Annotated in this window: 54 protein-coding genes and 2 pseudogenes (1 of these 56 running past the window's edge); 33 read left to right on the top strand and 23 right to left on the bottom strand. The window is 66.3% G+C overall.

Features of this window, described 5'->3' with window-relative positions; all coding sequences use genetic code 11:
• Together EF294_RS12860 and EF294_RS12855 are read right to left on the bottom strand one after the other, a co-directional pair.
• Positions 1-763: the 5' portion of an IclR family transcriptional regulator gene (locus EF294_RS12860; protein WP_123930514.1), read on the bottom strand. The gene continues 38 nt to the left of window position 1, outside the view; only the first 763 of its 801 coding nucleotides appear in the window; the start codon lies at positions 761-763; the stop codon falls past the left edge of the window.
• A gap of 6 nt (positions 764-769) precedes the next feature.
• Positions 770-1,576, bottom strand: coding sequence for a LuxR C-terminal-related transcriptional regulator (locus EF294_RS12855; protein ID WP_123930511.1), 807 nt, complete (start codon positions 1,574-1,576; stop codon positions 770-772).
• A gap of 118 nt (positions 1,577-1,694) precedes the next feature.
• Between EF294_RS12855 and EF294_RS12850 the strand changes: the two genes are divergently transcribed.
• Complete coding sequence (locus EF294_RS12850) at positions 1,695-3,290, top strand: AMP-binding protein (RefSeq protein ID WP_123930508.1); 1,596 nt, start codon at positions 1,695-1,697, stop codon at positions 3,288-3,290.
• Between the two features lie 31 nt (positions 3,291-3,321).
• Here the strand turns inward: EF294_RS12850 and EF294_RS12845 are convergent, their stop codons facing one another.
• Positions 3,322-3,963 carry a pyridoxamine 5'-phosphate oxidase family protein gene (locus EF294_RS12845; protein WP_123930505.1) on the bottom strand — a complete coding sequence of 214 codons (642 nt, stop codon included), beginning with the start codon at positions 3,961-3,963 and terminating at the stop codon, positions 3,322-3,324.
• 128 nt (positions 3,964-4,091) lie between these two features.
• On the opposite strand from EF294_RS12845, the gene EF294_RS12840 reads away from it, so the two are divergent.
• From EF294_RS12840 to EF294_RS22550, 3 genes are all read left to right on the top strand, one after another.
• On the top strand, positions 4,092-4,646 hold the full coding sequence (locus EF294_RS12840; protein ID WP_123930502.1) for a mycothiol transferase: 555 nt from the start codon (positions 4,092-4,094) through the stop codon (positions 4,644-4,646).
• A 220-nt stretch (positions 4,647-4,866) separates the two neighbouring features.
• Positions 4,867-6,489, top strand: coding sequence for a DUF6777 domain-containing protein (locus EF294_RS12835; protein WP_123930500.1), 1,623 nt, complete (start codon positions 4,867-4,869; stop codon positions 6,487-6,489).
• 73 nt (positions 6,490-6,562) lie between these two features.
• Entirely contained in the window at positions 6,563-6,835 is a 273-nt protein-coding gene (locus EF294_RS22550) for a UTRA domain-containing protein (RefSeq protein WP_342774343.1), read from the top strand.
• Positions 6,836-7,043: 208 nt separating this feature from the next.
• Here the strand turns inward: EF294_RS22550 and EF294_RS12825 are convergent, their stop codons facing one another.
• Positions 7,044-8,558 (bottom strand): flavin-containing monooxygenase, encoded by a 1,515-nt coding sequence (locus tag EF294_RS12825; RefSeq protein ID WP_123930497.1) that lies wholly within the window; start codon positions 8,556-8,558, stop codon positions 7,044-7,046.
• 148 nt (positions 8,559-8,706) lie between these two features.
• Between EF294_RS12825 and EF294_RS12820 the strand changes: the two genes are divergently transcribed.
• Complete coding sequence (locus EF294_RS12820) at positions 8,707-9,927, top strand: PucR family transcriptional regulator (protein WP_123930494.1); 1,221 nt, start codon at positions 8,707-8,709, stop codon at positions 9,925-9,927.
• Positions 9,928-10,064: 137 nt separating this feature from the next.
• Complete coding sequence (locus EF294_RS12815; RefSeq protein WP_123930491.1) at positions 10,065-10,832, top strand: M15 family metallopeptidase; 768 nt, start codon at positions 10,065-10,067, stop codon at positions 10,830-10,832.
• A 21-nt stretch (positions 10,833-10,853) separates the two neighbouring features.
• Here the strand turns inward: EF294_RS12815 and EF294_RS12810 are convergent, their stop codons facing one another.
• Positions 10,854-12,452 carry a serine/threonine-protein kinase gene (locus tag EF294_RS12810; protein WP_123930488.1) on the bottom strand — a complete coding sequence of 533 codons (1,599 nt, stop codon included), beginning with the start codon at positions 12,450-12,452 and terminating at the stop codon, positions 10,854-10,856.
• Positions 12,453-12,843: 391 nt separating this feature from the next.
• On the opposite strand from EF294_RS12810, the gene EF294_RS12805 reads away from it, so the two are divergent.
• From EF294_RS12805 to EF294_RS12780, 6 genes are all read left to right on the top strand, one after another.
• Positions 12,844-13,341, top strand: a complete 498-nt coding sequence (locus EF294_RS12805; protein ID WP_006369046.1) for an HNH endonuclease — start codon at positions 12,844-12,846, stop codon at positions 13,339-13,341.
• Positions 13,342-13,371: 30 nt separating this feature from the next.
• On the top strand, positions 13,372-13,641 hold the full coding sequence (locus tag EF294_RS12800; protein WP_123930485.1) for a WhiB family transcriptional regulator: 270 nt from the start codon (positions 13,372-13,374) through the stop codon (positions 13,639-13,641).
• Positions 13,642-14,226: 585 nt separating this feature from the next.
• Complete coding sequence (locus tag EF294_RS12795) at positions 14,227-15,741, top strand: flavin-containing monooxygenase (protein WP_123930482.1); 1,515 nt, start codon at positions 14,227-14,229, stop codon at positions 15,739-15,741.
• Positions 15,742-15,879: 138 nt separating this feature from the next.
• Positions 15,880-17,289 carry a cytochrome P450 gene (locus EF294_RS12790; RefSeq protein ID WP_185091063.1) on the top strand — a complete coding sequence of 470 codons (1,410 nt, stop codon included), beginning with the start codon at positions 15,880-15,882 and terminating at the stop codon, positions 17,287-17,289.
• 154 nt (positions 17,290-17,443) lie between these two features.
• A complete protein-coding gene (locus tag EF294_RS12785) occupies positions 17,444-19,015 on the top strand; it encodes a class I adenylate-forming enzyme family protein (protein WP_123930476.1) in 1,572 nt (523 codons plus the stop codon).
• Between the two features lie 155 nt (positions 19,016-19,170).
• Positions 19,171-19,887 (top strand): PE-PPE domain-containing protein, encoded by a 717-nt coding sequence (locus EF294_RS12780; RefSeq protein WP_123930473.1) that lies wholly within the window; start codon positions 19,171-19,173, stop codon positions 19,885-19,887.
• Between the two features lie 16 nt (positions 19,888-19,903).
• On the opposite strand, the gene EF294_RS12775 is transcribed toward EF294_RS12780, so the two are convergent.
• Positions 19,904-20,617, bottom strand: coding sequence for an NUDIX hydrolase (locus EF294_RS12775; protein WP_123930469.1), 714 nt, complete (start codon positions 20,615-20,617; stop codon positions 19,904-19,906).
• A 96-nt stretch (positions 20,618-20,713) separates the two neighbouring features.
• Between EF294_RS12775 and EF294_RS12770 the strand changes: the two genes are divergently transcribed.
• Both EF294_RS12770 and EF294_RS12765 read left to right on the top strand, forming a co-directional pair.
• The gene (locus EF294_RS12770) at positions 20,714-21,982 is read left to right on the top strand and encodes a vWA domain-containing protein (RefSeq protein ID WP_123930465.1); all 1,269 of its coding nucleotides are present in this window, start codon (positions 20,714-20,716) and stop codon (positions 21,980-21,982) included.
• A gap of 44 nt (positions 21,983-22,026) precedes the next feature.
• Positions 22,027-23,013 carry an ADP-ribosylglycohydrolase family protein gene (locus EF294_RS12765; RefSeq protein WP_123930462.1) on the top strand — a complete coding sequence of 329 codons (987 nt, stop codon included), beginning with the start codon at positions 22,027-22,029 and terminating at the stop codon, positions 23,011-23,013.
• A gap of 16 nt (positions 23,014-23,029) precedes the next feature.
• On the opposite strand, the gene EF294_RS12760 is transcribed toward EF294_RS12765, so the two are convergent.
• Complete coding sequence (locus tag EF294_RS12760) at positions 23,030-23,926, bottom strand: LysR substrate-binding domain-containing protein (RefSeq protein ID WP_123930459.1); 897 nt, start codon at positions 23,924-23,926, stop codon at positions 23,030-23,032.
• Between the two features lie 140 nt (positions 23,927-24,066).
• On the opposite strand from EF294_RS12760, the gene EF294_RS12755 reads away from it, so the two are divergent.
• From EF294_RS12755 to EF294_RS22110, 5 genes are all read left to right on the top strand, one after another.
• Positions 24,067-25,260: a cytochrome P450 gene (locus EF294_RS12755; protein ID WP_123930456.1), complete on the top strand. Its 1,194-nt coding sequence runs from the start codon at positions 24,067-24,069 to the stop codon at positions 25,258-25,260.
• Positions 25,261-25,296: 36 nt separating this feature from the next.
• The gene (locus EF294_RS12750) at positions 25,297-25,614 is read left to right on the top strand and encodes a 2Fe-2S iron-sulfur cluster-binding protein (RefSeq protein ID WP_014358334.1); all 318 of its coding nucleotides are present in this window, start codon (positions 25,297-25,299) and stop codon (positions 25,612-25,614) included.
• A 2-nt stretch (positions 25,615-25,616) separates the two neighbouring features.
• Positions 25,617-26,873, top strand: a complete 1,257-nt coding sequence (locus EF294_RS12745) for an NAD(P)/FAD-dependent oxidoreductase (protein WP_123930452.1) — start codon at positions 25,617-25,619, stop codon at positions 26,871-26,873.
• 103 nt (positions 26,874-26,976) lie between these two features.
• Positions 26,977-27,402 (top strand): AraC-like ligand-binding domain-containing protein, encoded by a 426-nt coding sequence (locus EF294_RS22115; RefSeq protein ID WP_246007831.1) that lies wholly within the window; start codon positions 26,977-26,979, stop codon positions 27,400-27,402.
• Positions 27,384-27,956 carry a helix-turn-helix transcriptional regulator gene (locus EF294_RS22110; RefSeq protein ID WP_246007851.1) on the top strand — a complete coding sequence of 191 codons (573 nt, stop codon included), beginning with the start codon at positions 27,384-27,386 and terminating at the stop codon, positions 27,954-27,956. The genes EF294_RS22115 and EF294_RS22110 overlap by 19 nt, the downstream gene beginning before the upstream one ends.
• A 44-nt stretch (positions 27,957-28,000) precedes the next feature.
• On the opposite strand, the gene EF294_RS12735 is transcribed toward EF294_RS22110, so the two are convergent.
• Positions 28,001-28,303 carry an EthD family reductase gene (locus EF294_RS12735; RefSeq protein WP_123930448.1) on the bottom strand — a complete coding sequence of 101 codons (303 nt, stop codon included), beginning with the start codon at positions 28,301-28,303 and terminating at the stop codon, positions 28,001-28,003.
• Positions 28,303-29,238 (bottom strand): styrene monooxygenase/indole monooxygenase family protein, encoded by a 936-nt coding sequence (locus EF294_RS12730; RefSeq protein WP_246007830.1) that lies wholly within the window; start codon positions 29,236-29,238, stop codon positions 28,303-28,305. The genes EF294_RS12735 and EF294_RS12730 overlap by 1 nt, the downstream gene beginning before the upstream one ends.
• Positions 29,239-29,258: 20 nt before the next feature.
• On the opposite strand from EF294_RS12730, the pseudogene EF294_RS12725 reads away from it, so the two are divergent.
• Positions 29,259-29,687: pseudogene (locus tag EF294_RS12725) on the top strand (DUF3556 domain-containing protein); the annotation flags it as partial.
• Positions 29,688-29,832: 145 nt separating this feature from the next.
• On the top strand, positions 29,833-30,336 hold the full coding sequence (locus EF294_RS12720) for a hypothetical protein (RefSeq protein ID WP_123930445.1): 504 nt from the start codon (positions 29,833-29,835) through the stop codon (positions 30,334-30,336).
• Between the two features lie 12 nt (positions 30,337-30,348).
• On the opposite strand, the gene EF294_RS12715 is transcribed toward EF294_RS12720, so the two are convergent.
• Entirely contained in the window at positions 30,349-30,828 is a 480-nt protein-coding gene (locus tag EF294_RS12715) for a hypothetical protein (protein ID WP_246007829.1), read from the bottom strand.
• A gap of 111 nt (positions 30,829-30,939) precedes the next feature.
• Between EF294_RS12715 and EF294_RS12710 the strand changes: the two genes are divergently transcribed.
• Positions 30,940-31,380 carry a DUF5994 family protein gene (locus EF294_RS12710; RefSeq protein ID WP_123930441.1) on the top strand — a complete coding sequence of 147 codons (441 nt, stop codon included), beginning with the start codon at positions 30,940-30,942 and terminating at the stop codon, positions 31,378-31,380.
• A gap of 13 nt (positions 31,381-31,393) precedes the next feature.
• Here EF294_RS12710 and EF294_RS12705 read toward each other — a convergent pair whose 3' ends face one another.
• Positions 31,394-31,699 (bottom strand): GlsB/YeaQ/YmgE family stress response membrane protein, encoded by a 306-nt coding sequence (locus tag EF294_RS12705; protein ID WP_123930438.1) that lies wholly within the window; start codon positions 31,697-31,699, stop codon positions 31,394-31,396.
• A gap of 247 nt (positions 31,700-31,946) precedes the next feature.
• Between EF294_RS12705 and EF294_RS12700 the strand changes: the two genes are divergently transcribed.
• Positions 31,947-32,678 carry an alpha/beta fold hydrolase gene (locus EF294_RS12700; RefSeq protein WP_246007828.1) on the top strand — a complete coding sequence of 244 codons (732 nt, stop codon included), beginning with the start codon at positions 31,947-31,949 and terminating at the stop codon, positions 32,676-32,678.
• 14 nt (positions 32,679-32,692) lie between these two features.
• Here the strand turns inward: EF294_RS12700 and EF294_RS12695 are convergent, their stop codons facing one another.
• Genes EF294_RS12695 through EF294_RS12675 form a run of 5 tightly spaced genes read right to left on the bottom strand, consistent with a single transcriptional unit; the run spans position 32,693 to position 40,046 of the window.
• Entirely contained in the window at positions 32,693-33,886 is a 1,194-nt protein-coding gene (locus tag EF294_RS12695; RefSeq protein ID WP_123930432.1) for a VWA domain-containing protein, read from the bottom strand.
• Positions 33,883-36,147, bottom strand: a complete 2,265-nt coding sequence (locus tag EF294_RS12690; RefSeq protein WP_123930429.1) for a DUF5682 family protein — start codon at positions 36,145-36,147, stop codon at positions 33,883-33,885. The genes EF294_RS12695 and EF294_RS12690 overlap by 4 nt, the downstream gene beginning before the upstream one ends.
• A gap of 4 nt (positions 36,148-36,151) precedes the next feature.
• Entirely contained in the window at positions 36,152-37,243 is a 1,092-nt protein-coding gene (locus EF294_RS12685) for an ATP-binding protein (protein ID WP_123930426.1), read from the bottom strand.
• Positions 37,240-38,718 (bottom strand): DUF5691 domain-containing protein, encoded by a 1,479-nt coding sequence (locus EF294_RS12680; RefSeq protein WP_123930423.1) that lies wholly within the window; start codon positions 38,716-38,718, stop codon positions 37,240-37,242. The genes EF294_RS12685 and EF294_RS12680 overlap by 4 nt, the downstream gene beginning before the upstream one ends.
• Positions 38,715-40,046, bottom strand: a complete 1,332-nt coding sequence (locus EF294_RS12675; RefSeq protein ID WP_123930420.1) for an SWIM zinc finger family protein — start codon at positions 40,044-40,046, stop codon at positions 38,715-38,717. Before EF294_RS12675 ends, EF294_RS12680 begins: the two co-directional genes overlap by 4 nt.
• A 188-nt stretch (positions 40,047-40,234) precedes the next feature.
• Here EF294_RS12675 and EF294_RS12670 point away from each other — a divergent pair, with 188 nt between their 5' ends.
• The 4 genes from EF294_RS12670 (at position 40,235) to EF294_RS12655 (ending at position 42,525) form a co-directional block, all read left to right on the top strand.
• Complete coding sequence (locus tag EF294_RS12670) at positions 40,235-40,510, top strand: type II toxin-antitoxin system Phd/YefM family antitoxin (RefSeq protein WP_123930417.1); 276 nt, start codon at positions 40,235-40,237, stop codon at positions 40,508-40,510.
• Positions 40,507-40,797, top strand: a complete 291-nt coding sequence (locus tag EF294_RS12665; protein WP_123930412.1) for a type II toxin-antitoxin system RelE family toxin — start codon at positions 40,507-40,509, stop codon at positions 40,795-40,797. Before EF294_RS12670 ends, EF294_RS12665 begins: the two co-directional genes overlap by 4 nt.
• Before the next feature lie 89 nt (positions 40,798-40,886).
• Entirely contained in the window at positions 40,887-41,348 is a 462-nt protein-coding gene (locus EF294_RS12660) for an SRPBCC family protein (protein WP_123930409.1), read from the top strand.
• 25 nt (positions 41,349-41,373) lie between these two features.
• A complete protein-coding gene (locus EF294_RS12655) occupies positions 41,374-42,525 on the top strand; it encodes a DNA-3-methyladenine glycosylase family protein (RefSeq protein WP_246007827.1) in 1,152 nt (383 codons plus the stop codon).
• Between the two features lie 941 nt (positions 42,526-43,466).
• Here EF294_RS12655 and EF294_RS21665 read toward each other — a convergent pair.
• A complete protein-coding gene (locus EF294_RS21665; protein WP_221182453.1) occupies positions 43,467-43,781 on the bottom strand; it encodes a hypothetical protein in 315 nt (104 codons plus the stop codon).
• On the opposite strand from EF294_RS21665, the gene EF294_RS22105 reads away from it, so the two are divergent.
• Positions 43,780-43,959 (top strand): hypothetical protein, encoded by a 180-nt coding sequence (locus EF294_RS22105; protein ID WP_246007826.1) that lies wholly within the window; start codon positions 43,780-43,782, stop codon positions 43,957-43,959. The genes EF294_RS21665 and EF294_RS22105 overlap by 2 nt on opposite strands.
• Positions 43,960-44,242: 283 nt before the next feature.
• Here the strand turns inward: EF294_RS22105 and EF294_RS12635 are convergent.
• Positions 44,243-45,547: pseudogene (locus tag EF294_RS12635) on the bottom strand (lipase family protein).
• A gap of 379 nt (positions 45,548-45,926) precedes the next feature.
• Between EF294_RS12635 and EF294_RS21450 the strand changes: the two are divergent.
• Positions 45,927-46,244, top strand: coding sequence for a hypothetical protein (locus EF294_RS21450; RefSeq protein WP_185091062.1), 318 nt, complete (start codon positions 45,927-45,929; stop codon positions 46,242-46,244).
• A gap of 11 nt (positions 46,245-46,255) precedes the next feature.
• Here the strand turns inward: EF294_RS21450 and EF294_RS12620 are convergent, their stop codons facing one another.
• Positions 46,256-49,606, bottom strand: a complete 3,351-nt coding sequence (locus tag EF294_RS12620; RefSeq protein ID WP_123930402.1) for a DEAD/DEAH box helicase — start codon at positions 49,604-49,606, stop codon at positions 46,256-46,258.
• Between the two features lie 160 nt (positions 49,607-49,766).
• On the opposite strand from EF294_RS12620, the gene EF294_RS12615 reads away from it, so the two are divergent.
• The gene (locus EF294_RS12615) at positions 49,767-51,386 is read left to right on the top strand and encodes a long-chain fatty acid--CoA ligase (protein WP_123930400.1); all 1,620 of its coding nucleotides are present in this window, start codon (positions 49,767-49,769) and stop codon (positions 51,384-51,386) included.
• Between the two features lie 569 nt (positions 51,387-51,955).
• Here EF294_RS12615 and EF294_RS21445 read toward each other — a convergent pair.
• Positions 51,956-52,171 carry a hypothetical protein gene (locus EF294_RS21445; RefSeq protein ID WP_185091061.1) on the bottom strand — a complete coding sequence of 72 codons (216 nt, stop codon included), beginning with the start codon at positions 52,169-52,171 and terminating at the stop codon, positions 51,956-51,958.
• Between the two features lie 240 nt (positions 52,172-52,411).
• On the opposite strand from EF294_RS21445, the gene EF294_RS22100 reads away from it, so the two are divergent.
• Positions 52,412-52,651 (top strand): hypothetical protein, encoded by a 240-nt coding sequence (locus tag EF294_RS22100; protein WP_246007825.1) that lies wholly within the window; start codon positions 52,412-52,414, stop codon positions 52,649-52,651.
• 18 nt (positions 52,652-52,669) lie between these two features.
• Here the strand turns inward: EF294_RS22100 and EF294_RS12600 are convergent, their stop codons facing one another.
• The gene (locus EF294_RS12600; protein ID WP_123930394.1) at positions 52,670-53,650 is read right to left on the bottom strand and encodes a hypothetical protein; all 981 of its coding nucleotides are present in this window, start codon (positions 53,648-53,650) and stop codon (positions 52,670-52,672) included.
• 422 nt (positions 53,651-54,072) lie between these two features.
• Between EF294_RS12600 and EF294_RS22700 the strand changes: the two genes are divergently transcribed.
• The gene (locus EF294_RS22700; RefSeq protein WP_185091060.1) at positions 54,073-54,531 is read left to right on the top strand and encodes a hypothetical protein; all 459 of its coding nucleotides are present in this window, start codon (positions 54,073-54,075) and stop codon (positions 54,529-54,531) included.
• Between the two features lie 84 nt (positions 54,532-54,615).
• The gene (locus EF294_RS12585; protein ID WP_123930391.1) at positions 54,616-55,077 is read left to right on the top strand and encodes a DinB family protein; all 462 of its coding nucleotides are present in this window, start codon (positions 54,616-54,618) and stop codon (positions 55,075-55,077) included.
• Between the two features lie 25 nt (positions 55,078-55,102).
• Here the strand turns inward: EF294_RS12585 and EF294_RS12580 are convergent, their stop codons facing one another.
• Positions 55,103-55,996 (bottom strand): NAD(P)-dependent oxidoreductase, encoded by an 894-nt coding sequence (locus EF294_RS12580; protein WP_123930388.1) that lies wholly within the window; start codon positions 55,994-55,996, stop codon positions 55,103-55,105.
• A gap of 44 nt (positions 55,997-56,040) precedes the next feature.
• Complete coding sequence (locus tag EF294_RS12575) at positions 56,041-56,853, bottom strand: hydroxypyruvate isomerase family protein (protein ID WP_123930385.1); 813 nt, start codon at positions 56,851-56,853, stop codon at positions 56,041-56,043.
• Positions 56,854-57,116: the final 263 nt, after the last annotated feature.

Here is a 57,116-nt window from a genome sequence, read left to right as displayed (position 1 = left end):
CGCCTACCCGGGTGGGCGCCCCGAGTGAGCGCCCGATCCCTTGTGCGGCAACCTGTAACGCGGCAACGATCCGGGGCAGTCGGCCGCTGATCGACGGCACCACCATGCCGAGGGCAGCGACCACGCCGTCGGGACCGCGCACGGGGACGGCCACCGAGCAGGCGCCAAGCGTCATCTCCTCGACGGTTGTCGCGTAGCCCTCGTCATGAACGCGGCGCAGCTGCTCGTCGAGAAGCTTCGGATTCACGATGGTGTGCGGGGTGATCCGCGTGAGCGAGGCCATCACTTCCTCGCGAATATCGTTGGGGGCGTGCGCGAGCAACACCTTCCCGACGCCGGTGGCGGTCAACGGGAGTCGCCCGCCAACCCGGCTGACGACCGGCACCGATTCCTTTCCGGAGATGCGGTCGAGATACAGAGCGACGGTGCCCTCCCGAATGGCCAGGTGCACGGTCGCCGTGGTCGCGGCGTAGAGGTCGTGAAGAAAGGGCTTGGCAACCTCCCGAATCCCGGACTGGATGGGTGCGAGAAGTCCGAGATCCCACAGACGACTGCCGATCACGTACCGGCCGTCGGGTCGGCGCACCAGCGCACCCCACCGTTCGAGCTCACCGGCGAGACGATGCGCCGTCGGCAACGGAAGGCCTGCACGAGCGGCCATGTCGGACAACGAGAGCACTCGATGAGTGGAGTCGAACGTACCCAGCAACGCGAGCGTGCGCGCCGCCACCGACGCACCCGGCGTCGAGGTGTTACCGGCCATCGGTACTCACGGCAGCAGACCGGAGCGCCGCGCGATCACCACTGCCTCCAATCGGCTTGTGGCACCGAGCTTTCGCATAGCGTCCTTCACATAGCCCTTGGCGGTCTGGACGCCGATGCCCAGTGAGTCGGCGATTCGTGCGTTGGGATAGCCGAGCGCGGCCAGCGCCAGCACGTCCTGCTCGCGACGGGTCAACGCCGCCGACTCGTGGTCAGGTGTGGCGTCGAGGAGCCCGTCGGTGATGCGGCCGATCGCGGCGGCGACCTCGGCATCGTCGACCGAGCGCGCGAGGTCACGCAGTTGCGCATATGCCTCGGTCAACCGAACGCGCAGCGCGTCGGCCTCGGGTTGGACCGCCGCGGTCTCGACGGATGTCCGGGCGGCGACGATCTGCTGTTCGAGCGTGCGAGCCTCCACGGCGAGGGCGTCGAGCGCCCGGCCGCCGAGCGGATCGTCGGTGCGCAACGCGCCGTAGATCACCGCCACCGGTGACCGGTCGACGATCACAGGTGCCGCGGCCATGGCCCGCAGGCCCTCCGTCGCAATGACCGCGTTGTAGCGGTGAGTGATCCGCGGCGTCTTCAGGTAGTCGTCGACGACCATCGGCCGGTTTGTGGCCACCACCTTGCCGCCGAGTCCGTGCCCGATGTCGACGGCAACGCCGTTGAGAGCGCCGACCGTGTGGCCGACGAAGTGGCTCAGACGCAGTCCGTGTCCGCTCTGCACGACGCCACCGAAGGCAAGTGAGACACCACTGGCCCGACGCAATCGGCGCAGGGCGTCGGTGACCGGCGCCGCCAGAGATTCGGGCATCGCGGTCACCTCCTCCGGCCGTGTGCGACCCCTCTTCGGGGGGTGGCATGCATCGTCGGTCGCGGCCGACAATGCATGCGACTGTGATTCAGCTTACTCATGAGGCCCAGGTGAGACCATGACCCAGACCGCTCCCGCGCATCCCTCCGTCGAGGCCGAGGTGGCCGCGTTGCTGACCGAGTTCGGCGCGGACGACGCGAATGCCGCAACCCTGCTCGTCGACCGGCACGACCCGGATGCTGTCGCCTTCGTGACGGTCGACACCAGCGGCCACGACCTCGTCACCACCCCCATCACCTACGGCGACCTGGCCGCGCAGTCGCGAAAGTTCGCGACCGCCCTGGCCGGGCTCGGCGTCGAGCGCGGTTCACGGGTCGGTGTATTGATGGGCAAGCGCGTCGAGCTGGTGGTCACGTTGCTGGCACTCGCCCGCCTCGGCGCCGTCTACATCCCGCTGTTCACCGCGTTTGCGACACCGGCGATCGAGATGCGGCTACGTGGAGGCGACGCCGACGTCTTGGTGACCGAGGCAGGTCAGGTCGACAAACTCAACGGAATCGAGGGGCTGACCACGGTGGTCGCCGGTGCCGGAAGTCCGGCCGAGAACGGGTCGGACACCCACGATTTCGACACCCTGCTCACGGCGAGTGCGCCGTGGGAGGATTCGGTGGCCGTCGGAGGTGACGGGCACCTGATCCTGCTATTCACCAGCGGAACCACCGGGGCACCCAAGGGGGTTCCGGTTCCGGTGCGCGCACTGGCGGCGTTCGTCACGTACATGCGTTTCGGCCTCGACGTGACCGACGACGACGTGTTCTGGAATGCCGCCGACCCGGGCTGGGCCTACGGTCTGTATTACGGCGTCCTCGGTCCACTGGCCACCGGACGCCCGAACATCTTGCTGCAGGCCGGTTTCACGCCGGAGCTGACCGCTCACATTCTCGGCGAGCTTGGCGTCACCAACTTCGCCGCCGCCCCGACGGTGTATCGCGCGCTGAGCAAAAGCGGTGCGATCGAGGGCTTTTCGCTTCGGCATGCGTCGTCGGCGGGCGAGCCGTTGACGCCGGACGTGATCGATTGGGCAACAGTCGCATTGGGCACCGAGGTGCGCGATCACTACGGCCAGACCGAACACGGCATGTTCATCAACAACCATTGGGCCCCGGAAGTGCGCAGACCGCTGATCCCCGGATCGATGGGCCACCAGATGCCCGGTTTCGCCACCGGGATTGTCGACGGACAGATCGCGATCGACGTATCGGCCAGTCCGGCACTGTGGTTCACCGGCTATCTCGACGACGCAGAGAAGACCGCGGCCAGATTCACCGAGGACGGGCGCTGGTATCTGACCGGCGACACGGGCCGGGTAGACGAGAACGGCAGCTACTTCTTCAGCGCTCGGGATGATGACGTGATCATCATGGCTGGGTACCGGATCGGACCATTCGACGTCGAGAGCGTGCTGATCACCCATCCGTCGGTGATCGACGTCGCCGTCGTCGGGCGGCCGGACGAGCTGCGTGGTGAAGTCCTCGAGGCCTTCGTCGTGCTCGCCGACGGTGTGGTTGGCGACGGTGCGCTGGAGGCCGAGCTGCAGCAGCTGGTCAAGACGGGTTTCGCCGCGCATGCCTATCCGCGCAGTGTGCATTTCGTCGACGCGCTGCCCAAGACACCGAGCGGCAAGATCCAGCGGTTCGTCCTGCGGCAGAGGTAGTACCGGCCGCCGGGATCACAGGTCGCTGTCGTCACCGGCCGCCGCGCACCAGGCGCCGCACTGACTCGGGGATCTTCGTGCCCGTCGTGGGAATCGGGTCGTCGTAGACGGTGCGGACCGGCACGACTCCGGTCCAGTTGTCGGTATCGACACCGGGACCTCCGCTGCGGGCCTTGGCAATCCACTGACCGTCGACGATCGGCATCCGCAGGGCGATCGTCGCGGCACGCTCCTTGCCGGTGATCGGCGGCGTCTCGCCGACGCGGCCCGGTATCAGCTTGTCCGACAAGGCTTCCAATGCTGCCAGGTCGTCGTCGGCGCGTTCGGGGATTCCGCGCACCACCGCGGACCGATAGTTCGCGGAATGGTCGAAGAGACTGTCGGCCACCACGATGGCGTCGAGGACGAACACGGTGAACGTCGACGGCGCACCCTCGGCCACATGACGCAATGCGCCTGCGGCGATCGATCCGTGCATGAGGATGTCGTCGCCGTCGCGGGCGAAGAGCAACGGCACCGACCACGGCCACCCGCCGACGACGGTCGAGAGGGTTCCGACGAGGACCGAGTCGAGGACGTCGTCGAGCAACACGCGGTCGCCACCGCGAGTCGGCTTGCGGAGCAGAGTCGACAGTTCGGCGGGTTCATCGAAGTACGAGGAGGGCTCGGGCATGAGGGCATGGTGCGCGTCGCGTGGCTTCCCGGCAACAGATTTCCCTTCCCGAGTGAATGCGGACTGGATCTGTCCGCATTGGTTCGTAGTTTCGGTGGTGACCGCGAACCACTCCGAAAGGCACCATCATGGCCGGCACCTACACCTCGGTCACCCTCACCGTCGACGTCACCGGCGAAAAAGCCGACGTCTTGACCCTGTTGGAGGATCAGCGCGCAATGTTCCTGGTAACCTTGCGCGACCTCGACGACGAGCAGGCCCGCCGTCGAAGCACCGTGAGCGAGCTGACCCTCGGCGGTCTCCTCAAGCACCTGACGATGGTGCAGCGCGAGCACACCCAGACCATCCTCGACCGCGACCCGAACGCCGAGATCCACATGGAGAACCTTGAGCACGGGTACGAACTCACCGAAGGCGAGACGCTCGAGGAGTGGCTCGCCGCCTACCGGGATGCCGCACTCGCCTACGACGCGGTGATCGCCGAGGTCGGTTCGCTCGACGAATTGATCCCCCAGGCGACCGCGCCGTGGCAACCCGAGCGGGAGTGGTGGACGGTACGCAAGATGGCTCTCCACATGTTGCGCGAGACCGCCCATCACAGTGGTCACGCCGACATCATCCGCGAGGCTCTCGACGGCCGGACGACGATGGCCGCGCTTTTCGATTTCGGCGACCACGCCTGAGGGCGAGTCGGAAGCAGTCCGTGTTCATCGCGGCGAATCGGATGTCTGTTACGTCGGTGTAGTCCGATCGGGTGGATTTCCCGATCACCCGACCTAATCCGCCCGTACGCGGTTGCCCCTGCTCAGAACCGCTCACGATACTTGTGGCTCGGGGAACACACCACCACCGATCCGTGCGGCGAACCTCGCCGGACACGGGCGTTCGTAGGAGACCGAGCAGATGTCGTACTACCCACCGGGGCCACCCACGTATCCGTCGATACCGTTCGGTGCCGTGCCACCCGAACCGCAACCGCGTAATCGCCGCAATCTCACGTTGATCCTCGCAGCGATAGTCGCGGTGCTCGCGCTCGTGTTCGCCTCGGTCGTGGTGATCGTGCTGAAGAACAAGAAGGGCGAGTTCCACATCCCCTTCCTGTCGCTGACCTCCGCGGACGCACCGGGTGATGCACCGTTCATGGCGCAGCCGAACCTGACCAACAAGCCACTCGACAACGGCCTGCGCCTGAGCGCGCAGACCGGCGCGCCGAATCAGGGCACGCGTCTGGTCAGCGGCACCACGCCGGGCCTCTACATCGGCGGATCCACCGGCTGCGATCCGGCCGGCCTGGGGAACTTCCTCGCGCAGCATCCCTCCCAGGCAGCAGCGTGGGCGAGCGTCTACGGGATCAGCACGCAGGCCATCCCCTACTACCTCGACACCCTGACGCCGGTGGTCCTCTCGGCCGACACCTGGGTGACCAACTACAGTTACACCGGCGGATCGGCGGTGCCATTCCAGGATGTGCTGCAGGCCGGCACCTCGGTTCTCGTCGACAGCGCCGGCGTTCCCCGGGTCCGCTGCCAGTGCGGTAATCCGCTCGGGCCGGCCGCCTCGGCCCCTATCGGCGGATACCGGATCCGCGGTACCCGTTGGCAGGGTTATCAAGTCAACTACATCACCCGCGTCGCCTACAACACGCAGAACGTCACCGTCGTCAACAACACGACGACCGTGATCAATCAGGCTCCGGCCCAGGCAAATACACCGGCCGGCGGTGCTGCCGCGCTGTTGACGCTGCTCAACCCCGATACCCGTGCGCTCTTCGATCGCACGGTCGGCGGATTGCTGGATCTGTCGGGTCAGCCGCCGCTGACCGAAGCATTGCCGACGCCGGCATCACTGAACGTGCCGCTGGCCGCGCGCAGCGACGAGGCCGCGACACAGAACGGGCTCGCCCGGGCAGGCGAGACGGCTGCCGCGCCGGAGGTCACGCAGATGGCCGAATCCAACGGCAACACACCGCCGACCGAGGGCCAGACCACCGAAGCGGCGTCGGGAACCGACGCCTCGGCGGCAGGCCAGACCTCGAGCGAGGAAACATCGACGGCCCCCAGCACCACGACGTCGTCCGACACCAGTTCGAGCGCGAGCAGTTCATCGTCATCGGCGGCACCCTCGCCCACCGTCTTCAGCGGTAGCGGTGATTCCATCGGCAGCTTCAGCTTCACCGAGAACAATCAGTCGGTGACGTGTCAGGCACCGTCGCAGGAGACCACCGGCTCGGTTTCGCTCACCTGTAGCGACGGATTGTCGCGGACGGTGGACCAGAGTTCGCTGTCGCAATCGTCGGTCACCTCGGCCACCGACTCGGCCGGAATCTGGCGATTGTCCTTGGGTAGCACTTCGGTGCCGATCACCTCCGCCACGTGGCAGACGCTGATCGCAACCACCACCGAAACGACGACCACCCAGACCCCGACGGCCACGGAGACCACCGAGGTTCCGACGACGACCGAGGAAACCACCACAGAGACAACGGAAGAAACCACCGAGACACCGACGACAACCCCGGCGGGCTGACCCCCCCTGCGCCTCGACCATCGCGATGCGGGACTCCACCCGATGATGGTCGAGGTGCACGGCGGCCCCCACTTTGGTCTCTCGGGACGACGCGCGTCGGCGATCACTCCGGGCCACCGGCCAATGCTGCGCCAGTACGACGCTGACCTCGCCGCGCGTCCGCAGGTCGGCGACGGACACCCCGGTCGATCGGCTCACTCGTTTGCGCATCGTCGACGATGAACCACTGGCGCTCGAAACCGCGCACCTCCCTGGCGAATTCGATGATTTCGCCCACGACGTCGCCCCGAACAGCTCGCTCTGTGCGACACTGCGGACTCGCCGGAACGTCATCTGCGACAGATGAGAACTGCGTTTACACGCACTCGCCAGTCCCCGGTCAGGTGGCTCACACACGGGTCGCCACCGGCGACCTCATCGCTCCAGATCGAGAGACCTTCACGCCACGCGGGCGAGACCTGCGTCGTCGAGGACCCGCTCCTACTGCCGAGGCGACCGCGTGCGGTTTACTCGCACGCGGTCGCCTCGGACGGTGATACGGGTGATGAACGCGATCAGGCGCTTGCCGACTCCAATTGCGCATCGGCGCCGGACTGCGCCGGCAACGCCCGCGTGAATTCGAGGTTCGGGTCGGCGACGTCGGAATCGAAGGACTTGCGGTCCCGGTAGTAGCTCATCGACATCGTCCACGGTTCTGCCAGGCCCTGTTTCGGCAGATTGTCGAGCGACCGCTGCACGTAACCGGCGCCGAAGTCGAGCAGCGGGCGGGTCTGGATGCCGGGATCGGCGATCGGGCGCACCGCGGGATACCCACGGGCATCCATGTAAGCGAGCAGCCGGCAGAAGTGCTCGCACAGCAGGCCCACCTTGAGGGTCCACGACGAGTTGGTGTAGCCGATGGCGAGCGCGAAATTCGGTACCCCACTGAGCATGAAGCCGCGGTAGGCGACGGTGTCGGGCATCGAGACAGGCTCGCCGTCGATGCTCAGCGCGATGCCGCCGAACAGCTGCAGATTCAATCCGGTGGCGGTCACGATGATGTCGGCCTCGAGTTCTTCACCGCTCTCGAGCACGATGCCGTTCTCGGTGAAGGTTGCGATACGGTCGGTGACCACCGACGCCTTGCCCTGCCGAATGGTGCGGAAAAGGTCGCCGTCGGGCACCGCGCACAACCGCTGATCCCATGGGTTGTACGGCGGATTGAAGTGCTTGTCGACGTCGAAGCCCTCGGGCAGCAGCTTCTTGTTGATCGCACGGATCACCTTGCGCGATGCCTTGGGGAAACGCTGGCAGGCTTCGTAGAGAACACGTTGTTGCGCAATGTTCTTCGCGCGTGCGAGCGCGTAGCCACGCTTGTCACCGAGGATGACGCGGCCGATGTTGGCGATCGGATCATGCTTGGGCAGCGGGACGATGTAGGTCGGCGTGCGCTGCAGCATCGTGATGTGACCTGCGGTCTTGGCCATCGCGGGCAGCAAAGTCACCGCGGTGGCGCCGGAGCCGATCACCACGACCTTCTTGCCCGAGTAGTCGAGGTCGGCGGGCCAGTGCTGCGGGTGGATGATCTGCCCACGGAAGCGCTCGCGCCCCTCGAACCGCGGGGTGAAGCCCTCGTCGTAGTTGTAGTAGCCGGCACCGGAGAACAGCCAGTTGGCCTTCATCTGGAAGCGCTCTCCGGTGTCGGTGCGCTCGATGTCGACCGTCCACACGCATTCCTGCGACGACCACTGCGCCGCATGCACCTTGTGTTGGTAGCGGATCTTGTCGCCGAGGTTGTCTTCGTCGATGGCGTCGTAGAGGTAGTCGAGGATGCGCCCGGCGTCGGCGATGGACTGCTTGTCGGTCCACGGCTTGAACTCGAAACCGAAGGTGTGTAGATCGGAGTCCGAGCGTATGCCCGGGTACTTGAACAGACTCCACGTGCCGCCGGCGACATCGCGACCCTCGAGGATCGCGAAGGACTTCTGGGGCACCATCGTCGTCAGATAGTGGGCGGTACCGATGCCGGAGATCCCGGCACCGACGATGAGCACGTCGACGGTCTCGACGGGGGTGGTGGTCTGGGGCACGGTCTCTCCTTTGGGCTGGGCCTCGCCGGTGTCGGGGCGTGGCGGTGACGCTCACTCCAATATGACACTCAGCATTGTCACAATCCAGACTGCCTGCGTTCGGCCGATCAAGCCAGTAGCATTATGCCCATGATAAGCCCATACCGCGGTGCATGATGTGCAAATGGACGTTGAGTGGCCGCAGGTGTCGGCACGGACGAAGGAACTGATCCGTACCGGTGCGCAGCTCATCCTCGATCCGCCTGAGCCGTGGTTAGAACAACTCCACGAGGCATCGCTGTCCGGGGCCCGGATGCGTGCGGTCGCCGAGGACCCGGTACTGGCGGCGGGCACCCGCCGCACGAACTGGGCCAACACCTCACGCTGGGCGCTGCACAACATCGACTCACCCGGGGAGCGGGTACCCGCGCAACTGACACCCGAAATCATGCTCGCCACCCACGACCTGGTGCGCCGCGGGCTCGACGAAGCCTCGCTCGACGCGTTCCGGACCGCGCAGAGCGTCGCGTGGCGCCTGTGGATGGAGATCTGCTTCGATCTCACCACCGACCCAACCGAACTCCGTGAACTCCTCGACGTGACCTCCTTGTCGATCTCGACATTCATCGACGACACGGTCACCGCGATGAGCGAGCAGATGCGCGCCGAACGCGAAGAACTCACGCGAGGCACACATGCTCGTCGCCGTGAGGCCGTGACCCTGGTCCTCGAAGGCGCGCCGATCCCGTCGGCGCGCGCCGAGGCGCAACTGGGCTATCGTCTCGCCGGGCCACACATCTCCGTCGTGCTGTGGAGCGCGAAGCCCGACGCCGCACCGGACCTCGAGGCCGCAGCCGACATCCTCGCCCGATCCGCGGAGGCGACCACGCGGCTGACGGTCACCGCCAGCGCCACCTCCTGGTGGCTGTGGCTCCCGGCCGATGGGCTCGGCGCACCCGACCTCTCGCCGCTGCCCGACGTCCGCGTCTCCATCGGCCGACCCGGCACCGACGTCGACGGATTCCGATCCAGCCACTTCCAGGCGATGACCACCCAACGGCGCCATGCGCGGCTGGGCGCGACACGGCAGGTTGTTCACTATGACGACATCCGCCTGGTGTCGCTGTTGACCTCCGACACCTCTGCGGGCGACGACTTCGTCACCGATACCCTCGGCGACCTCGCCGACGCCGACGCCGATCTCAAAGATACGCTCCGTACCTGGATCAGACTGCAGTGCAACACCTCTCGCACCGCCGAAGTGCTCTATACCCACCGCAACACCGTGATCCGCCGTCTCGACCGCGCCGATGACCTGCTCCCCAGGCCGCTTGCCGACACCGTCGTCGATGTGGCCGCAGCCCTCGAGGTCCTGCGCTGGCGGGAGTGAGGGCGTCGGTGCGTTTCGGCGTCGGCGTGCGGTGGTCTCGAGACCCCTTTCCCCGCAGCTGGTTTCGGCTCATCACTCCGAACCACCACACACCACAACCACCCGCCAACAACCACACCCGTGCTACAAACAGACCCATGACCCGTCTCCGGTGGGCGTCCACCGCCGCGCTCGCGGTGAGCGCCACCCTGCTCACCGCATGCACCGGACCCTCCACCCCGCAGCCGACCTCGCCGTCGTCGACCTCCCACGAGTCATCGGCAGCAATCCGCCCGGTGTCCTCCTCGGCGCCGATTCCGCCGGCGTCGGCAGCTGCCCGACAGGTGGGATTCGTCGATGTGCGGTCGGTGGTGCCGTCGGCGATCGTCGATCTGCGTTACGCGACGTCGCACAACTTCGTCGGAGTGCAGCTCTACCCGACGGGCGCAAGGTGTCTCGTCCACGAGTCCCTGGCCGACGGACTGCGCACCTCGGCGGCGGCGCTGCGCACATCGGGTGACACCCTGGTGCTCTGGGATTGTTACCGGCCGCACTCGGTGCAGCAGACCATGTTCGAGAAGGTACCCGACCCGGCGTGGGTGGCCGCGCCGGGGCCGTACTCGCGCAGTCACGAGTCGGGTCGGTCGGTGGACGTGACACTGGCGACACACCAACCCGGGTGCCCGGTCGATCGGCGTCTCGCCGACCTGTGCCTTCTCGACATGGGTACCGACTTCGACTCGTTCACCCCGCAGGCCACGGCCTTCGCGACGGCGGGCGTTTCGGTTGCCGCGCAACGCAACCGCGCGCGTCTACGTGAGGCGATGTCGGCGGGCGGGCTGTCGGTCTATTCCGGTGAGTGGTGGCACTTCGACGGTGCCGGTGCCGGCGTCGCGCGGCCGATCATCGACGTCCCGGTGACGTGAGGCACCGGCCCAGAACACCATTCAGCTCCGGCGCAACACCGAGGTGATGACCAGGGTCCGCCCCTGGGATTGGGAGTAGTAGCTCGACCGGTAGGCCACCGTTCCATCGGCAGAGGGCGTCACCTCGATCTGCGAGGTGACGCAGGTGCCCTGGGTGATCTGCTCGGTCAGGGTGACCGTCGATCCCTGCCGCGAGTTCTCCGCCCACGTACCCGCGCACCCGAGTTGCGGGTATTGGACGGTCGCGGTGAGCGGTGCGGTATCGGATATCTGCGCGACAACGTCGAATCCGGTCTGATCCCCGGTCACACTGCCACGCCAGTTCCCGGCGAGCGAGGCTGCCACGGGCAGGGTCGTTTGTCCGGTGGTCGGCGATCCGGTGGTCGGTGCAGCGGTGGGCGCCGACGCCGCGGCCGGTGACGACCCTGTCGAGGTCTCGGTGCCCCGCGTCGCGACCAGCACGACCACGACGGTGGCGCCCATGAGCACCAGTGCGAGTCCGGCTAGGAGCCATGGCAGCACGCCATGACGCCTGCGGACGGGAGAAGCCGGAACAGGCGAGATCGGCATCGGCACAGACGGCACGCCCGTCGGCGGCGGCGTGGTCGATCCACCCATCGGCCGCGGACCGCGTGGTGGTGGCGGGGGTGGTGGACGCATGGCGTCACCGTGGCCAGGTGGCTGGTGCGGGCCGAGGATCGTGGCCGGAACCGGTGGGCGCTGATCACCGACGATCGTCGTCGGGCCCCCCGTGGCCACCGCGTGCGCCACTGCCGCCGCGAAGGCGCCTGCGCTGCCGTGACGCTCGTCAGGGCGCTTGGCCAGCGCTTGTGCGATCACGTCGTCGATCGCCTCGGGAAGATCAGGGCGCAGCGCCGTGCATCGCGGTACGGGCGCGTGGGTGTGTGCGCTGATCAATCCGGCCGCGTCGGTCCGGTCGAACACGGCCCTGCCGGTGAGGAGTTCGTAGAGCGTGCAGCCCAGCGCGTACTCGTCGACTGCGGGGGTGAGCGCGGTGTCGGTGAACATCTCCGGAGCGGCATAGGCGAGCGTGGCGATCACATTGCCGGTCGCGGTGAGCCCGGTGGACTCCGACATCAGCCGGGCGATCCCGAAATCGGCGATCAATGCGCGTCGCGCCACGGCGGGTCGGTTCCAGGCGGGGGTGACGAGGATGTTGGCCGGTTTGACGTCGCGATGCAGCGTGCCCTGCGCGTGCGCGTGGTCGAGACCTGCGGCCACCTGGGTGATGAGGTCGACGATCGGGGCGGCGCGCAGCGGTTCGGTCGCCTCGCGCAGGATCGCCGCCGCGTCGGTGCCCTCGACGTACTGCATCGCCATCCACATGGTGTCACCGTCGATCCCGGCGTCCTGTACGGCAACGATGTTCGGGTGATCGAGGCGGGCCGCGAGATCAACCTCACGGCGAAAGCGTTCGCGGAACTCCGGATTGGCTCCCAGGCTCGACGACAATACCTTGAGGGCTTGCCGGCGCGGCAGTCGCGGATGCGCGACGAGATAGACGGTGCCCATCCCGCCGGAGCCCAGGTGGCCGATGATCGTGTACCCGCCGACCACATCGTTCTCACGCAGCGGCGCGCCGGCATCGTCCACGATCATCTCCTCATTGCTGGGTGCCCGTTCACCATGACAACCACACCCGGCCCATTCCAGCAGACTCCGGACAATTCGGCCACGAGACGGACACCCGCGGCAATCAGATGTTCATCTCGCAACTCTCGTTAAATCCTGGACGACTCCCCGAAGGGGCGGTACCCTGGGCGCGCTGTCACACACGAGACGACGAAGGGAGGTGGCACAGATGATCTCGCAGATCGCATGGCGAGACGACAACGAATTCGGTTGTCGGCGTGGACTGTCGGACGACGGTCGCACGACAACCCCGATATATCGATTCCACACCTGCGCCACCGACCCCGGAAACCTCTGCGGCTGATCCGGAAACGGTGACGCTCCCAGCAGAGTTCGTCATCGTCTTTCAGGAGTAGCCATGACCATTTTCGTAACCAACGCCGGTTTGCAGATACTCGCGCGCGTCACCTGGCGCCGGGCCGCGGTGTTGTTGACCACCGGCGTCGCGCGCAACGTCGAGGGCACCCCCCTGGTGCGCACCGTGCATTCGCCGAGCATCAGCCTGCCGATTCATCAGGTGGTCGCGATCAAGCGTGATGCCTACCGTCCGTACGCCGGAAAGACGATGGACTCCTACGCCTCTGGCGCCTCGATCCTGCGTCGCGATCAGTGGATCTGCGCGTACTGCGAGGGACCGGCCGACACCGTTGACCACATCATGCCTCAATCACGCGGTGGCGCATCGACGTTCGGAAATCAGGTCGCGGCATGCAAGTCATGCAACGGGTTCAAGGCCGATCGCACACCGCGAGAAGCCGGAATCGCCCTGCGCCATGCTCCGTTCGTCTACGACCCGTGGGCGCAGGACCAGAAGGAAGTCTGGGAGTTGTTCACTCTCGGAAGACAACTCGAGTAGCCGCCGGTAGGCGGGGAGAGGAGACCGCCGATGACCACCCCGGAGTTGCGTCCCCTCTCCATGCCACTGTCGATGCTGTTGCTGCCCACTCTCGACGCCGACTGGGCGGTAGCCGCATGCGCGGCCGTCGGCGAGAATCCTGAGGACTGGTTCCCCTTTCCCGCCGACGACTACTCCCACGCCGCGTCGGTGTGCGCCGCCTGCCCGATCCGTACCGGCTGCGAACAGTGGGGCCGACGCAACCGGATGAGCGGTGTATGGGGAGGCGTCCGGTTGGAGAACGGCCGGCCGCGGCCATGAGAGCCCGGTCCGTCTCGCCCACTGAGGCGCACCCGGGGTTCTTGGCCGGATCACCAACCTCGCGCTACTGATGCCTGGCATCGCGAGTTGAAACGTTTCATTCGTGCCGAGCGCCATCGAACTGGTGGTGACAGCCGCGCAGATCTCGCAGGATCACCGGGCCACACACCGTGTTCCAGCCCGAACTCGTCACCCGCGAAAGCACCGTCGGCAACGAATGGGCCTCGACGCCGGCACCATCAGCCCCGCACCTGCACCGACAAGCGCTCATCGATACAGGCCGGGCACTCCGCACCCGCACGCCCGGCGGCTACTACGCGGGGACGGTGACCAGCTTCCCGCCGGGTAGCACCGTCTGGTCTGGCAAGTCGGTCACCGGACCGCCGGTCATCAGCAACACCGCGATCGGCTGGTGTGGCCCGGGCCGGGCCTATCCGGGGCGTTCGATCAACTGCCACACGAGCTGCCGACCTTCCACCTCTCACGCGGCTGAACCCACCGGGCCCGACTTCCTCGGCCGATTCGCTGCGCTCGCGCCCATGCTCGTCACACGATGGGAGCACCAGAATCACGAGGAGGTCACCGATGACACATGCCGCCGAGCCCAGCGCCGGGGCCGCCGAGCCGATCACCGTCGACACCGACGTCGTCATCATCGGAGCGGGATTGTCGGGGATCGACATTGCCTATCGTCTGCGCGAACGCAATCCCGACGTGGGCTACGTCATCCTGGAGCGCCGCCCCCGGATCGGCGGCACCTGGGATCTGTTCCGGTATCCGGGTGTGCGCTCCGACAGCGACATCTTCTCGCTGAGCTATCCGTTCGAGCCGTGGCAGAGACCGGAAGCACTCGCGGGCGGCGAGCACATCCGCGACTACCTGGTACATACCGCCCACACTTACGGCATCGATACCCACATGCGGTTCGATCGCCGGGTCGAGGGCGCCGACTGGGATTCGAGCACCGACACCTGGGCGGTCTCCGTCGAGCCGGGCGAGACCCACCCTGCCGAGCGCTACCGCTGCCGCTTCGTCGCGCTGGCGACCGGGTACTACGACTACGACCACCCCTACACACCTCCGTTTCCCGGCCTCGACGACTTCACCGGTCCGGTCGTCCACCCGCAGCTCTGGCCGGAGGATCTCGACCACTCGGGCAAGCGCATCGTCGTCATCGGCAGCGGTGCGACGGCGGTCAGCCTCATCCCGGCGCTGGCCCGTACCGCCGCACACGTGACGATGCTGCAACGCTCGCCGTCCTACATCTACTCCTCGCCGCAGAGGCAGATCTTCGCACCGCTGGTGCGGAAAGTGTTGCCGCGCAACCTGGCCCATCGTGTCATCCGCTCGCGATACGCGCTGCAGACCGCTGCGTTGGTGCACGCGACCCATCGCTTTCCCACGCTGGGACGCAACCTCATCCGCTCGGGCGTCGTGAAGAACCTGCCCGCGGGCTATCCCGTTGACGTCCACTTCAACCCCACCTACGATCCGTGGGATCAGCGGATGTGCATGGTCCCCGACGCCGATCTGTTCCGGGCGATCGCGTCAGGGTCGGTAGAAATGGTCACCGCCCACATCGACCGCCTCGATGCCACCGGTGTCATCCTGACCTCCGGTCGTCATCTCGACGCCGACATCGTCGTCACCGCCACCGGCCTGCAATTGCAAGCTTTCGGCGGGATCACCCTACGCATCGACGGCACCGAGGTGAAGCCCCACGACCGGTTCCTGTTCAAGAGTCGCTTCCTCGAGGACGTGCCGAATCTCGCATGGTCGCTGGGCTACACGAATGCATCGTGGACGCTGCGTGCCGACATGACCGCTCAGTCGATCGCCGAACTTGTCGCCTACCTGCGCGAGCACGGCTACACCCACGCCTACCCGCATCTGGGCAAGCGGCCGATGCCGTCGAAGTCAATCTGGGATCTGCAGGCCGGTTACGTGCTGCGTTCACCGGAGGCCTACCCCAAGTCGGGGACGCGCGGGGCGTGGGAGGTTCGGCACAACTACTACCGTGACCTCCTCGATCACCGTCTCGACAAGGTCGACGACGGGCTGGTGTTCGGTCGCGCGCCGATAGCCGCAGACCACGCGTGACGCCGGAACACCCGCCGACCGAGGGGGGTGACGGAGGCCACATCGGCCTTGTACACTGGCACTCGTTGACACAAAACTCCGAGTTTGTGTCTAGATGGTTCGGTGGGGCGCTCCGCCGACGACATGGGAGGTCAGACGATGCCGACGGTGACGAAGCGATTCCAAAAGGCGCTGGCGACGGCCACGTCTGTGTACCCACGACCCACAAAGGTGCTGGCCGAGCCGCCGGCCGGCTCCGGCCTGAAGCCGGTGTTGGGCGACCCGGGTCTGCCGTTCTTCGGCAACACCTTCGAGGCGCTCGCCGACCCCCTTGGTAGCGCTATGGAGCGGTTCGAGAAGTTCGGGCCGGTGTCGTGGTCGGGGTCGCTCAACATGAACATGGTCACCCTCATCGGCCCCGAGGCGATCGAGTGTGCGTGGATGAACCGCGAGAAAGCATTCTCCAGCGAGGAGGGTTGGGAGCCGCTCATCGGGCCATTCTTCCGGCGCGGGGTCATGCTGCTGGACTTCGGTGAGCACATGCACCACCGCCGGATCATGCAGCAGGCGTTCGCCAAGCCACGACTGACCCGCTACCTCGATCTCATGACCCCCCACATCGAGAAGACCCTCGCGAATTGGGATGTGGGAAGCGGGTTTCCGATGTACACCCAGACCAAGGAACTGTTGCTGTCACTGGCGTCGGAGGTGTTCGTCGGCTCAACGCTGGCCGCCGAGGACAATCACCGCCTCGAGCAGGCCTTCGAGGCCGCCGTCCGCGGTGGGCAGGCGATCATCCGGTCCGACGTCGGCAACTTCACCTGGGCGCGCGGTCTGCGCGGGCGTGAGTTGCTGCAGGAGTACTTCCGCTCCGAGATTCCCGCCCGGCGCGCGGGCAACGGCGACGACCTCTTCTCGGTGCTGAGCCACAGCGAGGATGACGAGGGCAACACATTCTCCGACGAGGACGTCGTGAACCACATGATCTTCGTGATGATGGCCGCCCACGACACCTCCACCATCGCGCTGTCGATGATGACGCACTACCTGGGCCGAAATCCGGAATGGCAGCAACGCCTTCGGGATGAATCGCTGGCCCTGGGCAAGGACACTCTCGACTACGACGACCAGGATGCTCTGCCCAGTATGGACCTCGCGTTCAAGGAGACCTTGCGGATCAACGCCCCGGTCGGCATGTTGTTCCGAAAAGCCATCGCCGACACCGACATCCTCGGCCACTTCGTTCCGGCTGGGACCATCATCGCGATCCACCCGTGGGCGACGATGCTGCGCGAGGAATGGTGGCCCGAGCCGACCAAGTGGGATCCCGGGCGCTTTTCCCCGGAGCGCCGCGAGGACAAGGTGCACCGCTTCGCCTGGGCCCCGTTCGGGGGCGGCGCACACAAGTGTATCGGCCTGTATTTCGGTGGGATGGAAGTGAAGTCGATCCTGCACCAGATGCTGCTGCGCTTTGAGTGGACCGTTCCCGCCGACTACCGGCTCGACCTCGAATACGGCACCGGCCCCACCCCGGCCGACGGCCTGCCCATCGACATCCGCAGGCGGTAAACCCGGCGCGCCGATCCGTACGACATGACACCCGGAATCCGGCGGAGTTGTCGTACCGATCCCGCATCCCCACTACGGCGACTCCGCCATCGGCTTCCAGCATCATCGGCGTAGGCCCGTTCGCCGACGCGCCATCACCGACCACGGAGTCTCCATGACCGACCCGATCAGTACCGCACCCACGATCCCGGCACTCATGGACGACGCCGTCGCCCGCACCCCCGACGCACCGTTCCTCGTCACGCCCGAAGGCACATGGTCATTTGCGCAGGTCCGCGACACCGCCGACCAGTTGGCCCGCGCACTGCGCACCATCGGCGTCGGCCCTGGCGATAGGGTGGCGCTCGCGGCACCCAACTGCGCGGAGTGGATCATCACGCTGATCGGCGCCACCCGGGTCCGCGCGACCGTGCTGGCGCTCAACGTCCTCTATCGTGAGGCCGAACTCGACTACATGCTCAACGAGTCCGGGGCGACGGTGCTCATCTGCGCGGCCGAACACCATAGCTTCGATTTCGTCTCCTTCCTCGACGACTTCCGCAAACGACTGCCCGGGGTGAATCACTACGTCTTCCTGCACGGTGCCGGCTTTTCGACCAGCCGCACCTGGCAGCACCTCATCGATGCCGCACCTGACCTCGACACCGCATGGGAACCGGTCGGAATCCGCACGCCCGCGGTGCTGCTCTACACCTCGGGTACCACCGGAGCACCCAAGGGCGCCATGCTCACCCACGCGAGCCTGCTCGCCTCGGCGCGTGCGCAGGCCGCTCACCTCAGGCAACGTCCCGACGACGCAGTGATCGCACACATGCCGTTCAATCACGTCGGCGGCCTGACGTGCACCGTCCTCGCGGCAATGACGGTCGGCGCACGACTCATCCTGGTGCCCGGCTTCCATCCGCAGCAGTCGCTGGCCGCGATCGTCGCGCACGGCGCCACCATGTGTGTGGGTGTGCCGACGATGTTCGCGTTGATGATGGCCGAACCCACCTTCGCCGACGCCGACCTCTCGCGGGTCCGGACCTGTGTGATCGGCGGGTCGAATGTCGATCCCGACTTGGGGCGGCGCGTCATCGATGCCTTTCCTGGCGCACGCCTGGCCAATCTGTACGGACTGTCGGAAACCTCTGGTGGCTGCATCATCTCCGCCGAGGGCGACGATCTCGACACACTCGTCGAGACCCTCGGCGTTCCCATCGGCGACTTCCGGGCGCGTGTCGTCGACGCCGACGACAACGAGGTCGACGCCGGGATCGACGGGGAACTCCAGATCGCCGGCGACTGCGTGGCAGCCGGGTACTGGCAGCGTCCGGATGCCACGACCGACACCTTCGGTACCGACGGCTGGCTGCGCACCGGCGACATGGCGACCACACGACCCGACGGGCACATCGTGCTGCGGGGACGCCGCAAGGAGATGTATGTGCGCGGCGGCTACAACGTCTATCCCACGGAGGTCGAGCACGTGCTGACGTCGCATCCACATGTGGAGCTGGCCGCCGTCATCGGGGTACCCGACGAGACCTACGGCGAGGTGGGCGTGGCGTTCGTGGTGATCGATGACGCCGTCGACGTGGCCGAACTCCGAGCGCTGTGCGCCGAGCAACTCGCGCGCTACAAACAGCCCGAGAAGATCCTCGTCGTCGATTCCCTGCCGCTGACGCCGTCGGGCAAGATCAAGAAAGCCGACATCAAGAAGAGGCATTTGTCGTCAGCCGGGTGACATTCACCGCCCGTCGTCAACAATGTCAGGACGATGTAATCTTTCGCGATTTTCTTGACACCAGATCGCGACATTTACTGCGATGACAGGAATGCGCTCCACCACGTAATGTCCTGTGAGTTCACAAGTACACGGGGGTTACGAATGGATCTTCAGTGCAACATCTGCGTACCCACATCGTCCTGCTCACCTCTACCATTGCCGTCCTCGCCGGGCTGATTACCACAGCTCCCGCTCACGCGGCCCCTGCCAGATCACCGGCCACCGCCCAGGCCACGACCGTATTGACCTGCCAGCCATTGGATTTCAATCTCGGCGATCTGTTCAACCTGATGAACACCACGTTGAGCGGGTTCGCGCCATCGCACGGCACGCCGGTGACCGTGACCTCGAACTCCGATCTGACCATGGCCGGACTGATTGCCGGGCGCGATGCATTGAACACCGCAATCATGAATACTCCCGGCAAGAAGATTATTTTCGGCTACTCGCGCGGCGCGCAGATCGCCTCGGAATGGCTTCGCTACTACGCGAAAAGTCCGGATGCACCCGCCGCCGGGGAACTTTCCTTCGTGCTGATCGGAAATCCGCAACGACGTCTCGGTGGCGCCCCCGGAATGACACTCGACGGCGTACAGTTGCTGGCCACCCCGGACAACACGAAGTACACCGTCACCGACCTCAGCCGCCGCTGGGACGGCTGGGCCAACACCGACAATTGGCCCGACGGCGCCAGCGTCAGTGCCTCGAACTACCTGAACACCGTCGGCCGGTGGATCATCCACTCCAACTACACCCAGCAGTCGATCAACAGTCCCGCCAACATGACCCGCGCCGTCGTCGGCCACACCACCTATGTGGTGACTCCCTGACGGCACGGTCAGGCACTCACGAGTCCGGGTCCTTGCTCGGAAGCTTCCATCCGAATGTCACCGTCGGCGGCGCGTTCCGCACGTACAGGCGGGCCGGCCGACCCCCGGCCACCCTCGTCACCGGCTCGCCCGCACTGTCGAGCTGCGGCGCGAGAAGTGGCTGTACCCGCCGGTTGAACGAGTCCCGCATCAGCCGCCGGCCGAGGATCGCCTCGTGTAGTTCCCGCAGCTCGGTCAGGGTGTAGGGCGTCGGCAGCAGGTTGTCGGGATCCGGCCGATCCTCATAGCGTTCGCGAAGACTGTCGGTGGCGGCTGCAATGATCTGGTCATGGTCGTAGAGCAAGGGCTCGGCTGACTCCAATGCACCGGAGGAAGTGACCGGTACCAGCTCACCGACCACGCTCGTCAGCTGCGCGGCAGGCAGCGCGACGGCGTGTGCGATCGAGATCGTCCACCCGCGAGGATCGCGATCAGGATCGTCGAACACCCGCAGCAGATGCGGGTGCACGCGGTCGGGCGAGAGCCCCAACTTGAGTTCGAGCACCTCGCGCACGGTGTCGGCGACGCTGCGCCGCTCGCGGATGAATCGTCCGGGCAGCATCGCGGTACTGGCGTCATCGCGCTGGATCACCACGTTCAGGTGTGCGTCGACCACGCTGAGAACGGCGATGTCGACGGCGACACTGGGTCGCGGATAGTCGGTCAGACGACTGCTTCTCGCGGTGGCCACCACCAGAGACTATGCGAGTGTCTGCGCAAAGTGGTAATCTCATAATCACGCAAAGTCCCCTCGGTCCCGTGCCGGGGTGGAGAGAGGAAAGACACCATGCAGTTCTCCGCCGCCCTCGACGTCGACGTCGTGGCCCTCGATGCCGCCGACGAGGTAACCGTCATGCTCGATCTCCGCGCCCCCGCCACTGCTCCGGCAGACTCCGCGCGGCCACCGACCGCATTGCAGATCGTCCTCGATCGCAGCGGCTCGATGAGCGGCCCGCCCTTGGCCGGCACCCAGCAGGCGCTCGCCGGCGTTGTCGCCCAACTCGATCCGAAAGATGTCTTCGGCGTCGTCGCGTTCGACGACGCCGCGATGGTGGTGGTCCCGGCCGCACCGCTGACCGACAAGCAGCGCACCATCGACGCCATCGGTGCGGTGACCCCGGGCGGGTGCACCGACCTGTCGTCGGGGTATCTGCGGGGCTTGCAGGAGTTGCGCCGTGCCACCGCGAGTGCGGGCGTCCGCGGCGGCACGGTGCTGGTGATCAGTGACGGCCACATCAACACTGGCATCCGCGACCACGACGAATTCGCCGGCATCGCCGCCAAGGCCGCGGCCGACCGTATTACCACCTCCACCCTCGGTTACGGCCGCGGCTACGACGAGTCTCTGCTGGAGGTGATCACCCGTGCAGGCAACGGCAACCACGGCTTCGCCGACAACCCGGATGCCGCCGGCGCGGTGATCGGCACCGAAGTCGACGGACTGCTCGCGAAGTCCGCGCAAGCGGTCACACTGACAGTGCGCTACCTTGAGCAGGTCGGTGAGCTCGCACTGTACAACGATCTTCCGGCACATCAGATCGGCAACGGCGAGGTGATGATCGAACTCGGCGACCTCTATGCCGACGAACAGCGGAAGCTGTTGCTAGGCATGAAGATCAACGGCCTCGCCGCCGTCGGACTCACCCAACTGGCAACCGTCGAAGTGCGCTACGTGGAGACCGCCACCCTCACCGAACACGCGGTGAGACTGCCGATCTCGGTGAACGTGGTGCCCGGCGACGAACTTGGTGACCGCGTTCCCGATCCGGTCGTCCAGTCGGAGAAGCTCTACCAGGAGGGCCAACAGGCCAAGCTCGAGGCCTCCCGCGCCTACGAGGCCGGTGATCTCGCCGCCGGCTCGGCCCACCTCGCGCGCTCCCGCTCGAGTTACGAGAGCGCGATGATGGCCGCTCCGCCGGCAGCGGCCGCCGCCATGGCCGCAGAAATCGAGTTCGTCGACCAGTTGGAGAACGACGCAATGGTTCTCGGTGCCGGCTACGCCTCCAAACGCTCCCGTGACTCCTTCCATGAGGGCAACCGCAAGCGCGGTCGGTGATTCACCGACCTCACCCCACTCAGCCCCGAACCGGAGGAGCCACCATGCCCCACCCCGACCGTGCGTACGGCGCCCTGCTCGGGACCGCTGTCGGCGACGCCCTCGGCGTTCCCTACGAGTTCTCCCGACGCCTCACCGCCGACGAGACACCGGAGATGACTGGCGGCGGTCTGGGCGGTTATGAACCCGGTGAGTGGAGCGACGACACCTCCATGGCCGTCGCGATCGCGCTGGCCGTCGCCGACGGCCACGACCTCACCTCCGCGACCGGACTCGACGCCGTGGCACGCGGATTCCTGCGCTGGTTCCGGGATTTCCACGGCAGCCCGCCGGATATCGGCAATCAGACCCGAGCGGTGCTCGGCGCCACCGACCGCCGACTCCGCGCCGACCCCGACGCGAACGTCGGCGCGATCATGCGAGAAGAGTCGCGGGTCTTCGCCGCCGATCACCCCCGCTCGGCGGGCAACGGCGCGTTGATGCGTACGGCGCCGGTGGTTCTCGCGCACCCCGACGACCGCGACACCCTCGCCCGGGCCGCCCGCGCGGTCGCGGGGCTCACCCACTCCGACGCCCTCGCCGGGGACTCGTGCGTTCTGTGGTGCGAGGCGATCCGCGTCGCCCTCACCGAGGAGCGCATCGACGTCGGCGCCGGTCTCGACCTGATCCCTGCGACCCGCCACGACCAGTGGTCGTCGTGGATCGACGAGGCCATCACCAAGGCCCCGGGCCGGTTCGCGCCCAACGGATTCACTGTCACCGCGCTCCAGGCGGCCACCGCCGCCGTCACGCAGACCACCGCCGACGATCCGACGACACACCTCACCGAGGCGTTGTCCGCGGCGATCCGGATCGGCGACGACACCGATACCGTCGCCGCCATCGCCGGCGGACTTCTCGGCGCCCGGTGGGGTGCGAGCGCCATTCCCGAGCACTACCGACGTGCCGTGCACGGATGGCCGTTCGTCGACTCTCGTGCCACCGACGCCGACGACCTGCTACGTCTGTCGACCGAAACCATCACCAGGTAAACCACACCCGCACAGCCTATTCCGGCCCCGCCACCCGTCCGGGCGCCCAGTCCAGGAAAGCCTGCATGGGTCGTGAAAGCGCGCGCCCACGGGGCCAGGCGATCACCACGGCGACCGACTCGGGTGCGGGATCCAGTTCTCGGACGACCAGCTTCCGTCCTTCGTGGCTGGTGTCGGAGGCAGGCCGGTTCACCAGCACGCTGTAGCCGAGCCCTCGGCCGACGAGGGATCGGGCGAGTTCGTAGTTGCCGGTGACGTACTCGACGCGCGGGCTCACTCCGGCGGCGGCCATCAGCGCCGAGGTGTTCTGCCAGGCGGGCGCCACGTCGAACTGGATGAACGGGTCGTCGGCCAACTCGCGCAACGACACCCGCTCGGCGTCGGCGAGGCGGTGATCCGCCGGCAGCAGGACGTGGGCGCGAACCTGATAGAGCGCACGGGTGTGCGGTAGCCCGGTGATGTCCCGGTCGTAGAGAATCGCTGCGTCGACCCGGCCGTCATCGAGTGCGGCGAGCAACTCGTCGCCCGACCCCTCGGTGAAGTCCACCTCGACCCGCGGATGCGCCCGCCCGAAGCCGTCGAGGATCGCCGGGAGCAACGACGCCGACAACGTCGAGTAGATGCCCAGCATGAAGTGCCCGCGGACCTGACCGTCGGTGACCGGCGCGAGATCACGGGCGGCCGCCAGCAGCGACCGGGCCTGCGGCAGGAGTGCCCGGCCCGCAGTGGTCAAGGTGACCCCATGTGCACGCCGACGAATCAGCAACGCCTCACCGAGGTGTTTCTCCAGCTCGGTGACCGCGGTATTCACCGCAGACGGCGACGAATGCAACGCGCCCGCGGCGTGCGCGATGGTGGCGTGGTCGGCGACAGCGACGAAACACTCCAGTTGGCGCAGGGTGAAGTCCGGCATTCATCGATTCTCTCGTGTTTTCAGCACGAAATTCACCGCTTTACGCGTGTTTGATTGCCTGGTGCACTCAGAGGTGAGCGCTAACACAGCACCGACCCTCATCCAGCCAGGATCACCCCATTCTCACCGAGGAGTCCCCGATGACCACCACCTCACCCGCACACCCGGCGGTCACCGCCGACTGGGTCGCCCTCGACGATCTGCACCGCGACCCTTTCACGATCTACGCACGACTGCGCCGCGAGACCCCGGTTGCCTACGTGCCCGCGGCCGGCCGGTTCTTCGTGACCCGTTACCACGACGTGCACACCGTCGACCACGATCCCGACACCTTCACCGCCGACGAGACGAACTCACTGATGAAGCGGGCGATGGGGCATTCGATGCTGCGCAAGGACGACCCCGCGCATGCCGTCCAGCGCGCCTCCTACGGCGGAGTACTCAAACCCCGTGCGATCACCCAGGTCTGGAGTGCTCGCTTCACCGAGAACTTCGAGCGTTTCTTCGCCGAGCTCACCGCCAAGGGCCCGGGAGCCGACCTCGTCACCGATTTCGCCGCCCCCTACGCTGCCGAAAACCTGCGCGTCGTCCTGGGATTCGAGAACGCCACCCACGAGGACATGTTGCGGTGGAGTCAGACCATGATCAACGGCACCGGCAACTACGCCGACGACCCGCAGGTGTGGGAGGCCGCGCGCCGCTCTTACGACGAGGTCGATCAGGCGCTCGACGAGATGCTCACCCGGGTGCGCATCACCCCGGACGACTCGCTGATCTCCCACATCGCGGCCTTCGGAGATGACGAGGTCACCCTCGCCGATACCCGTGCCAATCTCAAGATGTCGATCGGCGGTGGCATCAACGAACCCCGTGACGCGTTGGCCACCACGGTGTGGGCGCTGCTCGACCGACCGGATCAGCTCATCGCGGTCCGCGAAAAGGGCTGTTGGAAAGGCGCTTTTGAGGAGAGCGTCCGGTGGGTGGCGCCGATCGGGATGTATCCCCGGCAGACCACGCGTGCGGTCGAGCTCGGCGGCACGTTGTTACCGGCCGGCGCGAAGCTCGGTGTGGTGGCGTTGAGCGCCAACCGTGACGAGGAGGTCTTCGAGCGCGCCGATGAGTACGACGTGTTCCGCCCGAAGGTACCGCACCTCGGCTTCGGCGGAGGTGCGCATTTCTGTGCAGGCGCATGGGTGGCTCGTTCCCAGGTCGCCGACATCGCCCTCCCCGCCCTCTTCGATCGCCTGCCCGGGCTGCGACTCGACCCGGAGCAACCCGCCCGCATCGAGGGGTGGGTGTTCCGCGGCATGACCGCCCTACCGGTGCGCTGGTAGCCGACAACCACTACCGCACAAGAAAGAAGGATCACGATGCCACAGATCACGTATCGCCATCCCGACGGCACCGTCGACCACGTGGAGGTCGACACCGGCATCTCCGTGATGCGCGCGGCCCTGGAGAACGGTGTCGCCGGCATCGTCGGCGAATGCGGCGGCCAGGCGATGTGTGCGACCTGCCACGTCTACGTCGACGACGCCGCGGCGTTGCCGCCGATCGGCGACGACGAGGAGGAGATGCTCGACTGCACCGCCACCGACCGCACCGACGCCTCGCGGCTCGGCTGCCAACTCCGCAGCGGTGAGCACTTCTCCGCTCTGGCCGTCCGCGTCCCCGAAGCGCAGGTGTGACGATGGATTCGGTGGTGATCGTCGGCGCCGGGCATGCCGGCGTCGAGGCCTCGGATGCGTTGCGCCGCAATGGTTACGACGGTGATGTGATGCTGGTGGACCGTGCCGGCCATCTCCCCTACCAGCGTCCACCACTGTCCAAGGATTACCTCACCTCGGCCGCAAGTCCGTCACCACTGCCGTTGCGACCCTCGACGTTCTACGACGACAACGGTATCGACCTACGCCTCGGCGTCGACGGGATCGATCGTGGTCGGCGCGCGGTGAGGCTCGCCGACGGCGCAGTAGTCCCCTTCGACCATCTCGTCCTCGCCATCGGCGCCCAACCACGCCGATTGAGCTGCCCCGGAGCCGATCTCGACGGCGTCCACCATCTACACACCGTCGACGACGCCGCCCACCTCCACGCCACCCTCACCGAGGCGAGCAGGGTTGTCGTCGTCGGCGCCGGCTTCATCGGCCTGGAATTCGCCTCGGCGGCCGTCGATCGCGGGGTTGCGGTGACCGTCCTCGATGTCGCCGACCGTCCGATGGCCCGCGTGCTCAGCGCATCGAGCTCACAGCTGTTCGCCGACCTCCACGAAAGTCGTTGTGTGCAATTGTGTTTCAGTACTGGAGTGCAGCGCATCGACGGTTCCGGCGGCCATGTGACAGCGGTCGTGGACGACTCGGGAACCCGCCATCCCGCCGATCTCGTGGTCGTCGGCATTGGCGCCGTCCCCGACACCCACCTCGCCCGCGATGCCGGGCTCACCGTCGACAACGGCGTCGTCGACGAGTACCTGCGCACCAGTGACCCGCACATCGTCGCCGTCGGCGATGCGGCGTCGTTCCCCGGTCACCACACCGCCGGACGGGTGCGGCTCGAAGCCGTCCAGAACGCCACCGATCAGGCGCGCTGCGTCGCCGCGACGATCTGCGGTGCGCCACTGCCCTATTCCGCGGTGCCGTGGTTCTGGACGGTGCAATGCGGGCGCAAGTTGCAGATCGCCGGCCTGCCCGGTCCTGCCGAGGAGATGGTGCGACTCGGTGATCCGCCCGCGGGCAAGGGCAGCATCCTCGGCTTCGTCGACAACTCCCTGGCGTGGGTCGAGAGTGTCGGCGCCCCTGCCGATCACCAGGCCGCCCGCACACTGCTCGCCCACCGACCGGCCCCGCTCACACCGGAGCGGACAAGCGAACCAGGCTTCTCCCTCAAGACTCACGCCAAGGCTGTACGCGCTCAGCTCGACGCATCGCAGTCATTGATTGTGTTGTGACAGAACAGTTCTCCGCACCACTCACACCCAACGAGATGTCCGATAACGCTGTTCGAAAAGCACTTCGCCGACTACGCTGGAGGAGTTGATCGAAGGAGTCCCAGTGACGAGCGCACCACCCGCCGGCCGTACCGCAGGCACCTCCCAGCCGCCGGTTGCATTCGCCACCGAGTCGGCGCTGGCGTGGCAGCGGGTGGTGTCGCGGTCGTTCGTGCCGTTGATGGTTGACGACCTCTCCGATGGTCATTTCGCGGGCACCATTCGCGGCCGCGTCATCGACGACGTCTTCTTCTCGCGACTCGCCGTGCCCCCGCACGAGGTCCATCGCACGCCGGCCCTCATCGAGGCGTCGGAGCGGTTGTTCAAAAAGATCACGCTGATGATCGACGGTGCCGGGGACCTGGTGCAAGACGGGCGCACGGCGTTGATGTCGCCGGGCAGCATCAGCGTCTACGACACCGCGCGCCCTATGACCTGCGGTTTTCCGGTGACATCGACGCCGTGGTCATCATGTTCCCGCGGGATCTGATCGACCCGAGTCCCGATCACGTTCGCGCGATCACCGCGATCTCGTTGGGCCCGGAGGAATCTTTGACGCGACTGGTGGCTCCGCTGCTGACCGAGATCTCGACGGATTTCGCCTCGGTCGAGGGTCCGGCCGCGGCGCGGGTGGTGCGCACGACGATCGACCTGATCTCGGCGTTGCTGAGCACCGCGGCACTCGCACGAGCCGTCGAGAGCGGCTCGCCCGGGCACCTGTCCCTGATGCTGCGGATTCGCGAGTACATCGGCGAGAACCTGGGCAACAGGAACCTCAATCCAGACGCGATCGCGCGGGCGGTGTACATCTCGACCCGTCATCTGCACGAGGTGTTCCACGAGCAGGGCACGAAGGTCTCGGCGTGGATTCGTGAGCAGCGTATCGAGGCCATTCGCCGCGACCTGGCCGATCCGATGCATGCCCACCGCGCGATTGCCGACGTCGCCGCGTCGTGGGGCTACCCTGACGCCTCCCACTTCTCGCGCACGTTCCGCAAGCAGGTCGGCATGTCGCCCAGCGTATTTCGCCGGGCTGCGCCGTGAGCGCGACCCGGCGAAAGCCGTGACGATCGGTCCGTGCGGCGCGATCAGTGGGGGGCAATCGGGTAGTCGATCACCACCGCACCGCCACTGGCGTAGTTCGGCACATCGGCTTGTACCGCTTGACCTTCCGGTGACGACATCGCCGCACCGAGCGCGGCGGCATCGGCGAAATCACCCTCGAACACGGCGAAATACGGACTTTGCGGGTCGGCGTTGATCGAGAGGCTGTGCCGCAAGTCGAGCAGCCCCGGTAGCGTCGCGGCGAGCGGGAGGTGGGTGTTCTCGTAATACGCGCGGAAGTGGTCGGGATCGTCTGGAGTCGGGTACAGCACAACGAGTTTGTGCATCAGGCGACCTTCCCGCTCGCCGTTGCCGCCCCGAGTGAGGCGTGCCGGGCGATCGCGGCGTCCACACGCTCCGGGGTGGCCACCATGTCACCGTTGCGGTGGGGGTGGCTGAAGTTCTCGGTGAATTCGTCACAGAGCGTGCGCATCTGGGACATCGCACCCAACAGCTTCTGCAGATGCGGTGGCGTCGGGGTGGCGATCATGGTGTTGACCCAGGCGCTGAGTCCGTCGACGCGTTCGCGTCGGCGCAGGGCGACGTTCTTGGCGAACCGTTCGTCGACGATCTCGTCCTCGATGATCGCGTCGGCAACGACCTGCGCTTCGAAGGACGCCGAGTTCGCGCCCTGGCCGGTGACCGGGTCGACGGTGGAGTGGGCGTCGCCGAGCGCGAGGACGACGGTGCCGTCGTCGAGAAGCCGGTAGTCGTCGCGGATCACCGGCCGCACCGCGCCCTGCAGGATGTCGCCGGGCCGCATGAGCCTGAAGCGGGACTGATCGATGCGCTTGTAGACCGTCGGATGATGCACCTTGAGTTTGTCGAGCAGCAGTTGCCGGTAGGCGTCGGGGTCGTCGGATTCCTTCTGCGTCATCAGGATCTCGAGATCGCCGCCGGGCACGTTCTCGCAGAGCAGCGCGCTGGCCCAGCCGTCGAAGGTGGTGATCGGCAGGTCGAGGAGTTCGCCGTGGCCGGGCGAGATGCTCATGGTCACCGCGCGCGGGTCGGTCTGCTCGACGCCGTCCCAGAATCCAACCGCGAGGTGACGCTGCGGCTTCGCGTATGGCGAGACGTCGGGTCGTTCGCCGAAGTACTCGCCGAACGACCGCTTGCCGGGGGCCACCACGACCAGATCGTGCTCCCGGCCCAGCGCTGCGAAGTCGGACGGCTCGATGTTGCGGATCTCGATGGTGCCGCAGCGATTCTCGTATTCGGCCATCAACCTGGGCAGATAGATGCGGTAGTCGAGGACTCGCCCAGATCCCGCTGTACATGGGATATGCGTTCCGCTCGTTCAACAGTCACGGCAGAGCGCTGTTCGCTCTCGCCCACCGGGCCATGGCACCGCACGACGAGACCGGTTACGTCCTCACCGACGGCGAACGCATCTGCAGCACCGCGATGGGCTGGAACTCCGGCGACGGTCACCTGTCCGACGAGCAGCTCATCGAATCCCTCCAACGCCGTTGCCATTTCGAGCCGGGCGAGGTCCGCATCGTCCTCCTCGATGCCCAACCCATCCAGCATTAGACCCAGCAGTACCGCCTCGTCGACGCCGCCACCGGCGAATTCGAACGTGGCTACGTCAACGTCGCCGACCTCGTCACCCGCCAACCCTGGGACGACGACGTCCCGGTGACCACGACCTGGCGGGCCACCAGCACATGATCCGTTCAGCCCGTGATCCGTTCAGCCCGTAGTTCGTTCGGACGGTTATACCCACTTTCACCCGAATGGCCGACAACGGTCGCCCCGATCCCTGCGTAATGTCCGGGAACGACCCGCTGTCCCTTCCACCACTTCGGGAGTCTTCGTGAATCGATTGAGAACCCTTGGCGCCGCGGCACTCTGCGCCGCCGCACTCGCGGCGACCCTGCCCGCCACGGCGCATGCCGGCGGCACCAAGGATCCGCAGTACAGCCATCCGCCTGCCACGTCGGCACCGAGCACCGGTTGCTCGGACCGCGCGCCGTTCGTGGGCGACTGGGTCGGCTACGGGGCCAAGGAGATCGTCCTCGACAACAACGGCAGCGGCAAGATCACGTTCGGCGACAACACCGCCAACACCGAGACGTGGACTCTGACCTGGAATCCCCAGCGTGCCGAAATCTTCCAGAGGTGCGGAATCCTGACCACGATCGACCGCCCGGTCAGCAAGACCGGCGCAGGCAGTAAGGGCGTGCTCGCCGCAGGCAAGCAGTATCAGGCGATCATCGGGCAACGCGGCGAACACAACGCACTGCTGCTCGCGGTCTATCCACAAGCGGACTCCGTCGTGTTCTGCCGCAGGGGTGAGGACCTCTCGACCTGCGGATGACCGACAACGCGCTCATCCCCGATACACGGTGTCGATCGTCAGCCGCTGCCCACCGAGGTGAGGGGCACGCGGGCTGACGGTCACGTCGTACACGCCCGGCGCACCGGGTGCGACGATGTCGGCGCCGGGCAGGCCGATGAATCCCGGTCCCGAGAAGTGGCGGGTGAAGGTCGCGGTGTGTCCGTCGGCACGGCTCGTGAAGACGAAATCGACGTCGCGAGAACATGACCCGACGCCGTGGAGGGTGCCGTTGGCGAAGAGGTCGGCTTCGTTGGGGTAGTGACTGACACCTGCGGTGAGGGTTCCCGCACACGCTCCGGTGCTCGCCAGCGTGTACATGGTGCTGCTGGTGTTGCCGTCGTCGGCGATCTCCTTCTCCCCGACTCGTGACTGTGTGGGGGATGTCGCTGCGGCCGCCGGATCGTTACCACTGCGAACATTCTCCCCCGTGGGAGCGCACCCGCACGCCGCTGCGCTCCCCCGGCACCCCACACTCGGTGGCGTATAGTCCCAGGTAGCTGATTCGCACTCATACCCAACGTGGACGCGTGGTCGTGTGTTGGTCATCCGATGCGGGAAGACCGCAAGTCAGGAAAGTGCGCAGTGAATACAACGCCCGGCCGACCCTCTGTGACCCTCGGACCGACCCGAGTCCGCTTGTGCGGCGACCCGAAAGCTGCGGTGGCCGGGGCCTGGTATCCCTACACCGTCCAGATCGCCGACGAGTTGAGCCGGATGTCGACGGCGGTGGCGCCGGTCCTCGGCGACATCACGGCGATCGAGGTCAATTGGCAGAGCTTCCGCCGGTATCCCGGCCTCGATTCCGCGGATGCGCCTGCTGTCCCGCCGCTGATGACGCTGACAACACCCACGACGACGGCGACGCTACTTGTGATCCCGTCGCGCACCGGGTCGGCGCTGGCCGCGCTGCTGCTGCGTCTGGCCGCCCAGAGCGAGATCACCGACGGTCGCGTCCATTCGCTGGATGCCCGTCGCGCTCAGCAAATCCTGGCGCGGGCCGGGCAGTATCTCGCAACCGCCTGACCCGCACGCACACTCACGTCCGGGAGCGCTGCACCAGCCCAACGATCCACAGCAGGATCACCGATCCGAGGATCGCGGTGAACAGCGTGAACCACCATCCGCCTGACGCGGTGTCGACGAAGAAGCTCAACAGGAATCCGCCGATCAGCGCGCCGACGATGCCGATCACGATGTTGAGCAACAGGCCCGAGCCGCTGCCCTTCATGATCTTCCCGGCGATCCAGCCGGCGAGGGCGCCGATGACGATATAGCCGATCCAGCCGACGCTTGTGGTGGTCGACGATCGGGCGAGAATCTCGGTTGCCGCGAGTGTGGTCATCGTGAACTCCTCTGGTTGGCTCCGTTGCCCCTGAGGGCGACGGTAGTCCACACGGGGCTCCGTCGTAGCCGATCGCCGTGGGTCCAAAGCTCCGCGCGCGGCTGTCACCGTCGTAACCTCGACCGATGACCTCCGATCTCGTCGGCGATCTCGGACCGAACCGCTGCCCCAGGTCACCCGCGTCGACGCCGACGTCGCTGGGCAGCGGATCAGCGCGCTCGCGTGGACGCCCGCGCCACCGAGGGTGGTGTTGCTGCACGGCGGCGGGCAGAACGCCCACACCTGGGACACCATGATGCTGCATCTCGACGTGCCCGCGCTCGCCGTCGACCTGCCCGGCCACGGGCATTCGTCGTGGCGTGACGATCACGACTACCGCCCGCACGTCAGTGCCGACACCCTCCTCCCGGTCCTGCGTGAACTCGCCCCCGACGCCGACCTCGTCGTCGGGATGTCGCTCGGTGGTTTGACGACGCTGCGAATCGCCGCGATCGCTCCCGACTCGGTACCGCGGGCCGTCCTGGTCGACGTTACTCCCGAATCACCGCTTCGCGCTGCCGATCTCACTGCCACGGCGCGCGGTACGGTCGCTTTGATCGAAGGGCCGCAGCAGTTTTCGACACTCGAGGAGATCGTCGACCTCACCGCCGCCGCATCCCCGAATCGCTCCCGCGCATCGGTCCGTCGGGGCGTCATCCACAACACACGCCAACGCGACGACGGTGCGTGGGTGTGGCGTTACGACCGGATCCGCGAGGCACCCGATCCGGCACAGATGTGGGACGACCTTGCTGCGGTGCAGGCGCCACTGACCCTCGTCGAGGGCGGTCGCTCACCGTTCACCACCGACGACGACATCGCCCGCCTCCGTCGGGTCCAGCCGTCCGCCCAGGTGATCACCGTCGTCGATGCGGGCCACTCGGTGCAGAGCGACGCGCCGGACCAGTTGGCGGAAATCATTCGCCGACAACTTGATTGAGTCTTCCGGCCTGGCTACTCCTCGTCACTCATCCCCCGACGTGACAGTTCGTTGGCGTCGGCCCATCCGACGATGTCGCCGCGATTGATGGCGACGGCGAGCAAGTCGGGGAAGGCATCGGGGGTGCAGGCGAAGGCCGGGATGCCCATGGCCGCCAGTGCTCCGGCGATCTCGCGGTCGAAAGCCGGTGCGCCCTCGTCGGACAACGCGAGCAGCACCACCACCTGCACGCCCGCGGCCTGCATGTTGGCGGCCCGCTTGAGCATCTCGTCGCGCACGCCTCCCTCGTACAGGTCGGAGATGAGCACGAAGATGCTGTCGTCGGGCCGGGTGATCAGGTCCTGGCAGTAGGCGATGGCCCGGTTGATGTCAGTGCCACCGCCGAGCGCGGTTCCGAACAGCACGTCCACCGGGTCGTCGAGGTGGTCGGTCAGGTCGACGACCTCTGTGTCGAAGACCACCAGCGAGGTCCGCACCGACCGCATGGTCGCGATCACCGCACCGAAGATCGACGCGTACACAATGGATCTCGCCATCGACCCGGACTGGTCGATCGCGAGGATGATGTCCTTGCTCACCACCTGGGCGCGCCGCCCGTGCCCGACGAGGCGTTCGGGAACGATGGTCTTCTGCTGCGGCAGGTAGTTGTGCAGGTTGCGCGCGATCGTGGCATTCCAGTCGATGTCACGCAGTTTCGGGCGGTGCACGCGGCTGGCACGGTCCACCGCGGCACCGACGGCGCTGCGTGTGCGTTCGGCGATCCGCTTCTCGACCTCGTCGACGACCTTGCGTACCAGCGCCCGCGCGGAGGCCTTGGAGCTCTCGGGGATCGCGCGGCCGAGGCCGATCAGGGTGGCGACCATGTCGATGTCGGGTTCGACGCTGTCGATCAGTTCCGGTTCGGTGAGCAGCGCATGCAGGTTCAGCCGTATCACGGCGTCGTGTTGCATCACCTGAACAACGGTGGACGGAAAGTACTTTCGGATGTCACCGAGCCACCGCGCGACCGACGGCGCTGATGCCCCGAGTCCGCCGCGTCTGTTGGTGGAGTCTGCATCGTAGAGTGCGGCGAGTGCGCCGTCCATCTCGAGGTCGGCGCCGCCGAGTCCGGCGAACTGTTCGGCGGCGGGTTCACCGAGGACGAGCCGCCATCGCCGGTCACGCTGATGCGCGCCGTCTTCCGCAGGGGCAGTGTGCAGGTCGGTCATGGCAACCCCAGGAGTGCGGCGATCGTGGCCACCGCGGGCGCGGCGAGCTCGGCGTCGAAGGTGTTGGCGGCGTCGGCATTCTGGCGGGAATGGTCCTGATCGAATGAGGAGACACGGTTGCCAATGTTGCGTCGCACCGATCGGTCGAACAGGCCGAAGGTTCTGCGCAGCAACGGGAGAACGTCGGTGAAGTCTTGTTCGGTCAGCCCGGTTAGCCAGCCGTCGAGGACGGCGAGCAATTCCCGGTCGTGTACCAGCAACAGTCCACCGTCACCCAGGAAGCCTTCGATCCATTGGGCTTTCGCGGTCGGGGTGGCGCCGCTCGAGAGGGCTAATCGTACCCGGGCCGCGGCGTCGGCGGTGTCGATGTGGTCGCCGTCGAGAAGTAGTCGGGTCGCCCGGCCCACGAGGAGCCCGTTGACGTCGGTGCGGTCGGCGACGATCCGCACGGCGGCGGTCCACCTGGTGCGGTCGTCGTCGGAGAGCAACGCGACCGTCTCGTGGACGGCGTCGACGTGCTCCTTGAGAGAGCGGGCGGCGTCGTCGTTGAGGTTGGAGACGGCGCCGGGGATGCCGATGCAGATACGCAGCAGCAACGACGAGGCGACCTCGCCGAGTGCGCCGGTGTCGGTGCCGCGGACATCGCCGTAGCGCCGGGCCCGTCCCAGCGCCGGCAGCGCGGACATCAGTTGTGCCACATCGTGGTCGACGGCGACCCGGTCGGCCAGTGCGGAGAGTACCGCGGGCACTGCGTCGACGAGTTCGGCGGGCAACGCCGCCTCGAGGGCAGCGGTGACGTCACCCAGGGACTCGCCGCGGCCGGCCTGGTCGACGATCTTTGCGGTGGCCGCCGCGCGCACCGTGGTTCCCCAGACCGATGCCATCACCACGTCGACGACGAACTCGGGTCGCCACGCCAGGGTCCATCCCTCCTTGAACGTGCCGGTCCCCCGCACCTCGACGGGTGTTCCCCACGGGACGCCGATGATCGCGAGGCGATGCAGCAGAAGCGACTTCGCCTTGTCGGCGGGTTTGCGAAGATCGACGACGAGTTCCCGGGCGACCGGATCCATCTTCAGCCGAGCCGATTTCGCGGCGGCGGTCACGTCGGCCTGCAGGGGGACGACGGGCGCATCGTCGGGGACGCCGCCGAGTCGCTCACCGATCACCGCTTCGCGGTACATGAGATCAGCGAGACCCGCATCACCCTGGCACATCACCGATAGCGTGGCCTCATTGATCTCGGCGAGCCCGGCCAGCGGCCGGTGGCGCATCAGTGCGAGCGCGTCGGCGAGGCGTGCGGTCTCGATGATGTGTGCCGACGACACGTCGATATCCTTGTCCCGCAGCAGGTTGGCTTGATGGATGAGCCAGCGCACCACGACGTCGTCGGTGGTGGCGAACAGATGGTGGTACCAGCCCGGTGAGATGACTCCGGCGGCGTAGCCGGATGCGCTGGCGAGGCGGGAATGGGTCCACGGTACCCACGCCACCCGGCTGCCGACCTTGGGCACGCCCTTGAGCAGTCGGGTGTCGGCAACGGCGGGTGGGAGTTTCCCGGAGACCGCCGGGACATGCCATGCCCCACAGACGATCACCACACGCTCCGTGCCGGGCGCCTTGAGTATCTTCCGGAGCACCTGCCGCATGTGGGCCTCGCGACGTGCCTCATGCAGGCGTTCGGGATTCGGCTCGTCGGCCTCGACGGGTGTCTCGTCGTCACGCAGTGCGGTCATGGCGTCAGCGATGGCCTCGAATCCTCCGGTTTCGCCACGGGTTTCGACGACGTCATCCCACCACCGCTCGGGGTCGCTGTAGCCGGCCACTGCGGCGAGCCGCCCAATCGGATCGGCGCGTGTGGGGTCGAGTTCCCGGTTGGGCTCGACGGGTCCGGCGTGGTGGGCCAGGACGAGGGAAGTCGGCAGATCGCAGAATTCGACGGGCACACCCGCCCGAGTGGCCCACCGCATCGCCTGCCATTCCGGGGAGAACTCGGCGAACGGCCAGAACGCAGCGCGGGACGGATCGTCGGCGGCGTAGCCCAGGAGCGCGACCGGCGGCGTCATTGCGGGGTCGGCGATCGCGGCGATCAGGTCCGACGCGTCGGCCGGGCCCTCGATGAGCACGGCGTCGGGCCGGATGCGGTCGAGTTCACCGAGAACCGCTCGCGCCGAGCCGGGCCCGTGATGGCGGATGCCGAGCACGTAGGTGCCCGGCGCCACAACGGGTGCGCGGAGGTCCTCGTCGGTGGTGGGTGGCATATGCTCAGCTCAGTGCCGATCGGGCAGCGCGGTAGAAGTCGGCCCAGTCGGCGCGTTCGCGCACAACGCTTTCCAGGTATTCGGTCCAGACGACTGCGTCGGCGGACGGATCTTTGATGACCGCGCCCGCGATTCCGGCGGCGACGTCGGCGGGACGCAGCACGCCGTCGCCGAAGTGCGCCGACATGGCGATGCCGTGGGTGATCACCGAGATGGCCTCCGCGGTCGAAAGGGTGCCGCTGGGTGTCTTGACCTTGGCGCGGCCGTCCTCGGTGACTCCGGACCGCAGTTCGCGGAAGACGGTCACCACGCGCCGGATCTCGTCGGCGGCGGTGGGCAGGTCGGGCAGTTCCAAGGTCTTACCCAGTGCGGCAACGCGTTGTGTGACGATCGAGACTTCTTCGTCAGCACTGGCGGGCAACGGCAGCACGACCGTATTGAAGCGGCGACGGAGTGCCGAGGAGAGATCGTTGACGCCGCGGTCGCGGTCGTTGGCGGTGGCGATCACGCTGAATCCCTTGGTAGCTTGCACTTCCATGCCGAGTTCGGGGACCGGGAGTGTCTTTTCCGACAGGATGGTGATGAGGGCGTCCTGTACGTCGGAAGGGATGCGGGTCAGTTCTTCCAGGCGCGCGATCTTGCCCTGCTGCATGGCGATCATGATCGGGGAAGGCACCAGCGCCTCGGTCGACGGCCCTTCGGCGATGAGCCGGGCGTAGTTCCAGCCGTACCGGATCGCTTCCTCCGGGGTGCCCGCGGTGCCTTGCACAAGCAGTGTGGAGGTCCCGCTGATGGCCGCGGAGAGATGCTCGGACACCCAGGTTTTGGCGGTGCCGGGCACGCCGAGGAGCAGCAGGGCGCGGTCGGTGGCCAGGGTTGCCACCGCCACCTCCATGATGCGGCGTGGGCCGATGTATTTCGGGGTGATGACGGTGCCGTCGTCAAGGCTGCCGCCGAGCAAGTACGTCACGACCGCCGACGGCGACAGCAGCCAGCTGGCCGGTCGGGCGGAGCTGTCGTTGCGGGTCAAGGCTTCGAGCTCTGCGGCGTAGAGCTGCTCGGCGTGCGGGCGGAGGAGTTCGTTGTCGGTGGTCACTCAAGCTCCCTGTCTAGAACGGATCGGATGCGCAACGACTCGGCGAGCGTGGCAAGTTGGGTGGTGACGACCGGATAGGTCTCCCGCGCGGCGTCGACCGTCGCCCGCCAGATGTCGGTGGCGGGTAGTCCGGTTGCCATCATGTCGAACCAGGTGGCGGGGCCGCGCGGAATGGTCTCCTGGCTCGCAACCATCTTCAGGACAGCGTTGAATGCGCTGCGCGCCAGTGCATCAGGCCACGGTGAGGGCAGAGCACGAAGGGCGACGAGTTGCCGTTCGTGCGTCAGCGTCGCGAAGGTATCGATGACGACCTGCCGCTCGGCTATCGACACCACCATCGGCAGGGCCTTGCGTTGCGCGAGAAGCGCGGTAGCCCAGCGAGAATCGGAGAATGCGACGGCCGCCGTGCACAGCCCGTGAATCAGGCCGATCTCGTCGGCGTCGATCGCGGCGACGATCTCGTCGGGCGAGAGTTCGAAGTGCTTTTCCCACGTTCGCGGCGGGATTCTCGAAACGAGCTGCGTCAGCACATGTCTGCCGACTCCGATACTGCGGGGCGCGGTCAGCGAGATACCGTCGCGGGCCAGTGTGGGATCGGGTGCGGTGGACAAGGTGACGCGCACGATGTGATGACGGGCAAGGCTTCGACGTTGCGTGTCGAGTTCGAGGAGGGCAGTCGCCGCCGTGATCAGACGTTGGCGATGCTCCGACCCGTCGAGATGGTCGAGGATCTGCGCGGCACCGGCACGCACCTTGGCGCGGCGATCATCAAGGGCACGTTCAAGGAATTCCTCGTCGTTTGTCGACAGCCGGCGAGAGAGGATGGGCAGCAACAGTTCCCGGTCGGTACCGCTTTCCGTCGCCCACCCGGACGCGAGGAGTTCGCGGGCGGCATCGGGGTCACGTTCGCGCAGTGCGGTGAGATAGGCCGTACGGTCGGCGAGTTCGCCGTGGGTCCAGTCCGAGTCGTCGAGATCGTCTGTGGCGGGCAGGGCTGCGTCGTCGTCGAGAACCGCATTCAGCTCGGGCGCGTGACGGGCGAGCCATCGGCCCCGGGAGCCGGCAATCACGGTGATCGCCGGGCGGACGTGGGCGGATCGCGCGGTGCGTCGCAGCAGGTCGGGCAGCATCGGCGCCGGCGGGCGCAGGCCCGACGTCGCGAGCCGTTGCAGGCACCATTGCGCCATCCCTGGTGACAGCGTGAGTGCACGTTCGGCGTACGCGGCGGCCAGTGGCGATATTGGGGGTCGAGGATCGTCGGGCATCTCGGGAATGGCTGTGGCGCTGACGATCTCGCATCCGGTCGCGGCGCGCGCGGCAGCGGTCAATGCGGCAATCTGCAGACAGAGTACCGCCGGCTCGGCCTTCTTGGCGGTGAAGTGTTCACCGATGAGCGGATCCGCGCCGTCGACGTCGATCGGTCTTGTGCGCACGCCCACCAGCGCCGCCGACACCACCTCGTCCCAGGTGCTCACAGTCCGATCACCATGCCGTCCACCAGCACCGACACCACGTCGAGCCCCTGCGGGCCGAGGTCACCGAACACTACGACGTGTATGCCGCCGGTAAGCGCAAGTAACAGTGGCCACCGGTCGGCGAGGCCGGTGAGCGGGACCGCGGTGGTGTCGGCGTCGATGAGCGCGGGCGTCGCGTCGTCGGTGCGGCCGAGTCGGCCGCAGACGAGGACCGGCCAGCTCGGTGCCCACGGGTCGTCGGCTATCGCGCTGGAGCGGACGTGGCGGGCGGCGGTGAGGGCCATCGGCTCCAATGTGCCGACGGGGTCGGCGACGGGTGCATCCGATGGTGGTGTGGTGTCGTCGTAGACGCACCGCAGGCGTGGCGCGCCCGGATAGAAGTGCATGGTGGTGGCAATCGCCTCGCCGGTGACCGGTCGCAGTGGCAGGGTCGCACCGGTGGGCGCGTAGTCGAGCACCATCCCGTAGCAGCGGGCGGTGGCACCCCACAGCCAGGTGCGTCGGCTCTGCAGGCCGTCTTCGTCGGCGTCTCGGCGGCCCACGCACAGCCAGGTGTCGGCGATCCCGTCGGTTGCGAGCACGTCGGCTTTTGCTGTCGGGTAGCCGACGTGTCGTCGAACGGTGGCCGCGAGGTCGCCGGGGAGTTCATCGAGGCGTTGGTGGGCGACGCTCAACGACCACAGGCGGCCCAAATCCTCGAGGAGTCGGGCGGGCCAGTCGACCGCGGCGGAATTGACGCCGGAGAACAGCGCGGGGAGGCGTCGGACGCGGGTGGCCAGTCCGGGCGCCTGGGCGTCGACGAGCCGTGCGGCGACGGCGTCGAATCGTCGGTAGGCGTCCATTTCCGCGCCGGCGAGGCCGTTGCCGACCTGATCGGTCAGCCACAGCTGTAGTTCGTCAATTCCGGAGCGGACCCGTTCGACACGCTGCGCGGCGGTCTTGGCGGCGCGGTCGGGATCTTTCGGGGCGGACGGTTCGACGGACTTCTTGGTCGCGCGATCGGCGCGTCCGGCCTGCCATGCCGCGGCGTAGTCGGCGGGTTCGGCGGCGTCGGGGACCTCGTTCTTTGACCACAGCAACAGCAGTCCGAGTGCATGTTTACAGGGGAATTTGCGTGACGGACAGGAGCATTTGTAGGCCGGCGCGCCGATATCGACGATAGTGCGGTAGGGCGTCTTGCCACTGCCCTTGCACAGGCCCCAGACCAGGGTTTCGGTGGCGCCGGTGCCCATCCACGGAGTGGTCGTGGCGAGCTTCTGGCCTGCCGTGATCGACGACGCGTCGGGTGCGAGCGCAAGCACCTGATCCGCCGGCCATCGCCCACCCATGGCAGACAATCAACCACAGTTCACCGATGTGCACCATTGATGGTGGTCAGTGTCATCCGGGTGGGCGACAGTCTCGCTACTCGATAGCTGCCTGCTGGGTGGATAGTCTCATCCTGCGGAGCCTCGGCCACCAGTTGTGGCTAGATATTCGGCTAGAATGAGGCCATTTCTGCGGCTACACTTGACTGATGACGACAGTGCCACTCGGAGAAGCCAAGGACAAGCTCTCCGCGCTCATCGACAGCGCCGCGACCACGCACGACATCATCACGATCACCAAGCACGGCAAACCTGCCGCGGTACTGATGTCGGCCGACGACCTCGAATCGCTGCACGAGACGATTTACTGGCTCTCCAGATCCGGGATCCGCGAGGACGTGGCCACTGCCGACGCCGAGTACGCGGCCGGCCACACGACTTCTCTCGAGAATTTACGCGCCGACCACGGCATGCCGCCCGAATGAGTGAGGACTCCTCCGTCTCGTCCGCCCCGTACCGGGTCGAGGTCGCATCCCCCGCCCGTCGCGACCTCGAGCGACTCCCATCCCGGATCGTTCACGCCGTCATCGAGTTCATCTCCGGCCCCCTTGCCGAAAACCCCTGCCGGCTCAGCAAGCCATTGCGCGACGAACTCGCAGGCATCCGCAGTGCACGCCGCGGCGACTACCGCACCCTGCTCCGCATCGACGATTCCGGCCACACGATCGTCATCGTCAGAATCGACCACCGCGCTCACGCCTATCGCACCTAACTCGACTGTTGCACTGCCTGACCCACGCCCGCCCGTGATGGGGGCATAGCCTGGGTCTACCACGTCGTCCGTCGTAGGGAGAGCACTAGATGTCCGAGCAGTTCGAGATCAGCCGCGTGATCCAGGCCGATCCGGCGACTATCTTTTCCGTGCTCACCTCGCCCGACGGGCACGTCACCATCGACAGTTCGGGGATGCTGCAGAGCGCCGAGGGCTCGCCGGTGTCGGCGGTGGGCGACGAGTTCGTCGTGCACATGGATCGTGAGTCGCTCAACGATCTACCCATGGGCAAGTACGACGTGCGGGTGATCATCACCGGCTTCGAGCAGGACCGGTGGATCGAGTGGACAATCGCCGGCGCCGTCCGCCCGCCGCTGGATCACCGTTACGGCTATCGCCTGGAGGCCACCGACGACGGCACGCGGGTGACCACCTACTACGACTGGAGTCGCGTAACCAACGAGGACATCAAGGGCCGGTTCCCGATCATCCCCGAGGCCGGTCTGCGCGCCACGTTGGGCATTCTCGCGCGAACAGTGGAGTCGCACTGAATAATTCGCCGATGGTGAAGGCGCCATGAGCACGCTGACGATCACCCTCGAAGTGCTCGGACCCTGGTCCCTGGACACCAGCCGCGAGTTCAGGGAGGGATTCACCCCCTCCGCGTTGCGCGGCACGCAGGAGCCGGGACGGTTGTCGACGGTGTTCCGGGTCGACGCCGATTGGTCGGCCGCACGGGTCACCGTGACCCAGCGAGAGCAGACCGCGGAGATCGAGGTGAGCGGCGACGGCGATCTCGACGCGGCCGCCGAGCAGACCGCACGGTTCCTCGCCCTCGACGTAAATGCCCGCCAGTGGCCCGCCGTCGGCGATCGCGACCTGGTGATCGGACGTGCACAGCAAGCGCTTCCAGGGTTGCGGCCCTGCGGTTTTCACTCCGCCTACGAGGCCGCCGCGTGGTCGGTGCTCTCGCAGCGGGTGCGCATCGTCCAGGCTGCGGCGACCCGTGCCGCCATTACCGACCGCTTCGGTGACGACGGAGCCTTTCCTGCGCCGGCGCGACTCGCCGACCTCGACATCGACCTCCCCGGCCGCACACTCGAATACCTCCACGCTGTCGCCGACGCCGCCGAGCAGGGTGCACTCGACACCGCCGCGCTGCGGGCGATGGACCCGCAGGACGCGATCACCGAGGTGCAACGCATCAAGGGCATCGGGCCGTTCGCCGCCGAGCTGATCGTGCTGCGCGGCGCCAACGGCCTCGATTACGCGCCCGCCAACGAACGCCGCCTCACCGCCGAGGTGGCGCAGTTGTACGGGGCCGACGCCGTACTCACCGAGATCGCCAACGCGTGGAAGCCTTTTCGGACGTGGGCGTCGGTGTATCTGCGCGCGCGGGCCGAGGCGATCGTTCCGGGTGATGTTGTGCCCGGAACGCGGGCACAACGTCACCCTGATGCGGTTCAGGTGGTGCCGCCACAGGCGGCGACTGCGCCCTCACCCGACTTCGTGTCGGTGGCAATCACTTTGCTGCCTTCTCTGATGGTGCAGGTGATGCTTCCGGTGTCGTCGATGCCGTTGCTGGCGGCCAGGCTCACGGGTTTGAGCGAGCCGGCGAACGAGACGTCCATCGTCCACGGCACCGACTCACTCTGCGCCTCGGAAACCGTGCCACCCGATGTCATGTACGCGATGAAGGCGCTCGACCCGTCGCCGGTGACCTGGTAGGTCACCGTCACCGGCCCGTTGACCTTGTTCTCGACACTCTTGCCGAAGCCGACCAGCGCGACGACCGCCACCACCACAACGACGATGAGGAGGATGACTCCGCCACCGAGAATCCACGGCCACACCGGGCGCTTTTTCGGGGGCGGGAAGCCCGGACCGCCCTGGCCGGGTTGCGGATACCCGGGCTGCGCGTTGCCGGGATATCCCTGTTGCGGGTAACCCTGCTGCGCATACCCCTGCTCCGGGTATCCGGGTTGCTGATAGCCCGGCGGCTGCGAATATCCAGGCTGCTGGGAGTACCCGGGTTGCTGCACCGGCTGACCCAGCTGGGTCGGCTTATCAAACTGTGACGGGACCTGATTCGGGTCGTTCCACGGATTTTGCGGGCCGGACATGGACGTTCCCCCTCGCCTTCGATAAGCAGCGACGCCGCCTATCGAGACGTCGTCGCCACACCTAGTTCGCCACCTGGACCGGGCGGGCTCGGCACTTCTGTAGAGAGAGTAGACCAGCGGGCCGTCGGGTCAGTGGCGCAGGTGTCGGCGCCGATCGACCACCGAGTGGTTCGCCATCGGTAGCACGTACTCGCCGCGCTACCATGCGTCCCGTGTCGAACACCGGTCCGGGTGATCAACGGTCGCCGACCGCGCGTCGCGGAGTCTTCTGGCCTCAGCCGAGACCGAAGGTGCTCGTGAGGTTCTGGTCGATATGGTTGATTGTCCTCGTCGTCGCGCTGATCGCCACGGCGGTCTGCGCCTCCGACGGGCTGGGCTATGCCCTCGTGTTGGTGCCATTTCCCACGCTGCTGATCGCGGCTCTCATATTTCCGTGGCTCACGCCCTGGCTGTCGGTCGAGGCGGCGTGGGTAACGCTCGTCGCCACGTCGTGGGCCGTGATGACCGCCGGCCTGGTGTGGTTCGGCATCGGATTCGCCGCCGGATTCACCACATTCGTGTACGGCGTCGTCGCTCGCGGCCTGCTTGCACTGTATTTTCGCCGAGCGAGGCGTCGGAACCACCACCCGCGCAACTCAAGGCATGAATAGCAATCAACGAAAACGCCATCTCATAGTCATGACCAGCAGGCAGGATGACGACGGCATGATGCTGCGCACGGTCACGCTCACCGAGGACGGTCACCTCAGGATCGAGGGCCACGATCTCGGCACCGGTGTCGAGAAGGTCTTCCACTACAGCGAATACGAGTACGAACCCAGACTGTCGCCCGACAACGTCGAGCCCCTGCGAGAGCGCCATGGGTGCGTTCATCGGTTGTCTGGCAATCGGTTACAGCGTACACACCGGAACGGTCACCCACCTCGACGAGCCCGGAGACGAGACGCTGGTGACGATCATGATGCTGGTTGGTGCAGCTCTCTGCTTCTGCGGGGTCGTCGCCGCGTTCCGACCACGCACGAGCCCCGCAGTGACCTGACGCCGACAACAGTGACCTTCGAACCAGGCACCAGGCGGGAATTCACCACACCCTGGGAGGCATTCCTCGAACTGCGCCCCACACGGTTCAAAGCAACGGCGCGCGTCGAAGTTCGTTCCTTGGCAGGCCGATCCGACTACGAAGCATCGCTGTCATGCGTAGGACCACTCACCCTGCAAACACTGCTGCGCTACTACTGCCAGCGAAGGCAAGCACGGGAAGAACTCGCAGACCTACGTGGCCGGTAGCGACTCCTTGCGCGCCGCTTCGGAATCGGGTGATCTCACGCTTTCGGCGTCGACGCCGTCCCGGCCTTGCGGAACGGTCCGGTCACCCAGCGCCGCGAGATTCGCGGCTCTGGCTGTCCGGCGAGCGAAGTCACCGTGCGATCGCGCACCGGGCGGCCGGCGAGTCGGTGCGAGAGCCACGCGACCGCCAACGGCGCCGAGAGTGGGAGCAACGAGACGTGCTCACTGAGCTGATCGCGCACATAGGTCACCGACGCTCCGCATTCGCGATAGCGCTAGACCAGGCTGTCGATGTCATCGACGTTGATCACCTCGTCGTGCACCGCCTGCACCACCAGCAGCGGGATGGTCGGTGTGTGGCTGCCGAGTTGGATGTCAGTCATCATTTCGGCGATCGCAGGTTGCGAGAGCATATCGGCGACCGGGATGTCGAGGTAGTCGTCGATGTCGTGATTCTTGAATTCGCGCAAGGCTTCTGGTGTTCCGGTGCGGGCGATCGCGTCGAGGTTAGCCCGGCCCGCCTCGGTGGCGTACTCGGTGATGGCGGCGTCAAGCGCGGGGTAGACGCGCCGCAGCCCGGCGATCACCATGATCGGCAGCGCGGCGTGGAATCCGCCGTTGAGCCGCAGCAAAGCCGATGCCATATTGCCCACCGGCGAGCCGAGGACCGCGCCGATCAGGTTCAGTTCCGGTGCGTACGTCGGTGCCATTTCGGCGGCCCACGCGGTGGCCAGGCCACCGCCGGAGTAACCCCACATGCCGACCGGCACGTCAGGGGCAAGGTCGAGTTCGGGGAGCGCGAGGGCAGCGCGGATACCGTCGAGCGTGCGATATCCGGGTTCACGGGGCGCACCCCACGCACCGAGCATGCCCTCGTGGTCGGGAATCGACACCGCCCAGCCCCTCGCGAGTGCGCGCCGCACCACCAGGAACTCGAACGGCGCCACCGCACGTCGCGCCCCTGTCCCCTTGCGCAAGGCGTACGACGGGAAACAGCTCGAGGTGACGGCGTCGATCGCGCACTGGAACGACAGCAGCTGAAACTCGGGCCCGGTCGCTCGGCGTCGCGGCAGGACGATGGTGGTCGCGGCCACCCCGGCCACACCATTGAGGTCGGTGGAGCGGTAGAGCACCTGCCAACCCACGTTGCGGTGATGCGAGGTCCAGAAGTCCTTGAGCTCCACTTGCCGCGTCCGAATGATCTCACCCGGCCCTATTCCATCCAAACTCGCCGGAGCGTCGTAGAAATCGTCCTCGGTGGGCAGGATCGGCGCAGGAACCTCTTCGACGACGTCCGCACCGTGCGCCGCCGTATTCGCCGTGCTCAGGTCGGCAACCATCACACACCTCTCTTCCGGGTCGCGGCACCCGCACACCAGGTCAGGCGGGTGCGGATGCTGTCTACGTTGTTCAACGGTCAGGGGCCGCGCAGCCATTCCAGCATTGCCAGGTTCAGGGCGTTCTTTCAGGTTCGACGAGTCGACGCGCACGTAAGGAACATCATCGTGACCATGGCCACTCGAACCGATTGCCGCGCTGACCCGTCATCGACGTGCAGCGCGGGATCGCGTTCCGTGACGATCTCGCGCCGCATCCGGCGGAGCAGGTCATCGATCGGATCGCCGAGCTGGTCACCGTCTTCCGCGTGCACGATCTGCCGGTGGTGGTAACCGACGTCGCGGGTATTGCCCTGGAATCGGGTGTGAGGTACCGGTGCGAATGCGGATCATCGTCGAATTCGAGATCGAGCAGAACCTTCGAGATACGTTGAGCAAGAACACAGTCGGCCACCTCGAAGGTCGCGCATGCGTATCCGGCATCTTCGATTACGTCGACCTCGACCACCACCTCTGGCGGAGCGGTCACGTACGACGACGTACAACCGTACGCGGTCGACGTGTGCCCGCGCAGCCGGCCCACGTGATGCCGAGAGAGCGCAACAGCAACTCGGTCCGCTTGCTCACCCCGGACTCGACCTCACTCATCGTCAGCTCACTTGACCAGGCCGAGCCGGACACCCCGAACCTCTGGGGATGATGCACCGCCACCTACTTCCCCCCGATCAACTCCCGGATGTCGTCAGCGCCGATTGCCGACCCGAACAGATCGCCATCGTCGACCACGGCGGTGAACAGCTCGCGCTTGCGTTCTTGTAGCGCAACGACTTTCTCCTCGATCGTGCCCGCCGACACCAGACGGTAGACGTTGACCGGGCGGGTCTGACCGATGCGGTGGGCGCGGTCGACGGCTTGGGCTTCGGTCGCTGGGTTCCACCACGGGTCGCAGACGAAGCAGTAGTCGGCCTCGGTGAGGTTCAGCCCGAAACCGCCGGCCTTGAGGCTGATCAAGAACACCCGCGTCTTACCGCCGGTGAACCGCTTGATCTCCTTGCCGCGCTGGGTCGCCGACATCGAACCGTCGAGGTAGCTGACGTCGATACCCATACCGACCAGCCGCTCCTCGATAAGCCGCAAGAATCCGGTGAACTGGCTGAACACCAACGCGGAGTGGCCTTCTGCGATGAGGTCTGGGAGCTGCTCGGCCAGATAGTCGATCTTTGCCGACGCGATCTCGGCATGCTGATCCTCGACAAGCCCGGCATGCAAACTAAGCTGCCGCAGCATGGTCAGCGACCGCAAGATCGCGAAGCGGTTCTCGTCGAAGTCGCCGAGGAGCCCGAGCACCTTCTGGCGTTCCCGGGTCAGGCGGGTCTGATAAATCTTGTCGTGCTTGGTGTTCAGATTGATGGAGAGGAGCTGCTCCTGCTTGGCGGGCAGGTCCGCGGCAACCTGTTCCTTGGTGCGGCGCAGCATGACGGGCCGAATCCTACGGCGTAGCAACGCCAGCCGCTCGGGCTCCTCCCCGGATTCGATGGGCCTGCAGAAATACTCGGTAAACGTCTTCGGTGAGGAGAACAATCCGGGCGCGGTGAGCGACAGCAGCGACCACAGCTCCATCAGGTTGTTCTCCATCGGGGTGCCGGTGATGGCGAGCTTGAAATCGGCGCGCAACCGTCGAGCGCACTGGTGGCCCTTGGAGTTGTGGTTCTTGACAAACTGGGCTTCGTCGAAGATGACGCCAGTCCAGTCGGTCTCGTCGAACTCCTCGAATCCTATGCGCATCAACGCGTACGAGGTAATGACGATCTGCCGTCCGTCGATCTGTTCGGCCAGCGGCACGCCCACTCGGGCGCTGGTAGCGGTGACGGTCAGTGCCTCGAGGTCGGGGGTGAAGCGCGCGGCCTCGGCAGCCCAGTTGGCGATCACGCTGGTGGGCGCGACCACCAGGAAGCGTCCATCCGGTTCTTCCTCCAGCGCAGCAGCGATCATCGCAAGGGTCTGGACCGTCTTGCCCAACCCCATATCGTCGGCGAGGATTCCCCCAATTCTGTTCACCCACAAAAAGTTCAACCAGTTCAAACCCTCGGCCTGATAGTCGCGCAGTTCGGCGGCGAAACCCTTGGGAATCGCACGCGGCTCCGGTGGCCTAGCCGCGGCGAGTCGTTTCATCCGTGCCCGCCATACGGCGAGTTCCTTGTCGACGACGCCGAGCTCCATCAGCTCGTCCCATAGAGTGGCGTTGTAGGAACGTTGCCGCACTTTGCCGTTGTCCAACTCGCCGAGCGCTTTGGCCTCCTCGACGAGCTCGCCCAAGCGCTGAAGTTCTGGAGCGTCCAGAGCAAAATACGTGCCGTTGGGAAGCAGCATATGAGTCGCGCCGGTGGACAATTCCCGAACGAGGTCGGCGAGTGGGACGTCGACGCCGTCGATGTCGATGTCGATCGTCAGTCCGAACCAGTCGGCATCACCAAAGTCGTTGCTCCCAATGGAGATACGCGGCGGCGAAACCGCCTCACGGTAGTCGAGTACCTCCCCGTCGAAGATCACCTCCACTCCCAGATCCTGCAGTTGCGGCAACACCTCGACGTGCAGCATCGCCGCCTCCAGACGGGTGTATCGCACCGAGCGCGTAAGCGCGGCGACGTCGGCGTTGTTGATCATCTCGTCGGTAGATGTGCGCATGAGCCCGATCAGATCACCCCTTTTGTCCGCCACGGCTCCGCGTCGGATCGTCTGCATGCGCCAATCGAGGCTCAACGCGGCGGCTTGCGCGAGCTGTGGTCGGATCGCCGTCCACGCCTGCTGTTCCGCATCCAGATCACGAAGAGCGGAGCGATGATCACCGCCGAAAGCCAGTGAACGACCATTGACCTCATAGATGACCTGCCACGTCACCTGGGCGCCTGACATATCGGGGCTCAGCGTGACCTGCAACCGGGGTCCGGTCACCGCGGTGGCGACCAGCGCCTCGTCGGCAACCTCGACGGCTATCGACACGGCGAGTCGCGGGAGCACATCGGTGGAGAACTCCTCGACCTCGTCGTCGGGGATGCGTACCGAGCCGCGTGAGAACAACTGCCTGAATGCGTCCATGGATGTGGGAGCGGCGAAGGGCCCGATGAGCAAAGTGTCGCCAGACCGTACGACCAGGCCGTGCGGGTCGGGCTCGCCGAGTAACCCGGCCGGCGATCCGTCCCAGTCGTGGCCGTCGATAGCCAGGTTCGGCGCGACCGCCACCCCCTCATCGTCTCGAATCACCCGCAGCTGCGCCGACGACCCCTTGATCAGGGTCACCGACTTGGTGTGCGTGGTCCTCGTGTGCGCGATGAGAGGAACCCCCACGTCGATGGCCGCGGCGAGCAATTCCCAGATGTCAGCGGGCGCGTCGTTCAGGTTCAGCACCGCGTCACGCGTGTAGGGATTGATCGCCCGAATCGCCCGGCCGATCGCCCGCACCCGGCGTAGATGCTCGGGGACAAAGTCCTCGAGAGGCCGGTCCGAAACATTACTGCCCCACGGCATATGCGGTGACCGCTCGATGGAGTCCCACGTGACCCCGGTCCGCACCCACGTCCCCCGTTTACCCGGGGTGACCAGTCGCAGCGTCGGAGACGCCAGGTTTCTCGCATCGGATCCGGGCATCTCGACCTGGATACCGAGCGGGGCATCACCCGGCGAACGGATCGCCGAATCGTCGTGGACGAACTCGCCGAGAAGCCGGCGCCACGGCTCGGCAGCCGGCGCACGACCTCGCCGAGAAGCCATGCTTGCGGTCAGTAGCAGAGCGACGGCGTGTTTGCAGTCCCCTCCGACCGGGCAGGTACACCACGAGTCGCCGACCTCGCTTTCTCCGCGATACGCCGAGAAGTACACCTCGACGTCGTAGACCATGCCGCGCGATCCCACGCACTTCCCGGTCAGTTGCCGACCGTCTGCCGACCACTCCATGCAGTGCACACGCTTCTCACCGGCGTACGCCACGCCGCGCGAGACGGTCCCTCCGTCGAACGCCATGCGGAGGTAGTGCTCGTCGATATCCAGTGGCTGGGGAGGTGCCATGCGCCGAGGGTACCGAGGGGTAGCGACATCAGTGGGTCACGGCGCGACTGTCTGTGGCTGGTGTGCATTCCGGTCACGGATGTGATCGGCGTAATCTCGCACATGGTCGCAGGATGCAATGTCATCCTCGTAAATCCGGCACCAACGATCAGGAGAACTGATGCGCAGCACCATGCAAGATGTTCCGTTATCCATCGCGCAGATCCTGCGCCACGGCAGTACCGTCCATGGCACCGCCGAGGTCATCACATGGATGGGAACCGAATCCCGCCGCCGCAGCTACGCCGAGGTGGGGCGCCGCAGCGCCGCTCTCGCCAACGCGCTGCGCGGACTCGGCGTCACCGGCGATCAGCGGGTGGGCACCTTCATGTGGAACAACGCCGAGCATCTCGAGGCATATCTGGCGGTGCCGGCGATGGGCGCGGTGCTACACACCCTCAACATCAGGCTGTTTCCCGAGCAGCTGGTGTTCGTCGCCAACCACGGCGAGGATCACGTCATCATCGTCGACCCGACGCTGCTGCCACTGCTCAACCCGCAGCTGCCTGAGCTGGCGACCGTCAAGCACATCATCGTCACCGGCGAAGACACCTCCGGCGTCGAGGCGCCCGCGGGCATGACGGTGCACTCGTACGAGGCACTGATCGCCGATCAGCCGGGCACCTTCGACTGGCCCGAGGTCGACGAGCGCGACGCCGCCGCGATGTGTTACACCTCCGGCACCACCGGCGACCCGAAAGGTGTTGCCTACTCCCATCGTTCGATCTATCTGCATTCGATGCAGGTGTGCATGACCGAGGGCCCGGCGCTCAAGCAGGGCGATCGTGCGCTGGCCGTGGTCCCGCAGTTCCACGCCATGTCGTGGGGACTTCCCTACGCGGCGTTCATGATCGGTGCGTCACTGATCATGCCCGACCGGTTTTTGCAGCCCGAGCCGCTGGCCGCCCTGATCGCCGCCGAGCAGCCGACGTTCGCCGCGGCCGTCCCGACCATCTGGCAGGGACTGCACCAGTACCTCGAGCAGCATCCGCAGGACATCTCGAGCATGCACGACGTCCTCATCGGCGGGTCGGCGGTGCCGCCGTCGCTGATGCACATCTTCGCCGAGCAATACGACATCCAGGTGTTGCACGCCTGGGGCATGACCGAAACCTCGCCGCTGGGTTCGGTCGCGCGTCCGCCGGCAAGTACCGAAGGTGAGGAGCGCTGGCGCTACCGCTACACGCAGGGCCGGTTCCCGGCGTCGGTGCAGGCGCGCATCGTCGACGGCGGCACGGTATTGCCCAATGATGGTGAGAGCGTTGGCGAACTCGAGGTGCGCGGACCGTGGATCACCGGCGCCTACTACGGCATCGACGCACCCGAGAAGTTCGACGACGGCTGGCTGCGCACCGGTGACGTGGGCACCATCACCGGCGACGGCTACCTCACCCTGACCGACCGCACCAAGGACATCATCAAGTCCGGTGGCGAGTGGATCTCCTCGGTGGATCTGGAGAACGCCGTCATGGGGCATCCCGACGTCATCGAAGCCGCCGTCATCGGCGTTCCTGACCCCAAGTGGGACGAGCGGCCACTGGTGGCCGTGGTGCTGCGCGAAGGCTCCGACGCGACACCGGACTCGTTGCGAGAGTTCCTGTCCGACAAAATCGCCAAGTGGCAGCTGCCGGAGAACTGGACGGTCATCAACGAGGTCCCGAAGACCAGTGTCGGCAAGTTCGACAAGAAGCGTCTGCGCGCGCAGTACCACGAAGGCGGGCTGTCGGTGACGCAGCTCTGAGGGTGGGAGCCTTTCGAGACTTTGCTGAATGACCAGGCCTTCGATGGCCTCGGCGGCGGTAAGGTGTCCGGCTGCGTGGCGGGTCATGTAAGCCGATTCGCGCCTACGGTGCGCGCGCGCTGACCTTTGTCCTGGCCGCCGGAACCTTTCTGCTCTACCACCGAATTGCCGCGGGCAACGTTCTTGACGTACCGGTCGTCGGTTCCGGACTGTCCTGCAACGCAACGGGAATCGTTGACTGCCGCCATCGACTGGCGGGTGCAGTGGATGCTGATCGACGTTGTCTCTTCGAGTCGACGGGGTTGCGCCGGTCTGTCGATGGTCCGGAGTCGGCGGAGGTAGGGTCGCGAGAATTCGGCTGCCGCCGAACCCGGCCTCGCCTGGCTTCAGTCATTCTGCGAGTAGCTCAGCGACAAACGCCCAGGTCGTGAGGGTCGGCTACGGTAGGAATGACTGAAAACAACCGAGAGGCCGTGGCGGTACTTCTGGCGTGGTCATGAAGTATCGATAACGCACCACGGATTCTCTATACTGAAACGATGTTGCTGGGGATACTCATCGGCGCCGGATCACTCGTAATACCCGCCGCCCTCCTCGCGCTGTGTGCCAGACATCTTCGGCGCCGGCAACGGCAGCGAACCCTCGGGGGTTACAACAGTGCCGTACTGGGCTACACCCACGGAGGTGTTCCCGCCTACGATCCACCAGCTCGCACCGACAGTGCCGCGTGGACAACGATAGTCGAGCAACACCCGCCCGATGAGGATGTCACCACCTGACAACATGCGGGATGCTTCAGGCTCGCCGCCGGTCTAGGTCAACCCATCCTCGCAATCGGCGCGACCAGCCAGATTGTTTTTACCGTAACGCGTTTCATTCTGTTCGGATGGACACCATCTGCGCGCCGATCGTCGCGCCCGTCGTGTTCGGTCTCATCCTGGCGTGCTTTGGCGCACCGAAGGCCTGGACGCTGCCCGCCCTGTTCGACCTCGGTACGCTACGGAGCGCTGTCGATCGATTTCAATATGGAGGTCTCCGAGTTCGGCGGCACCACTCCTCACGTCACCTCGGCGTTGTTGAGCGCCACGAATACTCACCTGGTGCTCGGGTTCTATCTGATCGGCAGTGGAATCGTCGGTCTGGTCGCCGTCGAACTCCTCCGCGAGTCGCTCGGCAGCCGCGCAACGGGCTCTCCACCACAGGTGGATACCCCGGCCAAAACCGAGCGCACCATGCCGCGGCCCGTGAATCAGCGGCGGCGTTGAGCGCTGGAGCTGCTGCTCTCAGACCGAGCAATTCGGCGAGGTGACGTCCGCTCCGCCGGCGATCCGACTGACGACGCCATTGCTGATGGTGAACGAGAGTTGTCCACCGGGGACTGTGGCGAAGTATCCGGACTGGGCGAATGGACCGGTCTGCGGAATCGGCTGGGCGTCGGGGTAGGCGGCGGTCACGGCGCTTTGCTGATCACCGAGTCCTACGCCCTTCTCGGTGGTGACCGAAGGACCGGTGGTGCTCGTACCGCTGGCGACCACGCACTGGACGGGATCGCCGTCGACGTAGAGTTCGTTCTGCCCGCGCAGTGCAGGACCGCGGGCTCCATCACCCTTGGCCTGGAACGCCAATCCCGTTGTTGCAGCGGCTGCTTGCACCGACATGCCGACCTTGACCACCCCCAGTGACGTGGGCGTGATCGTCAGCTGATCTCCTGACCAGGCACCGGAACCCGATGCGGCTGTGTTCGCGGCCGCTGTCGATGAGCCGGTGTCGGTCGAACTCGGGTCGACAAAGTCGCCCGAGCATATGTCGATGTAGCGGGTCGGGTCGAAGTGTTCGCCGTGCTGTGGGAAGAACCATTCGATGGCCTGATACCGCTGTGCTCCGTCGCAAAGACCGAGATTGAAGGCGACGACTGTGGTTTGTTCAGCATGTTGGTCGGCAACGACCTCACCGGAACCTCCATACAGGGCCGAGCCGGTTCCGGTGGCCTGCGGGCCGCCCCACGACGACCACACGACGTTGCTCACCAGGCCCGTGGGATCACCGCCGTTGAAGATCTCCGACGGTCGGACCTCGCCGTATCCCTTTTGATAGGTGCCCCATACCTTGCCAAGGGTCGCATTGACCACCAGAGGCGTCGCAGTCGACTCGGTTCCAGAAGTATGCTCCCCAGAGGCCGATCCGTTCACCGACGACGAGCACGCTGCCGTCGCGGTGAGCAGTGCCGCACAACCGACAGCTAGCATCACCCGGGAAAGTTGCATCGTGCCTCCTCGAAAGATACTGCGGCCTCCTCGAAAGATACTGCGGCGCAGGCCAATAACCTAACAGCACGGCCACTCCGCGGGCGATTCATCCACCGGAACGCAAGCGCGAATTCATATGTTCGGACGATCGCACCCGCCAGCACACTCGCCCACATCCGACGAATCCGATATTCGCCGAACATGTCGTCGAGGTATCCGTGTTCAATCCGCAACCAGCCTGCCAGGCAGTGGACCGTCCCGCTGGTATCGCTATTCGATCGCATGAGCGTCGACGTCGGATTCGCCGACCATCTGGCGCTGCTACTCGTCCCGACACTGACGCCGCGCCGGAATGGGTGGATCACAGCGACGGTCTCGATCGGGCGCACAGCGTGACGGTCTAGTTGCTGGGTCGGTGGGTGGCCATTGAGAGGTCGCGGATGGATGACCCGCCGCCGGCGGTCGATTCTGGTGAGCGGGCCGAGTTGAAGCGGTTGCGCCGTGAGGTCGCAGAGTTGCGAATGGACCAGGAGTTTCCGAAAAGTGCGGCCGCGTTCTTCACTGCGGTGAATACACTCCCGAGCACAACACTGCGGGGCAACGACCGTGGTGACCAGCCACACGCGACGCGTCGAGGCGGCGAGCGCGCCGACCAGCGGCGGGGCATCGAGGGTGTCGAAGGCGATTCGCTCACCCACACAGTGACAAGAACGATGGCGGTGGCACAGTACCGCATCACCTCGGCGTCTACGTCTGGCTCCATCACGGGTAGCGCCATTCCGATGTGCACGAGAGTGATCGTCACTCGGCCGATTGGTCTGCTCGCGCGTTTTCAGTCGTCGCCATGGGTAACTCATCGGCCGCACCTGGGTTTTGCCCATTCTCTACTTTGTGAATAGCTGAATACAGGCGAGAACAACCGAGAATGGGTGCGGCGGCGTCTGTTGCTACCGAGGTGACTCCGATGTGCGAGAGTTCTCGATATGGATTCGTGGACCGCTGCCGCCCTGGACACCGCCGACTCGTGCTGGACCGGCATGGTCGCTGTGCTCGAGGAACTCACCGACTCCGGGGTTCACCGACGGCTCCCCGTCGACGGGTCGAACTCGCCCTATGCGGTCGCTCACCACTGCGTGGAGATGACGCGATGGTGGCTCGGCACCTTCGGGTGCGGTATGGCTCTGCCACGAGATCGGGCTGCGGAATTCGACGCAACCGGTTCGGTCCTCGAGCTTTTCGCACGTATCCGAAGTACCCGCGCCGATATGATCACGTGGACCGAGCTGATCCTTCGCGACGGCATCGCCGCTCGGGATGCCACGGGCACGACAGCCCGCGTCGACCTTGCCACCGTCTCACCGCAGTGGGTGATCCTGCACGTGGTGCACGAACTCGCCCAGCATCTCGGTCAGATGCAGGTCACCCGGGATGTGTTGCGGGCCTGAGGCCGTCGACCTGAGGCTCCTCGCCTTACTCGGCGTCCTCGTCCAACTTCCCCGACAGACGTAGGACCCCTCGCAACAGCGCACCGTGGTCCAGACCGCCGTCGCCGTTGGCGCGGGCTGAGGCCATCAGCGTCGCCACGAGTGACCCGACCGGGGTGACCACACCGGCATCGCGGGCTGCGGCCGTGACGATTCCGAGGTCCTTGTGGTGCAGCTCGATCCGACCGCCCGGCGCGAAGTCACGCTCGATCATGCGGTGCGCCTTGTGGTAGAGGACGGTGGAGCCGGCCAGGCCGCCGGCGAGAACGCCGACGGCGGCGGAGGTGTCGACGTGGTGGGCTTCGAGGAAGACCACCGCCTCGGCGAGTGCCTGGATGTTCGCGGCGACGATGAGCTGGTTGGCCGCCTTCACGATCTGACCGCTGCCACTCGGCCCGACGTGGGCGATGGTGTCACCGACCACGTCGAGGACCGGCAGTGCGCGCTCGTAGGCGTCGTCGTTGCCGCCGACCATGATCGACAGGCTGCCGGCGACCGCGCCCTCCTGCCCGCCCGACACCGGGGCGTCGAGGAACGAACAGCCTTGTGCTGCCGCTGTTTCGGCCATGCGGATCGCGGTCGCGGGATCGATGGTGGAGAAGTCGAGGATCACGGTGCCCGGCGCGGCGTGGGCAAGGACCCCGTCGGGGCCGGTGAGAACCTCCTCGACGTCAGCGGACGCCGGGACGTTGAGCGCGACGAACTCGGCTCCGGTGACGGCCGCGGCAATCGACTCGGCGGCGTCACCGCCGGCCGCAATAAGGTCGGCGGCCTTGGCCGGGGTCCGGTTGTAGCCGACGACGGTGTGACCGGCACGGACCAGATTGATCGCCATCGGGCTGCCCATCACGCCGAGTCCGATGAATCCTATTGTCGCCACGGGGTTTCCTCCATCGTTTGCTCCCTCACCACACCGTCTCTGCGTCACTGAAATGCGGGAAAGTCCGGCACCCAGTCGAAGGTATCGGAACGGGTGGGTAAGTACTCCAGGCTGATCCATCCCGGATAGTCGCGGGCGGCGAGCGCGGCCAGTGGTCGGGACAGGTCCAGGCTGCCGGTGCCGGGTTCACCGCGGCCCGGGACGTCGGCGATCTGAACATGGCTGATCCGGTCGGCGACGGTGTCGATCACGTCGTCGAGGTTCTCGCCGTTGATCGCAAGGTGGTAGAGGTCTGCCAGCAGTGCCGCGTTGTCGACGGCGTGGTCGCGGGCGAGTCTGTCGCAGACGTCGATCGCGTGCGCCGCCCGGGTCAGCGGATAGGTGGGTATGCCGCTGAGTGGTTCGAGGAGAATGCAGGCGTCGATGGTTGCGGCCGCGCGGGCGGCGAACGCGAGATTCTCGGCGGCGAGATCGTCCTGGACCTCGATGGCCAGATCGCCGATGCGGTTGCCGTACAGCGCATTGAAGCCGAGGACACCGAGCCGAGATCCGATACCGGTCGCGACGTCGACGCTGTCACGGAATTCGGCGCTGGAGGCAGGGTGCGAGAGCAATCCCCGATTACCTGACGACAAATCCCCGGCTGCGAAATTCAGGTGTGTGAGGCGGACGCCGGCGTTCTCGACCGCGGTGACGAAGGCGTCGACGTCACGGTCGGCGGGGACGGCGGTGGCGAATGGCCACCAGAACTCGACGGCGCCGAATCCGGCGTCACGCGCGGCCTGCGGCCGGTGAAGCAGCGGCAGGTCGGTGAGCAGGATCGAACAGTTCACCGTGATCCGTGAGGTGTCCACCACCCCATCTTCCGCGGTGAGACATTGCCACGCACGACGCCCGAGGAATCGGCACCAGCGCAGTATGTCGTTGGGTGTTTGTGTGTCGACTTCGGGGTTGTGTGGCCTGCAGGGCACACAACGTCGGAGTCGGCACACATGTGTGGTCGCGCCGGTGTGTGTCCGGGCGGCGGCAGAGAGGGTTGGATAATGGGTGATGCCCCGCAACGTGGTGTGTTGCGGGGCATCCCGGAGGTGTTGTTCGGCGGTGTCCTACTCTCCCACAC

Origin of the sequence: Gordonia oryzae, from assembly GCF_003797185.1 — a bacterium.
GTDB lineage: Bacteria > Actinomycetota > Actinomycetes > Mycobacteriales > Mycobacteriaceae > Gordonia > Gordonia oryzae.
Note: the sequence above shows the minus strand (reverse complement) of the source record. Positions and strands in the feature narration are given on the sequence as shown.

Excerpts from the sequence above, each read along its gene's own strand:
- EF294_RS12730 (WP_246007830.1), bottom strand. The coding sequence starts at position 29,238 with ATGGCCGAATACGAGAATCGCTGCGGCACCATCGAGATCCGCAACATC.
- EF294_RS12840 (WP_123930502.1), top strand. The coding sequence starts at position 4,092 with ATGGCCGGCACCTACACCTCGGTCACCCTCACCGTCGACGTCACCGGC.
- EF294_RS12805 (WP_006369046.1), top strand. The coding sequence starts at position 12,844 with ATGACCATTTTCGTAACCAACGCCGGTTTGCAGATACTCGCGCGCGTC.
- EF294_RS12660 (WP_123930409.1), top strand. The coding sequence starts at position 40,887 with ATGTCCGAGCAGTTCGAGATCAGCCGCGTGATCCAGGCCGATCCGGCG.
- EF294_RS12835 (WP_123930500.1), top strand. The coding sequence starts at position 4,867 with ATGTCGTACTACCCACCGGGGCCACCCACGTATCCGTCGATACCGTTC.
- EF294_RS21445 (WP_185091061.1), bottom strand. The coding sequence starts at position 52,171 with ATGTTGTCAGGTGGTGACATCCTCATCGGGCGGGTGTTGCTCGACTAT.
- EF294_RS12800 (WP_123930485.1), top strand. The coding sequence starts at position 13,372 with ATGACCACCCCGGAGTTGCGTCCCCTCTCCATGCCACTGTCGATGCTG.
- EF294_RS22700 (WP_185091060.1), top strand. The coding sequence starts at position 54,073 with ATGGATGACCCGCCGCCGGCGGTCGATTCTGGTGAGCGGGCCGAGTTG.
- EF294_RS12600 (WP_123930394.1), bottom strand. The coding sequence starts at position 53,650 with ATGCAACTTTCCCGGGTGATGCTAGCTGTCGGTTGTGCGGCACTGCTC.
- EF294_RS12810 (WP_123930488.1), bottom strand. The coding sequence starts at position 12,452 with ATGATCGTGGACGATGCCGGCGCGCCGCTGCGTGAGAACGATGTGGTC.
- EF294_RS12855 (WP_123930511.1), bottom strand. The coding sequence starts at position 1,576 with ATGCCCGAATCTCTGGCGGCGCCGGTCACCGACGCCCTGCGCCGATTG.
- EF294_RS12620 (WP_123930402.1), bottom strand. The coding sequence starts at position 49,606 with ATGGCACCTCCCCAGCCACTGGATATCGACGAGCACTACCTCCGCATG.
- EF294_RS12815 (WP_123930491.1), top strand. The coding sequence starts at position 10,065 with ATGACCCGTCTCCGGTGGGCGTCCACCGCCGCGCTCGCGGTGAGCGCC.
- EF294_RS12795 (WP_123930482.1), top strand. The coding sequence starts at position 14,227 with ATGACACATGCCGCCGAGCCCAGCGCCGGGGCCGCCGAGCCGATCACC.
- EF294_RS12790 (WP_185091063.1), top strand. The coding sequence starts at position 15,880 with ATGCCGACGGTGACGAAGCGATTCCAAAAGGCGCTGGCGACGGCCACG.
- EF294_RS12735 (WP_123930448.1), bottom strand. The coding sequence starts at position 28,303 with ATGCACAAACTCGTTGTGCTGTACCCGACTCCAGACGATCCCGACCAC.
- EF294_RS12770 (WP_123930465.1), top strand. The coding sequence starts at position 20,714 with ATGCAGTTCTCCGCCGCCCTCGACGTCGACGTCGTGGCCCTCGATGCC.
- EF294_RS12750 (WP_014358334.1), top strand. The coding sequence starts at position 25,297 with ATGCCACAGATCACGTATCGCCATCCCGACGGCACCGTCGACCACGTG.
- EF294_RS12670 (WP_123930417.1), top strand. The coding sequence starts at position 40,235 with ATGACGACAGTGCCACTCGGAGAAGCCAAGGACAAGCTCTCCGCGCTC.
- EF294_RS12705 (WP_123930438.1), bottom strand. The coding sequence starts at position 31,699 with ATGACCACACTCGCGGCAACCGAGATTCTCGCCCGATCGTCGACCACC.
- EF294_RS12765 (WP_123930462.1), top strand. The coding sequence starts at position 22,027 with ATGCCCCACCCCGACCGTGCGTACGGCGCCCTGCTCGGGACCGCTGTC.
- EF294_RS12760 (WP_123930459.1), bottom strand. The coding sequence starts at position 23,926 with ATGCCGGACTTCACCCTGCGCCAACTGGAGTGTTTCGTCGCTGTCGCC.
- EF294_RS12665 (WP_123930412.1), top strand. The coding sequence starts at position 40,507 with ATGAGTGAGGACTCCTCCGTCTCGTCCGCCCCGTACCGGGTCGAGGTC.
- EF294_RS12745 (WP_123930452.1), top strand. The coding sequence starts at position 25,617 with ATGGATTCGGTGGTGATCGTCGGCGCCGGGCATGCCGGCGTCGAGGCC.
- EF294_RS12615 (WP_123930400.1), top strand. The coding sequence starts at position 49,767 with ATGCGCAGCACCATGCAAGATGTTCCGTTATCCATCGCGCAGATCCTG.
- EF294_RS12585 (WP_123930391.1), top strand. The coding sequence starts at position 54,616 with ATGGATTCGTGGACCGCTGCCGCCCTGGACACCGCCGACTCGTGCTGG.
- EF294_RS12845 (WP_123930505.1), bottom strand. The coding sequence starts at position 3,963 with ATGCCCGAGCCCTCCTCGTACTTCGATGAACCCGCCGAACTGTCGACT.
- EF294_RS12785 (WP_123930476.1), top strand. The coding sequence starts at position 17,444 with ATGACCGACCCGATCAGTACCGCACCCACGATCCCGGCACTCATGGAC.
- EF294_RS22110 (WP_246007851.1), top strand. The coding sequence starts at position 27,384 with ATGTTCCCGCGGGATCTGATCGACCCGAGTCCCGATCACGTTCGCGCG.
- EF294_RS12755 (WP_123930456.1), top strand. The coding sequence starts at position 24,067 with ATGACCACCACCTCACCCGCACACCCGGCGGTCACCGCCGACTGGGTC.
- EF294_RS12695 (WP_123930432.1), bottom strand. The coding sequence starts at position 33,886 with ATGACCGACCTGCACACTGCCCCTGCGGAAGACGGCGCGCATCAGCGT.
- EF294_RS22100 (WP_246007825.1), top strand. The coding sequence starts at position 52,412 with ATGGAGGTCTCCGAGTTCGGCGGCACCACTCCTCACGTCACCTCGGCG.
- EF294_RS12850 (WP_123930508.1), top strand. The coding sequence starts at position 1,695 with ATGACCCAGACCGCTCCCGCGCATCCCTCCGTCGAGGCCGAGGTGGCC.
- EF294_RS22105 (WP_246007826.1), top strand. The coding sequence starts at position 43,780 with ATGGGTGCGTTCATCGGTTGTCTGGCAATCGGTTACAGCGTACACACC.
- EF294_RS21450 (WP_185091062.1), top strand. The coding sequence starts at position 45,927 with ATGCGGATCATCGTCGAATTCGAGATCGAGCAGAACCTTCGAGATACG.
- EF294_RS21665 (WP_221182453.1), bottom strand. The coding sequence starts at position 43,781 with ATGGCGCTCTCGCAGGGGCTCGACGTTGTCGGGCGACAGTCTGGGTTC.
- EF294_RS12690 (WP_123930429.1), bottom strand. The coding sequence starts at position 36,147 with ATGCCACCCACCACCGACGAGGACCTCCGCGCACCCGTTGTGGCGCCG.
- EF294_RS12655 (WP_246007827.1), top strand. The coding sequence starts at position 41,374 with ATGAGCACGCTGACGATCACCCTCGAAGTGCTCGGACCCTGGTCCCTG.
- EF294_RS12675 (WP_123930420.1), bottom strand. The coding sequence starts at position 40,046 with ATGGGTGGGCGATGGCCGGCGGATCAGGTGCTTGCGCTCGCACCCGAC.